Source organism: Nitrosospira multiformis (assembly GCF_003050865.1).
GTDB classification, from domain to species: Bacteria; Pseudomonadota; Gammaproteobacteria; order Burkholderiales; family Nitrosomonadaceae; genus Nitrosospira; species Nitrosospira multiformis_E.
In genome coordinates, this window is sequence record NZ_QAOK01000020.1 from 1 (window position 1) to 57113 (window position 57113).

Annotated in this window: 60 protein-coding genes (1 of these 60 running past the window's edge); 9 read left to right on the forward strand and 51 right to left on the reverse strand. The window is 51.3% G+C overall.

What is annotated here, in order from left to right; all coding sequences use genetic code 11:
- Window positions 1-300 precede the first annotated feature (300 nt).
- The 7 genes from C8R21_RS10715 to C8R21_RS10745 all read right to left on the reverse strand — a co-directional run bounded on the left by C8R21_RS10715 (window position 301) and on the right by C8R21_RS10745 (window position 7821).
- Complete coding sequence (locus C8R21_RS10715) at window positions 301-1080, reverse strand: hypothetical protein (RefSeq protein ID WP_107762688.1); 780 nt, start codon at window positions 1078-1080, stop codon at window positions 301-303.
- Between the two features lie 218 nt (window positions 1081-1298).
- Window positions 1299-2408, reverse strand: a complete 1110-nt coding sequence (locus C8R21_RS10720) for an ABC transporter permease (RefSeq protein WP_107762689.1) — start codon at window positions 2406-2408, stop codon at window positions 1299-1301.
- Window positions 2409-2411: 3 nt separating this feature from the next.
- The gene (locus C8R21_RS10725) at window positions 2412-3575 is read right to left on the reverse strand and encodes an ABC transporter permease (RefSeq protein WP_107762690.1); all 1164 of its coding nucleotides are present in this window, start codon (window positions 3573-3575) and stop codon (window positions 2412-2414) included.
- Window positions 3572-5371, reverse strand: coding sequence for an ATP-binding cassette domain-containing protein (locus tag C8R21_RS10730; protein ID WP_107762691.1), 1800 nt, complete (start codon window positions 5369-5371; stop codon window positions 3572-3574). Before C8R21_RS10730 ends, C8R21_RS10725 begins: the two co-directional genes overlap by 4 nt.
- Complete coding sequence (locus tag C8R21_RS10735; protein WP_258192360.1) at window positions 5371-6363, reverse strand: HlyD family efflux transporter periplasmic adaptor subunit; 993 nt, start codon at window positions 6361-6363, stop codon at window positions 5371-5373. The genes C8R21_RS10730 and C8R21_RS10735 overlap by 1 nt, the downstream gene beginning before the upstream one ends.
- A gap of 129 nt (window positions 6364-6492) precedes the next feature.
- On the reverse strand, window positions 6493-6915 hold the full coding sequence (locus C8R21_RS10740; protein ID WP_107762693.1) for a hypothetical protein: 423 nt from the start codon (window positions 6913-6915) through the stop codon (window positions 6493-6495).
- A gap of 30 nt (window positions 6916-6945) precedes the next feature.
- Window positions 6946-7821, reverse strand: coding sequence for a hypothetical protein (locus C8R21_RS10745; RefSeq protein ID WP_107762694.1), 876 nt, complete (start codon window positions 7819-7821; stop codon window positions 6946-6948).
- Window positions 7822-8000: 179 nt separating this feature from the next.
- Here C8R21_RS10745 and C8R21_RS10750 point away from each other — a divergent pair, with 179 nt between their 5' ends.
- Window positions 8001-9197, forward strand: coding sequence for an esterase-like activity of phytase family protein (locus C8R21_RS10750; RefSeq protein ID WP_107762695.1), 1197 nt, complete (start codon window positions 8001-8003; stop codon window positions 9195-9197).
- A gap of 38 nt (window positions 9198-9235) precedes the next feature.
- Here the strand turns inward: C8R21_RS10750 and C8R21_RS10755 are convergent, their stop codons facing one another.
- From C8R21_RS10755 to C8R21_RS10765, 3 genes are all read right to left on the reverse strand, one after another.
- On the reverse strand, window positions 9236-10048 hold the full coding sequence (locus C8R21_RS10755) for an OBAP family protein (RefSeq protein ID WP_107762696.1): 813 nt from the start codon (window positions 10046-10048) through the stop codon (window positions 9236-9238).
- A gap of 232 nt (window positions 10049-10280) precedes the next feature.
- Window positions 10281-12485: a TonB-dependent receptor family protein gene (locus C8R21_RS10760; RefSeq protein WP_258192361.1), complete on the reverse strand. Its 2205-nt coding sequence runs from the start codon at window positions 12483-12485 to the stop codon at window positions 10281-10283.
- A gap of 110 nt (window positions 12486-12595) precedes the next feature.
- Window positions 12596-13027: a hypothetical protein gene (locus C8R21_RS10765; RefSeq protein WP_107762697.1), complete on the reverse strand. Its 432-nt coding sequence runs from the start codon at window positions 13025-13027 to the stop codon at window positions 12596-12598.
- 249 nt (window positions 13028-13276) lie between these two features.
- Here C8R21_RS10765 and C8R21_RS10770 point away from each other — a divergent pair, with 249 nt between their 5' ends.
- Window positions 13277-14494: an O-antigen ligase family protein gene (locus C8R21_RS10770; RefSeq protein ID WP_107762698.1), complete on the forward strand. Its 1218-nt coding sequence runs from the start codon at window positions 13277-13279 to the stop codon at window positions 14492-14494.
- Between the two features lie 61 nt (window positions 14495-14555).
- Complete coding sequence (locus C8R21_RS10775) at window positions 14556-15515, forward strand: glycosyltransferase family 2 protein (protein WP_107762699.1); 960 nt, start codon at window positions 14556-14558, stop codon at window positions 15513-15515.
- A 91-nt stretch (window positions 15516-15606) separates the two neighbouring features.
- Here the strand turns inward: C8R21_RS10775 and C8R21_RS10780 are convergent, their stop codons facing one another.
- From C8R21_RS10780 to C8R21_RS10930, 33 genes are all read right to left on the reverse strand, one after another.
- On the reverse strand, window positions 15607-17181 hold the full coding sequence (locus tag C8R21_RS10780; protein ID WP_107762700.1) for a hypothetical protein: 1575 nt from the start codon (window positions 17179-17181) through the stop codon (window positions 15607-15609).
- Between the two features lie 66 nt (window positions 17182-17247).
- The gene (locus C8R21_RS10785) at window positions 17248-17991 is read right to left on the reverse strand and encodes a hypothetical protein (RefSeq protein WP_107762701.1); all 744 of its coding nucleotides are present in this window, start codon (window positions 17989-17991) and stop codon (window positions 17248-17250) included.
- Window positions 17984-19108, reverse strand: coding sequence for a hypothetical protein (locus C8R21_RS10790; RefSeq protein ID WP_107762702.1), 1125 nt, complete (start codon window positions 19106-19108; stop codon window positions 17984-17986). The genes C8R21_RS10785 and C8R21_RS10790 overlap by 8 nt, the downstream gene beginning before the upstream one ends.
- The gene (locus tag C8R21_RS10795) at window positions 19101-19715 is read right to left on the reverse strand and encodes a GNAT family N-acetyltransferase (RefSeq protein WP_181258906.1); all 615 of its coding nucleotides are present in this window, start codon (window positions 19713-19715) and stop codon (window positions 19101-19103) included. The genes C8R21_RS10790 and C8R21_RS10795 overlap by 8 nt, the downstream gene beginning before the upstream one ends.
- Window positions 19712-21232 (reverse strand): hypothetical protein, encoded by a 1521-nt coding sequence (locus C8R21_RS10800; RefSeq protein ID WP_107762704.1) that lies wholly within the window; start codon window positions 21230-21232, stop codon window positions 19712-19714. Before C8R21_RS10800 ends, C8R21_RS10795 begins: the two co-directional genes overlap by 4 nt.
- Window positions 21233-21246: 14 nt before the next feature.
- Complete coding sequence (locus tag C8R21_RS10805; protein ID WP_107762705.1) at window positions 21247-21684, reverse strand: hypothetical protein; 438 nt, start codon at window positions 21682-21684, stop codon at window positions 21247-21249.
- A gap of 33 nt (window positions 21685-21717) precedes the next feature.
- The gene (locus tag C8R21_RS10810) at window positions 21718-22101 is read right to left on the reverse strand and encodes a hypothetical protein (RefSeq protein WP_107762706.1); all 384 of its coding nucleotides are present in this window, start codon (window positions 22099-22101) and stop codon (window positions 21718-21720) included.
- A 159-nt stretch (window positions 22102-22260) separates the two neighbouring features.
- Window positions 22261-24297 (reverse strand): hypothetical protein, encoded by a 2037-nt coding sequence (locus C8R21_RS10815; protein ID WP_107762707.1) that lies wholly within the window; start codon window positions 24295-24297, stop codon window positions 22261-22263.
- Window positions 24294-24848, reverse strand: coding sequence for a lysozyme (locus C8R21_RS10820; protein ID WP_107762708.1), 555 nt, complete (start codon window positions 24846-24848; stop codon window positions 24294-24296). The genes C8R21_RS10815 and C8R21_RS10820 overlap by 4 nt, the downstream gene beginning before the upstream one ends.
- Before the next feature lie 50 nt (window positions 24849-24898).
- Complete coding sequence (locus C8R21_RS10825) at window positions 24899-25174, reverse strand: hypothetical protein (protein WP_107762709.1); 276 nt, start codon at window positions 25172-25174, stop codon at window positions 24899-24901.
- Window positions 25171-25482 carry a hypothetical protein gene (locus C8R21_RS10830; RefSeq protein ID WP_258192362.1) on the reverse strand — a complete coding sequence of 104 codons (312 nt, stop codon included), beginning with the start codon at window positions 25480-25482 and terminating at the stop codon, window positions 25171-25173. Before C8R21_RS10830 ends, C8R21_RS10825 begins: the two co-directional genes overlap by 4 nt.
- Before the next feature lie 2 nt (window positions 25483-25484).
- Window positions 25485-25658 (reverse strand): hypothetical protein, encoded by a 174-nt coding sequence (locus C8R21_RS15900; RefSeq protein ID WP_177219780.1) that lies wholly within the window; start codon window positions 25656-25658, stop codon window positions 25485-25487.
- Between the two features lie 104 nt (window positions 25659-25762).
- Complete coding sequence (locus C8R21_RS10835; RefSeq protein WP_107762711.1) at window positions 25763-26353, reverse strand: hypothetical protein; 591 nt, start codon at window positions 26351-26353, stop codon at window positions 25763-25765.
- Window positions 26344-26694: a hypothetical protein gene (locus C8R21_RS10840; RefSeq protein WP_107762712.1), complete on the reverse strand. Its 351-nt coding sequence runs from the start codon at window positions 26692-26694 to the stop codon at window positions 26344-26346. Before C8R21_RS10840 ends, C8R21_RS10835 begins: the two co-directional genes overlap by 10 nt.
- Complete coding sequence (locus tag C8R21_RS10845; protein WP_107762713.1) at window positions 26694-27590, reverse strand: hypothetical protein; 897 nt, start codon at window positions 27588-27590, stop codon at window positions 26694-26696. Before C8R21_RS10845 ends, C8R21_RS10840 begins: the two co-directional genes overlap by 1 nt.
- Before the next feature lie 3 nt (window positions 27591-27593).
- Window positions 27594-28217, reverse strand: coding sequence for a phage adaptor protein (locus tag C8R21_RS10850; protein WP_107762714.1), 624 nt, complete (start codon window positions 28215-28217; stop codon window positions 27594-27596).
- Window positions 28214-28546 carry a DUF6682 family protein gene (locus tag C8R21_RS10855; RefSeq protein WP_107762715.1) on the reverse strand — a complete coding sequence of 111 codons (333 nt, stop codon included), beginning with the start codon at window positions 28544-28546 and terminating at the stop codon, window positions 28214-28216. The genes C8R21_RS10850 and C8R21_RS10855 overlap by 4 nt, the downstream gene beginning before the upstream one ends.
- Window positions 28546-28914, reverse strand: a complete 369-nt coding sequence (locus C8R21_RS10860) for a hypothetical protein (protein ID WP_107762716.1) — start codon at window positions 28912-28914, stop codon at window positions 28546-28548. Before C8R21_RS10860 ends, C8R21_RS10855 begins: the two co-directional genes overlap by 1 nt.
- A gap of 74 nt (window positions 28915-28988) precedes the next feature.
- Window positions 28989-29429: a hypothetical protein gene (locus tag C8R21_RS10865; RefSeq protein WP_107762717.1), complete on the reverse strand. Its 441-nt coding sequence runs from the start codon at window positions 29427-29429 to the stop codon at window positions 28989-28991.
- 81 nt (window positions 29430-29510) lie between these two features.
- Window positions 29511-30782, reverse strand: a complete 1272-nt coding sequence (locus tag C8R21_RS10870) for a phage capsid family protein (RefSeq protein ID WP_107762718.1) — start codon at window positions 30780-30782, stop codon at window positions 29511-29513.
- Between the two features lie 14 nt (window positions 30783-30796).
- On the reverse strand, window positions 30797-31759 hold the full coding sequence (locus C8R21_RS10875; protein WP_107762719.1) for a hypothetical protein: 963 nt from the start codon (window positions 31757-31759) through the stop codon (window positions 30797-30799).
- A 200-nt stretch (window positions 31760-31959) separates the two neighbouring features.
- The gene (locus C8R21_RS10880; protein WP_107762720.1) at window positions 31960-33186 is read right to left on the reverse strand and encodes a hypothetical protein; all 1227 of its coding nucleotides are present in this window, start codon (window positions 33184-33186) and stop codon (window positions 31960-31962) included.
- Window positions 33187-33189: 3 nt separating this feature from the next.
- Window positions 33190-33537: a hypothetical protein gene (locus C8R21_RS16110; RefSeq protein WP_219906644.1), complete on the reverse strand. Its 348-nt coding sequence runs from the start codon at window positions 33535-33537 to the stop codon at window positions 33190-33192.
- A 481-nt stretch (window positions 33538-34018) separates the two neighbouring features.
- Window positions 34019-35788: a portal protein gene (locus C8R21_RS10890; RefSeq protein WP_107762722.1), complete on the reverse strand. Its 1770-nt coding sequence runs from the start codon at window positions 35786-35788 to the stop codon at window positions 34019-34021.
- A complete protein-coding gene (locus C8R21_RS10895) occupies window positions 35785-37038 on the reverse strand; it encodes a PBSX family phage terminase large subunit (protein WP_107762723.1) in 1254 nt (417 codons plus the stop codon). The genes C8R21_RS10890 and C8R21_RS10895 overlap by 4 nt, the downstream gene beginning before the upstream one ends.
- 17 nt (window positions 37039-37055) lie before the next feature.
- Window positions 37056-37631: a terminase small subunit-like protein gene (locus C8R21_RS10900; RefSeq protein ID WP_107762724.1), complete on the reverse strand. Its 576-nt coding sequence runs from the start codon at window positions 37629-37631 to the stop codon at window positions 37056-37058.
- A 337-nt stretch (window positions 37632-37968) separates the two neighbouring features.
- Complete coding sequence (locus C8R21_RS10905) at window positions 37969-38403, reverse strand: hypothetical protein (RefSeq protein ID WP_107762725.1); 435 nt, start codon at window positions 38401-38403, stop codon at window positions 37969-37971.
- Window positions 38404-40027: 1624 nt separating this feature from the next.
- Window positions 40028-41794 (reverse strand): thiamine pyrophosphate-requiring protein, encoded by a 1767-nt coding sequence (locus C8R21_RS10910; RefSeq protein ID WP_107762726.1) that lies wholly within the window; start codon window positions 41792-41794, stop codon window positions 40028-40030.
- A gap of 155 nt (window positions 41795-41949) precedes the next feature.
- Entirely contained in the window at window positions 41950-42081 is a 132-nt protein-coding gene (locus C8R21_RS16445) for a hypothetical protein (protein ID WP_258192363.1), read from the reverse strand.
- Complete coding sequence (locus tag C8R21_RS10915) at window positions 42081-42560, reverse strand: hypothetical protein (RefSeq protein ID WP_258192364.1); 480 nt, start codon at window positions 42558-42560, stop codon at window positions 42081-42083. Before C8R21_RS10915 ends, C8R21_RS16445 begins: the two co-directional genes overlap by 1 nt.
- Before the next feature lie 54 nt (window positions 42561-42614).
- A complete protein-coding gene (locus C8R21_RS10920) occupies window positions 42615-43016 on the reverse strand; it encodes a hemerythrin domain-containing protein (RefSeq protein WP_107762727.1) in 402 nt (133 codons plus the stop codon).
- Between the two features lie 45 nt (window positions 43017-43061).
- Window positions 43062-43628, reverse strand: a complete 567-nt coding sequence (locus C8R21_RS10925) for an NADPH-dependent FMN reductase (protein WP_107762728.1) — start codon at window positions 43626-43628, stop codon at window positions 43062-43064.
- A gap of 84 nt (window positions 43629-43712) precedes the next feature.
- Entirely contained in the window at window positions 43713-44579 is an 867-nt protein-coding gene (locus C8R21_RS10930; RefSeq protein ID WP_107762729.1) for a pirin family protein, read from the reverse strand.
- Window positions 44580-44691: 112 nt separating this feature from the next.
- Between C8R21_RS10930 and C8R21_RS10935 the strand changes: the two genes are divergently transcribed.
- Window positions 44692-45597, forward strand: a complete 906-nt coding sequence (locus C8R21_RS10935) for a LysR family transcriptional regulator (RefSeq protein ID WP_107762730.1) — start codon at window positions 44692-44694, stop codon at window positions 45595-45597.
- 71 nt (window positions 45598-45668) lie between these two features.
- Here the strand turns inward: C8R21_RS10935 and C8R21_RS10940 are convergent, their stop codons facing one another.
- Entirely contained in the window at window positions 45669-46772 is a 1104-nt protein-coding gene (locus C8R21_RS10940; RefSeq protein WP_107762731.1) for an NAD(P)-dependent alcohol dehydrogenase, read from the reverse strand.
- 195 nt (window positions 46773-46967) lie between these two features.
- Here C8R21_RS10940 and C8R21_RS10945 point away from each other — a divergent pair, with 195 nt between their 5' ends.
- Window positions 46968-47594, forward strand: coding sequence for a PEP-CTERM sorting domain-containing protein (locus C8R21_RS10945; protein WP_107762732.1), 627 nt, complete (start codon window positions 46968-46970; stop codon window positions 47592-47594).
- 86 nt (window positions 47595-47680) lie between these two features.
- Here C8R21_RS10945 and C8R21_RS10950 read toward each other — a convergent pair whose 3' ends face one another.
- From C8R21_RS10950 to C8R21_RS10970, 5 genes are all read right to left on the reverse strand, one after another.
- Complete coding sequence (locus C8R21_RS10950) at window positions 47681-49225, reverse strand: FAD-binding oxidoreductase (RefSeq protein ID WP_107762733.1); 1545 nt, start codon at window positions 49223-49225, stop codon at window positions 47681-47683.
- A gap of 25 nt (window positions 49226-49250) precedes the next feature.
- Complete coding sequence (locus C8R21_RS10955; RefSeq protein ID WP_146162473.1) at window positions 49251-50270, reverse strand: hypothetical protein; 1020 nt, start codon at window positions 50268-50270, stop codon at window positions 49251-49253.
- Window positions 50271-50300: 30 nt separating this feature from the next.
- Window positions 50301-50630 (reverse strand): c-type cytochrome, encoded by a 330-nt coding sequence (locus tag C8R21_RS10960; protein WP_107762735.1) that lies wholly within the window; start codon window positions 50628-50630, stop codon window positions 50301-50303.
- Window positions 50631-50995: 365 nt separating this feature from the next.
- Window positions 50996-52843 carry an autotransporter outer membrane beta-barrel domain-containing protein gene (locus tag C8R21_RS10965; protein WP_181258907.1) on the reverse strand — a complete coding sequence of 616 codons (1848 nt, stop codon included), beginning with the start codon at window positions 52841-52843 and terminating at the stop codon, window positions 50996-50998.
- A gap of 649 nt (window positions 52844-53492) precedes the next feature.
- Window positions 53493-53753: a hypothetical protein gene (locus tag C8R21_RS10970; protein WP_107762737.1), complete on the reverse strand. Its 261-nt coding sequence runs from the start codon at window positions 53751-53753 to the stop codon at window positions 53493-53495.
- A 267-nt stretch (window positions 53754-54020) separates the two neighbouring features.
- Between C8R21_RS10970 and C8R21_RS10975 the strand changes: the two genes are divergently transcribed.
- Together C8R21_RS10975 and C8R21_RS10980 are read left to right on the forward strand one after the other, a co-directional pair.
- On the forward strand, window positions 54021-54551 hold the full coding sequence (locus C8R21_RS10975) for a DUF4142 domain-containing protein (RefSeq protein WP_107762738.1): 531 nt from the start codon (window positions 54021-54023) through the stop codon (window positions 54549-54551).
- Between the two features lie 140 nt (window positions 54552-54691).
- Window positions 54692-54841 (forward strand): FAD-dependent oxidoreductase, encoded by a 150-nt coding sequence (locus C8R21_RS10980; RefSeq protein WP_219906645.1) that lies wholly within the window; start codon window positions 54692-54694, stop codon window positions 54839-54841.
- 209 nt (window positions 54842-55050) lie between these two features.
- On the opposite strand, the gene C8R21_RS10985 is transcribed toward C8R21_RS10980, so the two are convergent.
- Window positions 55051-55395, reverse strand: a complete 345-nt coding sequence (locus tag C8R21_RS10985) for a hypothetical protein (protein WP_107762740.1) — start codon at window positions 55393-55395, stop codon at window positions 55051-55053.
- A 273-nt stretch (window positions 55396-55668) separates the two neighbouring features.
- Here C8R21_RS10985 and C8R21_RS16675 point away from each other — a divergent pair, with 273 nt between their 5' ends.
- Window positions 55669-55824, forward strand: a complete 156-nt coding sequence (locus C8R21_RS16675) for an undecaprenyl diphosphate synthase family protein (protein ID WP_375136004.1) — start codon at window positions 55669-55671, stop codon at window positions 55822-55824.
- 176 nt (window positions 55825-56000) lie between these two features.
- Here C8R21_RS16675 and C8R21_RS10995 read toward each other — a convergent pair whose 3' ends face one another.
- The gene (locus tag C8R21_RS10995) at window positions 56001-56498 is read right to left on the reverse strand and encodes a hypothetical protein (protein ID WP_107762741.1); all 498 of its coding nucleotides are present in this window, start codon (window positions 56496-56498) and stop codon (window positions 56001-56003) included.
- Between the two features lie 416 nt (window positions 56499-56914).
- Here C8R21_RS10995 and C8R21_RS11000 point away from each other — a divergent pair, with 416 nt between their 5' ends.
- Window positions 56915-57113, forward strand: the start of a protein-coding gene (locus tag C8R21_RS11000; protein WP_308811391.1) for a hemerythrin domain-containing protein. Its footprint extends 362 nt past the window's final position; 199 of the gene's 561 nt are visible here — the first part of the coding sequence; it begins with the start codon at window positions 56915-56917; its stop codon lies off the right edge, out of view.

Here is a 57113-nt window from a genome sequence, read left to right on the forward strand (position 1 = left end):
GGATATATCTCTTTGTGCTTGTAGATTCATGAACAACTCCTGAAAACAGTTTGAATGTATCAAAACTGTCAACCGAAGTCGTGATATTCATAATTGAAGATGAACGTTTAAACGTCCATCTTCAGCTGGCACGACTTTCAAGTTTATTTCTATAAATTTGGTAAAAACCACCGTCTTTAGACGGTGACTTTGACTTTAAATGTGTTGACTCATGCGCGCTAGCTTGGTGCGGATAGGCGACTTTAGTCGTCTGCACCCAAGCTGCGCTAACCCACCTACTTCTAGTAGGTGGTAGTTTAGTCAAAGAACGGGAATGTATTCTGCGATACCTTCAAGATTCACGGTTTCGTAGGTGAGTTGGGCTCCGGTGTGATCTACAACAAAGCCACGGCCGTGAATCAGGATGCCCATTGTCTTGAAGATCTGCCGCAACTCTTCTCCCAGTTCGACCGGCGGCAGAACCAGCGCGAAATCCAAAGAAGGTTCATCCGTAGCGCCGGACCTGAAATTTACTGAGACAAGCGTCCCCACTACTGTTTGCTGCTGAGTAATCTGTGCTCCGCGAAATACGAAGTGGCCTTCCGGGCCGGTATATTCGAAGGAAGCTTCTTGTGGCTTTTCTTTCGCACCCAACGGGTCCAGTGCTTGAGGAAAAAAAACGACGCGTTTTACACCTTCCTGATCAACAAATGTAAAACGACTGGGATTTCTCTTCGGGTGTTCCGAATTGCCCAGGCTGGGATTTCTCTCCGAATGTTCGGAATTGCCCAGCAATGCCTTTTTTGAATCGTGTTTGACGTGTATCCGAACTCCCCTGGCATCGGGAGGCAGGGGGTCCCAGAGGTGAACGACACCGATAGGCATAATTGCGTCTGTGGCAGGTTCCTGATGCGGTGGATCAGCGACAAAATCAAAATCATAAATGCCGTCTGGCGGCGGCTGAATGAAGACAAAAGGTTCTAACCGCGGATTTGTCCAACCCTCGCCAGATATATTTCCTGAGGCGCTAATTCGTAATTTAGGCGGATGATTTTCCAGAACAAATAACTCAACATCAAGAACTTCCAGAATTTTTTCCATTTTTGACTTCCCCCGTCATTTGAAATGAGTGGAGCGCTCTGCGGCAGCAATGCCTCGGTTTGTGCTACTGCCATTCTTTATAGCCAAGGAAAGTAAAATAACAACCACATTCGCATTGTCCGTATAACCTTTCACAGAACAATGGTCATCGGAAGGAACCATACTGGAAGAGGAAAAGGTGTTCTGCTCACAGCGCCTGCAGCGCACTTGATTTCGGGTTACAGCAACCGGTTGCGAAACAGCCATGCGGCGAAAGGCAGCGTAACTGTCGACATGATCAGGAGCGGAATCAGATCATAGCCGACCATCATCAAGTCAGCCCCTTCCAGATATACGCGCTGCATCAGGTCAACAGCAAAGCGGAGGGGATTGGCCAGAGTAATAACCTGAAGAAATTCCGGCATGTTGCGCACCGGCGTCGCCAGGCCTGAAAGCATTATGAGCGGCATCACCAGCATGAAAGTATAGAGCATGGCCTGCTGCATAGTGGTACAAACTGCTGAAATTGCCAGACCCACCCCTACGCTGGCAATCGTGAACAAAGTCAAACCGGTATAGAGTGTTATCAACGAGCCGGCAAGCGGCACCTCGAACCAGTAGAGCGACACCAGGAGGACGATGGTGGATTGCAGCAGGCCTATTGCAACGATTGGAATCACCTTGCCTACCATGATTTCCATGGGTGAAAACGGTGTTACCAGTAACTGATCGAATGTACCATTCTCGCGCTCACGGGCGACAGTGAGCGCGGCCAGCAACATTGTCTGTATCATGCTGAGCGAGGCGATCAAGCCCGGCATCAGATTCCAGCGGGTCTCCAGATTGGGGTTGTACCAGGCGCGTGCCTCAACCGTAAGGGGCTGCCTTGCGTTGCCACCTAACGTCGTGTTATATGATTCGATAATTGAGGCGACATACCCTGCAGCAGAGCCGGCGCTGTTGGAGTTCCGCGCATCGAGAATCAGTTGTACCGGGGCAAGCTCGCCCGCATTCACTTGCTGCTCGAAGCGTGGTCCGATCTGTATCACCATTAGGACCTGCTGCGAATCGATCACTCCCGCGATATCCCGCTGTGTTTGCAAGGTTGCGACACGCTGAAAAACACCCGTTCCATCCAGACGCGCTATCAATTCAACGGAGGCAGCACCGCGGCTCTGATCAAGCAAGGCATAGGGCACGTTGATGAGATCAAAAGTGGCAGCGTAGCCGAATAAAAAGCTTTCCACCAGCGACGGGACGACAAGAATGACCCGATTGGCAGGATCCTTCAGGATCGCCAGAAACTCCTTGCGGCACAGACTGATAATGCGGCGCACGAGGTCGAGCATGGGTCAATCCAGTTTCTTGCGGGTAACAAAGCGCGCGAGGCCGAGCAGCAACGCTGCATAGCCCGTGAGAATCGCATAATTTCGTATTATCACCGGCCATACATCGCCGGCGAGATACAGCGTCCTGATCAGTTCCATGAAATAAGTGGCCGGTAGAATCTTTCCAACCAGCTGAATGACAACAGGCACGTTGCGCAAGTCAAAGAGAAAACCGGAAAGCATGAGCGCCGGCATGAAGCTGGTAATAATTGCGATTTGACTGGCAGTGAACTGGTTTTTGGTTATGGAGGAGATGACCAGGCCGAAACCCAGCGCCACCAATAGATAGAGCATCGAACCGCCCAGCAGGATCAGCAGTGAACCACGCATGGGCACCTCGAACAGAAAATGCGCCGCAGCCAGGCATACCCCCAGCGCGGCCATGCCTACCAGAAAATAGGGAATAATTTTCGCCAGCAGGATTTCTGTCGGGCGCACGGGCGAGACGAACAATGCTTCCAGGGTACCGCGTTCCCACTCGCGCGCCATCACCATTGCGGTGAGAAAGGCCCCGATGAGTGTCATGATCAGAACGATCAAGCCTGGAACCAGATACCATGTGCTGGAGTTGGCAGAGTTGAACCACAAACGTTCCACCAATGTGATTCCACCCCCGGTCGGGGCTTGCAAAGCTGCTTTTCGCTCCGCCTGCCGCAACGTCCACTGGCCAACAATACTGTTGATGTATTTTCGAATGATTGTTGCGCGGGTGGAATCTGTTCCATAGGCCAGAAACTGGACTTGTGCTTTGCCTTCTCCCAATCGCCGGGAAAAATCGCTTGGTATCCGGAAGATTCCCTCTACTTCGCGCGCCCGCATCAAACGTTCTGCCTCCTGCATGGATGGAACTCTTACAGGTGAAATATACGGGGAGAGTTCCAGGCCTGAGACAACGTCGACCGAAGTGGGGGACGCATCTTCCAGTACGATTGCAATGTGCGCATTCCTCACATCGAGTGACAGGCCATAACCGAAAATGAGGATCAATATCATGGGGAGACCAATTCCAACTGCAAGATTGCTTTTGTCTCGCGACAGCTGACGTATTTCCTTTCGGATCAGGGAAATGAGCCGTAGTTGAAAGCCTGAATAACCCCGCTGGCCTGATTGGCTGTTTTTTCCACTCATAAGCTCGGCGCTCTTTCAGTCGATTTATCTCGTTCCCGCTCGCGGGCAACGATACGAATGAATGCCTCTTCCATCGTCAGCGTGGCATCCTTCCCCCCGGCTTGTCCGCGAACCTCCTGTGGCGTCCCCATGGCCACTAACCTGCCGTTGTCCTGGATTACAATACGATCGCAGTACTCAGCCTCTTCCATGAAATGGGTTGTGATGATGATTGTCGTTCCCATTTCCGACAGTGCGGTGATGTGACGCCAGAATCCCCTTCGTCTGAGCGGATCGATTCCGCTGGTAGGCTCGTCCAGAAACAGGATTTCAGGTTCATGCAGCAGGCCAACTGCCATTGCGAGCCTCTGCCGGAAGCCACCGGGTAATTGCCCGCTCGGAGATTGTTCCCTCCCTGCAAGATCGAATTGCTGGATGACAACCTGAATACGCTCATGTAACCGTTCGCCGAACAGACCATAGGCATTGCCGAAAAACTCCAGGTTTTCCCTCACGGTCAAATCGCCGTAAAGTGCAAACTTCTGCGCAACATATCCTATCCTTCGGCGCGCCGGAGCCCGTGCATGCCGAAGGTTGACCCCCGCCACCTGGAGAAAACCGCTGCTTGCAGGTAGAAGGCCGCAAAGTATGCGAAAGGTCGTGGTCTTGCCTGCCCCATTCGGCCCCAGTAACCCGAAGATTTCACCGCGCCGCACCCAGAAGGACACATGATCGACAGCGATAAAATCTCCGAATTTTCGTACCAGATCACGTACCTCAATGATCTTTTCATCGGACTGCCGATTTTCTCCCGAGGTAGTTGCAGACAGTGCCGGCCTCTCGAATGGGAGAGTATCTGGCGGAATCATCTGGTGCTGTTCACGCAGCAGTACCATAAACCCGTCTTCAAGACGTGCTTCCACCGGAATGACTTCAATACCGCTCAACAGCGCATCAATATCCTGCTGCCGTGCATGAGGGCGACGGATAAAACGCACTGCCCCACTTTGGGGCACAGCATCTATGATGTTTTTGGAATCATCCAGAAGTTGTGCCTGCAGAACTCGTGAAGGCTGACCCTGGTGTGGGGCAGTGACAAAGCAAAGATCGCCTGCGTACTGCCGTATCTCGTCAGGTGGGCCTTCGGCAAGCAGTTTGCCCTCCTCCAGCACATGAATCCTGGTGCAACGCTCTGCTTCATCGAGGTAGGCTGTGGTAATCAACACCGTCAGTTGCTCCTCATCGATCAATTGCCCGATGATCTCCCATAGCTCCCGTCGCGACAACGGATCGACACCCACTGTTGGCTCATCAAGCAGCAGCAGCTCGGGAGAACGCACGAGCGTACAGGCCAAACCCAGCTTCTGTTTCATGCCTCCTGACAGTTTTCCCGCAGGGCGCTGGGTGAAGCGGATGAGATCGGTCATTTCCAGCAGTCGACGATAACGTTGCCCGCGTACCTCCTGCGGCACTCCATGCAGGTCTGCATAAAGATCGAGATTCTCCTGAACGCTCAAGTCCTCATACAGGCCGAAGCGCTGCGGCATATAACTTATGCGATCCTGCACTGTCTGCGGGTCGGTTACAACATTCACATTCAATACCTGGAGGTGTCCGTCATCCGGCTTTATCAAACCCGCGAACATGCGCAAGAGAGTAGTCTTGCCTGCTCCATCCGGCCCGACCAGCGCAGTAAGCGAACCTGCGGACACTTCCATGGAAACGCCTGCGACAGCCTCCACGATCTGGCCGGTTTTTTTGACCGGAAAGCGCTTGTAAATATCATTTGCTACCAGTGCGGGCTGCGTTTGCTCCATCAATGCTTCACTTCACGGGAATTTCCATTATTTCCGAGAGCGATATGCACGGTGGCGGGCATGCCCAGACGCAGTCTGTCTCCCGCGTCTTCCACATACACCCGTACCTCATAAACGAGGCTGGTGCGCAGCTCCTCGGTTTGTACAGGCTTTGGGGTAAACTCGGCAACCGACGAGATATAGCCGATACGACCATGAATGGGCTCCTCCGGATGACTGTCAGTAACAACCTCTGCACCCATGCCGGGCTGGATGCGGCCCAGATCAGTCTCGGATACGTAGGCTCGAACCCATTTCGGATCGGTTATTGCAAGCGCATAAACCGGACGTTGTGGCGAAGCCATATCTCCCGGTTCGAGCAGACGTGAGCGTATGACAGCATTAATAGGAGATTTCAGTTCGGCCAGATCAAGCTGGTGCAGCAGCAAGGCCAGCTCAGCACGAAAAACATTCAACTGCGCCTCCGCCTGCGCAATATCTTCCTTGCGCGGTCCGATTAATGCCAGTTGCAGTGCCTTTTTGCGATTTTCGAGTTGCGCCACAGCCACTCGATGGCGAGACCTGGCATTGTCGAGATCCTGCTTGCTGACGGCAGCACCCGAGTCACTTTCAATCTCTATCAAGCGGCCGAGAAACTGTTTGGCGAGATCGGCATCGGCCTGAGCGGAAGCAACCTCAGTCCGGGCCTGTGCTATTTCCTCGGGGCGGGTGCCATTCTCAAGCCGCAACAGCGCCTGCTTCTGGGTGGCGACCTGAGCTTCGGCTTGCGCGATTTGCAACGTAAGAATCCGGGTATCCAACGTTGCGAGAACCTGTCCTGTCTGGACCCGATCTCCCTCCTCCACGCGCATTTCAGCGATCCGATCGTTTCCGTTGAAGGCGAGAGAAACCTGGCGGATATCCACATTGCCAAAGAGTGTCAGAAACTCGCCATTGCTTTCCTTATGGGTTAAAAACCAGTTTGCCGTTCCCACCAAAATCAGGGCAAGCACTGCTGCTATTCCTATAAGGACGAATTTTTTATTCACCGATGATGTCAGATGCGGTTACGCTACTTTACTGAAGCGGATGACTGCATGGAAACCGCGCGGTTGCCGACGCAAAAACTCCTGTTTGGACGATCAGCCGGTCCGCGAATCAGTACCGTCAACGATAGCTTCAGCCGCATCTTCCAGGGCAACGATTGCGGAAGGAAGTGACGCCGCGTTGCCTGAATAAACTGCGCCAGCCAGAAGAACCAGTGCGGATGCCAGATCAAGTGCCTGCTTCAGGGTGGTGATATGCTTTACTGCTGCTTTTGCCTCCTTGACGCTCGACTGCAGTCGCTCAAACGCTAGCTGGCTATCTGCCAATACCAGCCCTATTGCACTGGTATAAAGGCTGGAGGCGGTATTCAGAAGTAAAATCTCCTGACTATCGAGCTCATCCCACTCTGCCTTGCTCAAGCTGGCACGATGCTGGATGCGCCAGTCCCCGAGCGCAATTGCTGCATCCCGGAACTGGTTGCCCAATTCGAAAGCGTCATCGGACGAAAGCTTGTCCATGCGTTTATTCTCTTTCTTCGTTAGTCGCTTTTAATGCGAAACATCGAGTAAACCCCGGTAAGCCATGCGAAGATCTGCGACATAGGGTTTGAATTGCTTGTCCAACTCGTTACTGCCGATCTTTTTGTGGTGCTCATACAGATACTGATGCGCATTAGCGATTTTATCCAGCACGGCAATATAACCCTGCGCACTCCTGATCCGGGTATTTACACGGCCCAGCGATTCGGCCTTCGCCTCTCTTGCAAGCGCCATTGCCACAGGTTCCATGGGATTACCGGGCATATACATGAAATTGTCATAATATCTGCCGAGCAGCGCCGTTTCTACCTGTAAATCGGCAATCATGCCCTTCTCCACGATTTTTCGCGTAGCCTGAATTACATGCTGAAGCGGCTGATTTGCATCACGGACCAGTTTCCTGAGTTCATGGAGCCGATAACCCGCAGTTACGGCGCGTGCGAGCAGCGTAGATAGTGCTCCCACCGCCTCTTTCTCTTCGGAAGTCAGCAGTGTTGCCCTGCTGAGATTTGTACTCAATTCTTTTAGTGATTTATCATAGGCATGAGTGTTACCGGCGGCCAGGTTGCCTAAACCTTGCATATAGTCTGTCACGGTTTGCTGGAGCAGATCCAGGCTGGCTCGCTGCGCCTCCCGTCGTATTTTCTGTGCTTCCAGCTCGCCGTGGAATTTCTCTGGCTGGTATTGTTTGCGGCGATCAAGTGCGGCCACATAGTCCCTCGTAAGCGCGTCATAACTTGCCGCATCTGAAGAAAGAGCGGCAAAAACTTTCACTTCCCTGAAACTGACGCATCCGGAAACAAAAGATACAAGCAGGAATATGCCGAATGCTTTCCAGAAGCTTCCGCGTATACCAATCACGTTGACATCAAGAGAACGGTTCATCACATATTCTGTAGCTCTATCGGGAGCGATGTGTTATTCCTTTATCTTAGCTGGGAAAACAGAGAGTTTTGTATATTTCGAGACTTGGCGACAAAAAGCAGTTATGCCATGGTTAACGCATTTTTGCGGGCTGCGCATAATATGCGCTTTCCCCGATCTTCCTCAAGTATCTGATACTCATGAGAATAACCCTCCTGGCTGCCCTTGCCGTCCTGCAAATAAGCTTTACCCCTCCACTTCGCGCCGCTGACTCCGCAAGTTTTGTTCTCAATTATATTGGTCAGCAAATCGTACCCCATCAGACAAAATTCAAAGGGACGACCGTCGGCGGGTTGTCGTCTCTGGACTACAACGCAAGCACTGCCCGTTACCTGTCCATTAGCGATGATCGCAGCAGAACCAATCCAGCGCGATTTTACGAATTATCCCTGGATCTCGCCAAATTCCAGCGCTCGGCCGAGCCCGGTATGGCAGGCGTGACCTTTCATGCCGTAACCACGATCCAGCAATCCGGTGGGGGGGCGTTCGAGAAAAACTCCGTGGATCCGGAAGGTCTCCGCTTTGACCGCAGGCGTAACACGATTTATTGGAGCGAAGAAGGCCACCGGGAGATATCGGGTTTCCGCAGCCCTGCGGTACGCGAAATGAATGCTGATGGCAGCCATTCTCGCGATTTCATTGTTCCCCTTTACTACTCTCCCAGCGGCTCCCGTGTGTGGACATTTACCGGTAGTAAGGGCGTTTACGACAATTTGGGGTTTGAGAGCCTGGCAATCTCCACCGACGGTACAACTCTGTATACGGCTACCGAAAATGGCTTGGTTCAGGATTCTCCCCCTGCCAATGCCTATAGAGGCTCACGCGCACGTATCCTTGCCTTCGACATTGCCACCGGAAAACCAGTTGCGGAGTATGCTTACGATGTTGAGCCTGTTACGTCCGCACCGTCCTTGCTCGGCAGTTTCGCTATCATCGGACTGAGCGACTTCCTCGCCATCGGTGACCGCCAATTCATTACTATCGAGCGCACTTTATCCCTTGGTACAATCACGCCGGGCCGTATTAACACAGGATATACCGTCCGGCTTTATTATGCCGATGCAAGGAACGCCACCAACATTTCCGGAATGGAATCGATCGCGGGCAAAAGCATCTCTCCATTAAGAAAAGTTCTCCTGTTCGATATGTCAGACCTGAAAAATACGGATGGCTCGGCTCTGGCTATTGGTAACATAGAAGGCATCACCTTTGGTCCCGAATTCAAGGGCAAACGCACTATCTTGCTGGTAGCTGACAACAATTTCTCCAGAATGCAATTCACCCAATTCGTCGCATTGGAAATTGCCTTTGAATCGGAACTGGAGCGGTTACAATAAAAATATGAATTCTGAAAGGAATATGAAAGGAATACTGCCTATTGATTTTTTTCTTGAGCCTTGTTGTCGATTACACCGGGTATATCCTTCGTCGGCCGAGCAAACCGGCCTTTAAGGTCATCAACGCCCGACTGGGGTTTAGCAAGTTGTTTTAAATCTGCACGCTGTCTGCGCTTTTCCCCGCTGTCTATTTTCATATTCTTGTCTCGCTTTTCGACCAATCCAGGCGCTGCTTCTCCTTCATGATTAAAAGACCAGCCCAGCATCGGCTGACCGAGGGGTAGCGCATCCCCAAGCTTACCTTCGTAGCCCGTGTTCCAGACGTGCCAAGTCTTGCCATAGCTATTCATCTTCCCTTTCATCAACTCTTTTTCCGCAATGCCGGGGATGTTGGGAGCTACAAGCTGCCCGGAAAGAATTTCGCCGTTATGCGGATGCCAGTACTTTTTTTCCCCTTCGGGTAGCGTGCTGAAAAGCTTTTCCGAGATGATGAATTCAATGCCGTTCAGATTTGCATCCTCCGTGTTGCCATCGAATAACGCGCACTGCGCAAAATCCTCGTTTACCTGCTGGCAATAGTGATGAGCCTCCATCTGATCTTCCGGAGAATCCTTCATTGGATGGAAACCGACCAGATAGATGTCGAATGATTTCAAGGGAGAACCGCTCTGCAACAGCCTTGCGCCTGCTTCCAGAATTTTCGTTTTGGGCGTTTTTGCCTCACCTCCTGGGTTGGCATGGGGTCCCGAAGACTCCTGGGCGAACACCTCTTGCACAGGGTTAAGCAGCCCGGTGCTTGCCAGTAAAGCAAAACCCGAAATAATTAAAAAATGCCCGCTCAATCTCTTCATACCGTCCCTTTCGAATGGAATATATCCATTTAAGAATATTGCATATTCCTCCCACTCGTCCGTACGGTGGCACACAGCAATGAGCTATAGCAATATGCCAAAAATGCTACTGAATATACTTCTCCAAGGATCCCTCAAGGAAATAACGTAGAAATAGCGGTTATTTGCTTTCCATCATAATGCCTGCTGAATAGAACAATTCATTCCTGCACCGCCTCTTCCTCCGTCTATCCTAGAACACATAACTTGCATTCAAGCCCACTATTACGTTCCGCCCCGGCGATGGTTCGTAAAAACGCCCGTTGCCTTCATTCACAATTACCGCACCGACATATTTTGCGCCACTTACATTGTCTATTCGGATGAATTCGCTGAGTTTCAAACAGCCCAACTGATGTGAATAGGCGAAGCGGATGTTTGCCATGGCGTACTGTTTTGCAGCTTCCGTATTGGTATCGTTGGCGTAAACCCTATCACGATAGATTGCCTCGATCACTGCCGAAAATCCTGGCAGGCTGCGCCGCCAGGCCAACTCGGCATAGGCGGTATTGCGCGGTATACCGGGAACGAAGTTGCCGTCCGCTACAGTTACGAAAGGAATGCCAGCTCGTGGTTGATAGGTATAGGAATCGCGAAACCTGGCATCAAGAAAGGTATAAGACAAATATGCAGAAAGATCCCCACCGAAGCGGTGGACCGCGGCAAGCTCTATGCCTCGCCTCCTGGTATCGCTCGCATTCTGAAAAGTAGCTCTACCCCCAATATTGGTCGCCGGCAGAATCTCATCGGTAACCACACTCTCAAAGAGCGCGAGATTGATGCGTGTATTATCCGTAGCCAGCCACTTGACCCCCGCCTCGATATTGCGACTCACGCTGGGCCGAAGGGAGAAATTGAGGCCGGAGGCACCATCCGGCCGATAGGCAAGCTCTGTAAAGGTGGGTGTCTCGAAACCCCATCCGCCGCTGGCGTACAGGTTGAGCGTCGGTGTCGCCTTGTATAGCAAGCCCAGCACTGGATTCACATTACGAAAAGTCAAACTGCCGCTATCATCGCCATTGCCGGAGCGGACAAAAAAATCCTCGGACTTGAATTTCACATGAGTGTAACGCACTGCGGCCGAAAGCGCCCATGACTGCGTAAAATGCCACTCGGCCTGCCCGTATTGACTAAGACTGCTGACCGTATTATTTTCATTACGGCGCAAATCTCCGCGCACGCCAAGGATTGCGCCAAAGAAATTCTCGAACCCCTTGCGGCGCTCCTTGAAAATTTCGTACTCGATACCTGCGGTCAACGTGAACGGACGTTCTCCCGTGCTCCGATAAGTCCATCGCAAGCCTGCTCCCCCGAATTGCCGATCGAGATCGACCACCCCTCCCGAACTGGTTGCAGGAATCTGCGCGCCGCGTGGCACAGCAAGAAACTGCTCTATCTGCCGGGTTCCTGCATAACCAATCAGCTTGATCTTGTTCGAAGCAGAGAACCTATGTTCATAAACCGCGCCGCCCTGGGTATTGTCGATGCTTTTGCGGGTGTTGAAGGTATGGGCGCTGATATCTGCCTGGCGGGGATTCTCGATAACCTGAGCATGCGTGAGCCCGAGCGGATCCTTCGTGTTGCCCTGATGCAGTTCATTAGCTACGAGAGTGAGCGTCGCGTCGTGGTCAAACCTGTACGTAGCCTTTGCGCTGGCCTGGTAGCGCGTTGCCCCACTGTGGTCGCGGTAGCCGCTTGTCTGAAAGCGGGAAAGATCGACCACGTAATTGAATGGACCAGCTGTAACATTCGTTCCACCCAATGTACCTCCCAGCTTGATCTCGCCGCGAGAGGTGCCATAACTGCCACCCAGGAGGGTTCCGGATAACGTGGTTGTGTTTGGGCCATCCTCCGTAAATGCCTGTATTACCCCACCTGAGGCATTGCCGTAGATGGCAGAGAAAGGGCCCCGCAATACCTCGATGCGTTTAGTTGAACCGAGGTTGATATTCGCCGCCTGGCCTTGACCATCCGGCATGGTGGCAGGAATATCATCGACGAATATGCGTATGCCACGAATGCCGAAAGTGGAGCGCGCGCCAAAGCCACGGCTGGATACTTGCAGATCCTGTGCGTAATTCTGACGATTCTGAATGACGAGACCTGGAATGCGAGAGAGAGCCTCAGAAAGATTAACCCGGGGCTGAGCCTCCTGAATAACCTTTGTCTCCACTACGTCAATGGACATCGGCAAGGAGAAACTCGATTGTTCAGTGCGGGTGCCGGTAATAACGACTGGATTGAGAACTGGCAAAGACTTCCCTGATGATTCGACTGGCTGTGCCTCGGCCGCGGTATTAGTCGGAGTCTTGGATTGTACAGAGGAAGAATCCGAGGCAAGTACGAGGTTCGGCAAGCCGATCCCGATGGCGACGAGCACAAGGTCCAGGATTTTCAACGGTTTTTGCTTTCCGCCGGAACATCGAGCAACTGAAGAAGCAGCGAGAGGCTAACTAAGCTTCTCCTGCTAATCAACAAATCCAGATCAAACGGGAACCATCTTTATTTTTAATAGCCCGGCTGACCACCCATGCCACCCCCAGGAGGGGGAACTAAAGAGGGAAAAGAAGAACCTGACGATGAACGGGGGGAAACCTGTTCCACCTTCTGCTTTCCCGCCGCTGCTTCTTTATTAATTTTTTCTACCGCCTCATTTATACGGGACTGCTCGGAAGTGGCTGACCTGTTGATGGCGGCGTTATCGGCATTAGCCTCCTTGATCATACAGTCATGATAAGTCTGTATCTGTTTCTGCCATTCATTGATCTTCCCCACACTCCGGTTAAAGGTCTCAACACTGCTTGAATCCACCACTGGCGTTTCAGGCATCACGCCGCACCCGCTGGCGGACCACGCACCTTTTTCGAAGGTCCCCGCGTTTGCGGCAAACGCGGTAATGAGTAGTGCAACTGATACTGAAATATAAATGACTCGACTCATATAGCGCCTCCCGTGATTGACAGAATGTGATTGCACCGGCTCAGCCATAATTCCTTCTTTCGCCCGAACGAATCGGAAAGGTTGCGCCAAATCAGAGAAATGTGTAAAGCGAGCGACTTATATTCCTGCTGATATCGCTGCAGTCAATTGACAATTGAAGAACATACGCCAGTATCTTATAGGCTAATATAGCCAGTTTGCAAACGGCAAGTACGAGTCGTGTCAACATCCGCCCATCCCCTCAACCTTATGCAATCCACTGCAAACGCTTGGCGCGATGTGCTGGCAAAGTCCGTGCTATTCTTTTTTGGCATAGCGCTCTGGTACAAGGGATTAAGCTTTTATGCCTATTATCTGCTGCCGCTCGCCTGGGTGATAGATGGAGGACTGGGCCGCTTTGGAAAAACAGCCAGGGAACCTCTGGTAATGGGCATGCTTCTGTTATGCTTTGTCCTCGCCCTTGGCATACTTTGGAGCGATCGCCCTGATCTTGGCTTCAAGGTCTGGCGAAGATACTTTGCCTTTCTCGTTTTTATCCCCTATCTGGGTCTTTTAAATAAAGAACGTCTACCTTGGGCAATCAGTGGAGCGCTTGTGGGTTATTTTGGTGCACTGGTTATCGGTTTATATCAGTGGATGGTGATGGGTGTACAAGGTATCCCGGCTTTGGGGATGCCTTACACTAGTTTTTCTTCAATACTGGGAATTGGAGTATTACTGACTCTCTATACTATAAAAACAAGCAGAAATAATGGAGCCCGACTATTTTTGTGGTTTCTCTCTGCCTTTCTATTGTTCATTCAGTTTAATCAAGACGCCAGGGGGGCACTTTTAGCAACGCTTTTTTCATCGTTGCTTCTGCTGTTTGTGCTGTATAAGACAAAGACTAAAACCCTTCTGATCGTGATGGCGCTGGGGATCACAGTAATCACGTTGTTCGCTTCTAATAGTACGAGTTTTCAAGAAAGATTAATGCGAGCGAAGAGTGATATTCAATTATCCTGGGCAGGAAAATATACGACCAGCTTGGGATATCGCCTGGCTATGTGGGATGTCGGCCTCCATGGGATAGCCGAACATCCCTTTGTCGGTCACGGCACGGGAACGGCAGCAAGGTATTTCGAGAAAACTGTTGAGACGTATAAAGGAGGTATTTACCGGGATTTGCCAGAATTTCAAGATACTTATCATTATCACAACGATTGGATTGAAATTGGAATGCAGTTAGGATTGCTTGGGGTAGTGACTTATGCTTTCTTTTTATGGAGTTGGTTTCAAACGCTAAAGAGACGTCAACTGGTAGTTCTTGCAGCGGCTTTACTTTGTTTTATTTTTCTGTCCGGCTTAACAGACACTCTGGTTTTTTTTCGACAAACTTTTTACCTGCTTCTTGTAATCACCGCTATTGGTATTACCTGTCACAAAACATCGGAGCGGCTGTACTCTACAAAATATATTACCCCTTGAGTGATACTGGCAGTTATGGGGGTGGATGATGCGACACTAACCTGGGATAAATTTCAAGGGAATGAAAGGACCGTCGCTACTGTCTGTCGCGTTAACAAGCTTTAACGGAGAACACTATATTGCTGGGCAACTGGAAAGTATAGCTCAGCAGCGTAGACTACCTGATGAACTCGTCATTTCGGATGATGCCTCCACTGATAGCACCATCGATATCGTATCGAAATTTGCACGTCACGCACCATTCCCCGTGCGACTCCTCCAGAATCCTGAACGTCTTGGTTCCACACGTAACTTTCAAGCGGCTATAGGCGCCTGTAATGGTGGCATTATATTTTTATGTGATCAGGACGATGTTTGGTATCCAAATAAGATTGCACTTATTGAAGCGCGTTTTATCGATAATCCTGACGCAGGTGCCGTTTTTACCGATGCAGATGTAGTTGACGAAAACTTAAATCCATCTGGACTACGAATTTGGGAAGCTTTTAAATTCAATTCAAAAGAACAGGCACAAGTTAATGATTGCGATGCATTGGAAGTTCTGTTCAGGCATCCGGTAGTAACAGGTGCGACAATGGCCTTTCGTTCCATTTATCGGGACCTTATTCTGCCTTTACCCGATACATGGCACGATGCCTGGATTGCTCTACTTATTGGAGCAACTTCATGCCTTGTGGCATTGCCAACACCGTTGATCGCCTACCGGCAGCATAACTCTAACCAACTCGGAATTCCGCGTAGAGGTAGAAATCGCAGCAAGACTTGCGCAGAAATATACGGACCACAAGTTCTCTGCTATGAATTAACCCGAGTGCGTCTCCTCACGCACGTGAAGCACTTTCCAGTCGCTAAGCAGAAACTAGAAAAGATTGAGGAATTGCTTATTTTTTTGCGAAACCGCGCCGCTTTACCTCAAAGTCCCTGGCAGAGATTACCCATAGCTCTAAGTGAACTTGCTGCCTTCCGTTATCATCGATACGCATTCGGGGCCGTCAGTTTTTGGAAAGATTTGTTACGCTAACTCTACCCTGAAGAAGCCCCAGCAATGTCAAAACGGGACTAAACACTTAGGGAGTTTGAGAGTTTTTAAGGCGTACCCCCAGCAGCAACACTTAGCGGGATCCAAAATGCTTTGATTGGGTTGTCTTCTTGACCGTATATATTTGATAGGCAGGGTTTGGCGAATCGGGCAGCATTTCGAAGTTATCCAAGATGTATCTATGAATTAGGGCATGTGTATTGTGGAAACGTAACTCCTCCCGTCCATCAAGGGGGAAATCGAATATCAGGATAAAACCCGGGTTTGCCACCTTGATCCGTTCAATTTCTAGCTGTTGAAAGCTTTCACTTCGCGAGAACAAGGCGTATATCTCCCACATAGGAGACTTTCTTTCGAACAGCGGATAAGCCCCCGGCCAGAAAGGAGTTGTGATGAAACTTTGACCATCGGGTGCATGTTTAGCAACCAGCTTCTTTAATAGAGCGATCTCACTTGCTGTGCGAGCATCAACGCTCACTTCGGTGTCCGAAATTACGATGTTCACACATTGTTTGCTAGCCCGGCATTGCCAAGCGGGATGAAAATGCACCATCACTAACAAACTTGAACCACATAACACAAGTGCCAGCGGCCATTTGATCTTCGCTGGTTTTGTGGCCAGTAGCACCAGGCAACCGATTAATAGAGGAAAAATGCTTTTAGCAAGGTGACTTACATCGGCTCTGGAATAAGCATAATGTGCATAGGGCAGTGCCAAGAACGCAGCTGCAACCAACGCCGATGGAACAGCTCTCTTGTGAAACTTCTGCTGAGTAACCCATATGGTAGCAAGTATGCCAAAAACGACTATAGCAATGAAAAACAAACCAGCCAGCACCCCACGAATCGTCTTGCCCACAGATATGGAATCAAAATCCAAACGCCAAGGCCAAGGAACTGGTAGAGTAAGATTAGTTGCTTTAATTTCAAGGAAAAAGAGCAAACTTTCCCAGAAGGCGGAAGCAAAGCCTGGTACCAGCAATACCATGAGAAGTATCGGGACATAACCAATTGCTACCCCTATTGCCCACAGCATAGCTCGCTTGATAAATTCAGGCTTATCCGCTTGCCTGATGGTCAGCCATATCATAACCCCCAGGCTGCCCAAGACACCATACACACCATGGTTACGGCCAAAAACAGCTACCAAACCTACACATAGACCGGTGAAAAAGTAACGTCTCCTTGTAGGGTTCTGCACGAGGAAGGCCAATACTCCGACCAGCAGAATAGATAAGGAAATATCAAATAATTTGTGGCGCGGATACATCCAGGCCACCAATGTGATGGTTGAAAGAAGTAAATAAGGAAAATTTGGCGTTCTTGCATTTCGAGCAATTAACAGTAGAGCGACGAATAATCCCATCACCTGAAAAATTGCCACGCTGCCCCTTAAGGCCACTATGCCATTGTCTCCCCACAGACTCATAAGTGTAGCGGACCAGTAGTAACGGCCGGGGTCGTAGGACATGAAATCGCGTATGGGCACCTCACCTAGCATCACACGTTGAACCCCATACCAAAGAAAACCTTCATCCCATAGTGAGAATCCTTTATGCCCCTGCCATAGAAAAAGTGCGAACACAACAAGGCTGGAAAAAACCAGTATTTGAAAAACTGAAAGCTTATTTTCTTGGGGCTGATGCATTTGGGATTATTGTAGCGATGATGTTCAGACGAGAGTATGCAGACTGTAATTCCAACCCATAGACTTTTATCGGGATCGCTGTTGAGTTGCTGGAGGAAGTATTGACGAAGGAAAAAACCTTCTCGCAAATTCCCTCAGATCGATTTCCGTCTCGCCGCCATCCATGAATCGGAATCTCCACACGTTCTGTTGCTCGTCTGAACCCAGTTGCAAAGGGTCATCTGCAAGCGCCAATCCACCTTTTTCAAGGATTTCCCTGGCTTTACTCGCGTTCCCTGTTAACAGGGAGTTCAGGGCATCAGGAATTCCCCTTTTCTTCGCTGCATAAGCTTTGTTCATCCAGGGCGCCATTTCTTCTAGAAGGCCATATTTCTTGTAAATGTTCGCCATGCGCGTCAGTTCATCCGCATCTTCAAGCAGGTTGCCAGTCAACATGCGCTTGGCGATCATTTCATCCGATGGAATCTGTATTGCGGGTTTGCTCAGACTGGAAAGTCCCCCAACACCAGTTTCTACGACAGCAGGTACTTTCGCCACTTCCGCACTCAGGCCGGGCACCGCGTAACCAGGAGTAGATGGCTTCTGCTTATCCTGCTGCCATGGAATCGCTATCTCATCGTTGGCGGCACGAAGTCGCTCACGTTTTTCCCTGTTGAAATCTGCCTTGTCGATCCTCGCCTGATGCAGCTCCGCCTCGCGCTCCTCCGCCTTTTTCAGCCGGTTGGCATCCTGCTGCCGCAGCTTCATATCCTGCCCTGTGCGCACACCTTGTGCAAGGCCGCCAGCAAATGCACCCAAACTTTCAAGCATGATCTCCCTCCCTGTTGCGTTTATTCACTGTCGCCTTGCGCTTCGCCAACTCTGATGCACCATTGAGCCGGTGAATGAAATCCTCTCCTACCAGTTCCACCGCTTTCCTGTTGAGCACCGCTTCGCCGTTGGATAACCGGATGGGTTGCATACCCTCAATCGAAGCTGGAATGGAATCGCTGGTGCCGGTACCGGGGCCTTGTACTGTGCCACCCTCCGCATAGCCTTCGCGCTTCAATGCGGATAAACCATAGGCATTGTAGTTCCTGATAACACCGCCCCTTCGCAAGCCGGGTGTCCTCATGAGATAAGCTCCGCCTACAGTGCCAATCAGATTGCCTAACCCGCTGAGTCCTCCCGCTTTATTCTGCTGCTGTTGCTGCCATGCATTCAGTTGGCCCTGATACTGGTTCAGCATCAGGTTGCCGGCTGAGCTATTCGCGCCGAGAGCGCCGTCATACCAGTGTTGCGCTGCATTCATGCCATTGGTATGCAAGCCGGCTTTCGTTGCCAGATTGTCAGTGGCGGCGTTACCTGCATTGAGCGCTGCCGCATCGGTAGCTATTCCCGTAGTGGGCATATTACGTCCAAATTGGGCCATGCCTTGCCGCATGGCCATGCCTTGCAATTCCGCCTCGCGTCGGGCCTTATTCATTGCTCCCGCTGTGTCTTTGGCAAGCCCAAGGCTGATCTCGTGGGCCAGGCCTTGAAACTTGCCTGAATTGGGATTGACCCCCATACGGGCCATTGCTCGCTGGCTCGAATCCAGGGCGCTCTCATAATTTTTTGTGATATCCGCTCCCGCCTCGGCCGCCATCCGCTCTTTACGTTCGGTTGAGTCGAATTCGCTGGCCTCTCTTACCATGCGCTCTTCTATCGGCGCAAACAGGGTGCGGTAGGCTTGCCATTGCGATTCGGCCCTCGCTGCATTGGCTTCGCCTGCCGCAATCTGCTGATCAACAATTTTCTGGATCAGCGGGTCCTGCACTCTGGCTCTCTCCTTCTCCCATTCAAGCTGCTGTTTTGCTACATCCAGTTGTTGTTGCGCGATATCAGCCTGTTGTTTTGCCGCCTGCCCAATGAGCGGATCCGGTCTTGGTGGCTTCGAACTACACATTTTCAATCTCCAATATTTTGGTCAATCCATTTTCTACGTGCCTGTAGCCTAGCAATCGGAAAAATCGTCCGGCCTTATTAACAGTCTTTACGGTAATATTGATTTCTCGAACCCCAAGCAATTTCATGGCATTCTCGACATACCTTACAAAACGCTTGGCAATAGTACCGCGTCGTGCCTCGGGCAAAAGATACAGCGTGTCTTCCGTGGCAATAAGTGTTTGCGTGTGAGCGCTCTTGTCCAGATACATGGCGCAATTGCCCAATAACCTCCCTTCGCTCCTTACAGTAAAAAGAAGGTAGCGGCCTGCCTGCTCATACCGGATAAAAGTCTCGTAATCCGGCTGAAACGGTAGCCGATGTCTGTGTCCCTCGGTTTCATTCCAATGGGCGCGATGCAAATGCTTTATTTCTTCTGTAATGTTCTCAATACGCTCTACAGCAAATACCAGGTGGCCGTTATATCGAGGCTTGATCTGTGCAATATCTCTCAGCTGCGCAAGTGTCTCCATGTGGTTGGCGGCAACGCAGATATCAGCGGCCAGATCAGATGTCAGGGTCGAGCCTACATTTGCCTTGAGCAGCGAAATCAGTTCAATATTCATCATCCATCCATACGTGAAATAAGCTGTTCGAGAGAATCGCGAACAGAATTTATGTACGCATACAACGCCTCGCATTCAGCCTGGGTAGGAGGAGCTGAGAATGTAAGTGTGCGAAAGGCGGGAAGCGTTATTCGGTTTCCACGCCGCCCGGTCAGTATCTCAAGCATGATTTTCAGCCAGGGAGGTGTTCCAACCGGGATGCCGGGCTTCTTGATATGGATCGCTTCGGCAGGTTTGCTGAGAAGCGCGGATTCAATCACAACCCCATCACTTATCGCTTTGGCGCTTGCTTTATTGATCTGGCTGCAAAAGGTAGCGATAAGAAGGTGTATCTGGGTAACAATGCCCGTTGCACCAGCATTGGCTTGGGCGGAGGGCGTGCCGCCAAGCGTGCCACTGCCAACGGATATGGGGAGGACGCTACCCGCATTAAACTGCCCCAGGCTGGCTTCAACCAGGGTGTGAGTTTGCGCGATTGCCGCGCGTGGGAGGGTCTTCCCCTGTATCCACCCCTTTCCACCGGGTATATGCGCCTGACTTACTTCCCCCGAGCTCAATGTTCTGCCTGGCGCAATTACGGCACTCGCCAGGGCAATACTTCTGGTAATGCCAGCCGCGCTACCAAGGTTGGATTGAACGGGAGCAGCCGTCGCAAGGATTTGATTCTGTTCGACCTTGCCCGTATTGACGCCACCTGCCTGTGTTGATCCCGCAACAGCAAGCGCGTGATGTTGAGCAATTTCTACCGCGCTGCCGCTATTTACCTGTATTGCAGCTACACCGCTTAATCCAAGCGTTGTATCGCCAGGCCACAGCTTTCTTGCAGGCGCCTTGAATAGTTGCCATGGGTTCTCATGAAAAGCCCGTGATTCAGCCGCTCCCCAGACTGCATCGGAAAAACCGGCTATCAATATGGCGCCATCAAACTCCCATAGATTTCCACCTACGTACCGTCCAAGGTTGAAATTCTTGTTTCCCGGTCCCCACGCTTTTGGCGGATCTGTCCAGGTCAGCCCGGTTTCCTTCCCATCAAGAAAAACTTTACAGGTCGCTGCAGTACCCCCGGATACAAAAACAATACTGCGGTTTTTTGTGTTGAACCAGGAAGCAAGGGCGCCGGTACTTGGGCTGTTGGACCCAATAGCCACCTTTAGATCAGGGTAAATCTGGTATCCGCAAATGTTGGGAGAAGAAACTCCGAAGGAAACGTGGCCATATGTATCAGGGCGACCTACAATCGGACACCACATAAAGAAGGTGCCGACATTGCCTGTCAGCTCCGGGTAGCCGGTATAGGCGTAATAGTCGTCAATGCCATCGAACGAAAATACCTTGCCATTTTGTGCCGGAACAATTGCCGCATCGCCGCCTGCTGTCCAGATTCGCCCGGTAACCAGATCGACCGGCCCAACGGCGGGATTCCATAATATTCGTATCCCTTTGGCAAGGCCGGCATAATCAATGGGCGCAGCGTGCTGAGGTTGCCTTACAAACCTGTTTCGCAGGATAATCGAGGACATGTCAGCGGATCAGGTCAGGTGGAAAGGCCGGTAATATCTGCCCTGTAAACGCTCCCTGAACTGAGCGCTACACCCATCTCATTTTTTACGACCAGCTTCAGGTAACGGCTGACAGGCAGCCCTTGCAGGCTGAAAAATTTTCGGTGCACGTTTGTGTCATTGCACGCCAATGTGCCGATCCAATGCAGGTCAGCCTCATTGGTGGCGTCGGTTCCGCTTTCCGGGCCACTCCCAAAATTCACATTATCGAGCGATAATTTTGCGAATAATATGAGTTGGCGGCTACCGGTTGGAGTTCCGTTAGGATCGCATTCAACCTCTAAAGTAACGTCCAGCGGAATGGCAGATCCGAGATCAATGGCTGACGAAGTTATGTAGGCGCCGCTTGCCAGCGTTCCCAGACTGAGCACGGACGCGCTGCGCGCACCCTGCGCTTGGGTAAATGTTGCCATAGTTTAATTTCCGGAATATCGCCAGTTGGCTGGTTAGGTGGGCTGGGAACTCGTGTAAGTCAGGCTCGGGAAATTGACTGTATTGCCGCTCGTTACCACCTGGTCGGTGGTTTCATCAGTCACCAGCAAAACTTTGCTCGCGTTGTCCGTGAAGGCAATATGAAGATCGGGAGCGGTGCCAGAATTGGCTGAGGCTGTTCCACTGCGGGCCGCGACAGTCAGAATGCGAGCTGCGCCGTCAGCGCCTGACAGCGCATAATCTCCGGGCGCCATTGCAACCGCACAAATTGCATTAGCATTAACGGTTGCATAGCTGTCAGCAAAGGAATATGCCTTCAACAGCAGCATGCGGCTCGCATTGTTCTTTATCGAATTCAATCCACCATCCAGAACGTCGGAATGAACGTATTTCGCCATACAAAATTCCTTTTTAAAGTAAAAAAGCCGCCCGAATAGGAGCGGCTCACGTTTGAGTGACAAAAATCAGGAAGAAGAAAGCTGCTTGAAATACCTTGAGCGGTTCGGGAGATCTAATCGAGAGTGCCAATCCGGCCGTTCAATTGGGACTTATGGCAGTTATGCCTGCTTCAATCCATCCATTGTTTCAGCCAGGACGACGCTGTTTACCTTCACATTGCCAGATAGCACAAACTCGACGTTATCAGCCTTATAGCCGCCGGGGAGTCGAAACGCACGGCTATTCCTGACCTGTTTGATAAACTTCAGCGCGCCATCGCTCCATAGTTGAAATTGCAGGGAATCCATGGATAAGAGAGGAATATCCTGTGTCGCATCGCCCCCAATCTCGTATTCACCAAGGCATGTATCTGCCAGTCCGTCGTTCATGGAATAAGAACTGATCAGTGTCTGGTTGGCAGCGATAGTCTCGTTATAGGAGGATTGTGCCGCTGCTCTTTCTTCTTCCGTCATTTCAAAATCGGCATCAATCTTCCCTGCACCATAATTAACTGGTGGCGCAGTAACGAACCATTTACTTTTCCACTCATAGAGAAGCTTGGTCCCCGTATCCCCTTCCCATTCGTAGATTTTCTTGTTTGTGGCGACGTAAAGCTTGCCGGTTATGGGATCTGTCCAGATGCAACTGATGTTCTGGTTGATTTTTGAAAAGGATGCGTTCTCCGCCTTATCGATCACGAACATGAGGGAGCTATCTCCAGCCGAATAGCCGCAGTAGTAGCGGTTATCGGCAGAGGTAGCGATAAAGGTGTCAGGATTCAGTTCGGACCACTCCTTCTGGGTAAACAGGTCTTTTGTGACAATATCGCTACTTGTCCCAATCATTACCATTCCCTGTGGAGCAGGATATCCAACGCCAAATGCAAAATTCGCCACCCCCCGCTTCGACATGCAAGGCCACGCTACCCCCAGCTTCTCCATTCCTCCACCCATGGTCGCAGGCTCAACCCCGGTAATGGTGAAAGGATTCCCCTTGGTCATGCCAACCAGTGTGGTACCCATGGCAGCGATCGCTACAATTTCCTGATCGTATGTCTGGCGATACGAGGTGGGCCAAGCATAAGGTTTGAACGGTTCTGAGAAAAGTACCTCATTACCCGTGAATCCTGCGGCAATTCCATTCGCAAGCATAACAATGCCTCTCATGTTGGCCGGGGACATTTCCCAGTTCGTGGAGGGCAATACTTCTCCTAATGCAACTACCGTATCAGGAACAGTATCACTGTAACTTTTCGTAACCGCTGAAAGTGTTGCGACGTAGCGATACTCGCTCCCTGACGAAGTCGCGAGCGTCCGATAGATGCGCTTGTTCATCCCCCCGGTATTGTGTGGGGCCTGGCGCTTCCACTTCCCACCCCCAGCGTAGATCTGGTCTGTAGAAAGGGATATGACAACCTTTTTCGTTATCGGGTCTACGCTTATCAGGGTAAATAGACCGTTCAAGTCGGTCATGCCTGATACTGATTCAAACCTGATTTCCTCATGCGCTCTTAAGCCGAAGACGGTATCAAGGCTGATTTCCGCCTGGCCGGCAGCTGGAGAATTCTTGAAAACAGCAATAATTGCCCCGGAGTTGGGGGGGGCTGCGTCCAGATTTGAAATCATCCAGGTTGCGTCTATCTTTCCAGTGGTTACTATGGAAACGGGGGAAGGCTGCGACTCCTCCCCCCACCGCGTGACAAATGTGTAAACATAGGCCCGGGAAGTCACTACTCCGCTTCCACCTGACGCCATTACCAGTGGTTCGCTGACTGGGGGTGTAACGCCAAGTACGTAGCAGGTGGATGGATAAATCCCCGACCCGGTGGTCGCCATTTCAAAGTCAGAGGTGCGAGGCTCTCCGTCCCCTGTGTAGTAAAATTGCTGCGGTATATTCCCCGCAACAGGCGAGCGGGCTACATCTACATCCCGGCTCCAGGCCAGCCACTTCTCGTTTCCATCCTTTTCGATCCTGAACATCGACCGGATCTCGCCATCTATCTGTGGAGAAAACACAAGTAGCGCCGCGTTTCTGGGTCGCAAATCTCCACCGGCAAGATTACAATTGGTCGCTGTTTGCGCCTGATTCGAGCTGAGCAAATGCTTTGCCAGTCGTGGCACAAGGCCGGAAAATCCGGAAATCCTGAATGCGCTCATTTCGCCAGATCTCCCATTCCGGAAGAACTATCATGCCTTAAACCAGTTCTTCGGCCCTCGCATAATGCCCGTTCCTCAGCACGCCTCTTCACGAGGCCTGGTAATATTTTTTTGCGAGGGCCATATTTGAATGCCTCTATGCGCGCACACGCTTCCACATACCGTCCTGCATTGATCAGGTCGATAAGATTAGGGGGTTTTCCAGGTAATGCCCTTCGACAGAAAGCACCGACACCGATGTTATAAGCCAGGCTCACATACGCTTCATACTCGTGCTGATAGAGAGGCACGGTCACACAACGCCTGACTCCAGCGGCATAAACGCCCTCTATTTCGTCCAGCAGCCTGACCAAAGACCGCTCTGGCGTTGTCTTGTCTCCCATTTTCACACCCGCGGTCGTACCAAACCCGATGGTGGGGACATCCCCGCGCACAGGGATATACGCCTCATCCTTATACCCCTCGTGCACCGCGATCCCAACCAGCGTTGATGCTGCCAACACTAATAGCGCTACAGCGGACCTTCCCTGGTTAAACAATGGCTTGCTCATCTCATGATCCCTTGTGTTCCATGCTTATTTATCCGTATCGGGTACATGTGTCAGGGAGTATTTTCTGTGATGCAATCCAGCTTCGCCTTTATGGTCTCCTTCAGATCGCCTGCATCCAGTGTGGCGCAGGAGGATATTTCCGAAACGGGAGATGCTGTCTTGGACTTTGGCTTCGGAATTTCTGCAGTGCTCATCGACGTTTGCGGTTGTACAGTTGAAACAGGTGACTCCATTGCGGTTTCGTTCGTCACCAGTGGTTCATTCGTCACCAGGGGGGTAAGCATGGTGCATGACGCCAGAAACAAAGCTCCCAGCAGATACCTCATGGCTTTCTCCCTCTCGTCCATTTCTCGATGATTCTGTCAAGCTTGTCGTTGAATTCCTTCAACGTTTCACGCTGCTCGGCTCTCATTGACTTGATTTCATCATCAAGACGTTCATTGGTTCTTTCCTGATACAACTCACCCCGTTTCAGGGTCGCAATATCATTTTGCAGTGTGTTGTACGTAGCTACGCCCGACGCAACGAGGCCAGCCACTGCAATAATTCCACCGAAGGATAATGTGTAGGTGGACGGCCCCCGCCGCCTTTCTGTGCTCCTCGCAACCTTATGATCGCCGTCATCATCTGACATGATCAGGACAAACTCCACAAAACCATGATTGCAAATACGACCGCACCCAGCAATATTGCGGCCGTCCATTTCGACCCCTTCAATTTTTCCAACAAACCGTCTGCGCGGCCTTCGACTGCGGCATGTTGTCTTTCCACCTCTTCCTGAATGGCTTTAATGCGTTTGCGTTGAAACATGGTCACAATAATTCCTCCTGGGTATTGAATAAAAAAGCCCGTTCGGGCAAAAAAAGCGGCTACGCGCGTCTTGCTGTCTTGTTCAAAAAGTTTCGATCATGTGTTTACCATTTGATGTCATCCAATTGCTGTGGGGTGGGAAAATCGCCAAGGGCAACAATCATGTCCTGTAATCTCTGCCTCTTGCCCGTCAGTTGACCATGCACCCCTGCAAATGCAGCAGCCTTGGTGGTAATTTTGGCTGCCAGATCTGCCTTACTTATACTTCGCGCCTCAGCAGCGCTATCCAGCCAGGGAGTATGGGCTTGAGGATTCGAAAACCATGTCTTTGCTTCCGCTTCCTGTAACGCCCAGCTCTTCACTTCTTCCTCTGGATAAACTGCTGTCAATTCCCTTACCTTGGACTGATAAGCAGTGTTAATACGAGCCAGGGCCGCTGCTTTCATTTGATCCGGACTCGGTGCAGTCAACGAGGTGATCTGTTCTGACGCCGCGGATTTCCATAGATCCACAAATGACTGAAACTCTGCTATGTTTGTGAACAGCGTATTTGCAGTATCGTCATATTCTATGTGACCGCTTGTACCGTTCCACTGCACAGCGCGCACATTGGCCCTCAACGACGACAAATCGATTCGCCTGAATACGCCATCTACTCCAACCGCGCTGTCGTCCCGAATGATTGTCAATCGCATATCTCACCCTGCTCCGATAAACTGTTACCCTGGACCTTCCTGTTCGCCATGTGCGCTGCCACAAGCAGCACTCGTTGGGTTTTCTCGCTGTGCTTCACCATCTCATTACGGAAGGATTCTGTAGCTGCGGTGCCCTTGCGGGATTCGTTGGCTGCGTTGATCATCAGTGTGGGCAGCCAGCCTATAGCGCATCCCCATGAATCGGTTTCCTGTCCCGTGTTGACATTTACGCCGCGAACCTGCACATACCATGGACATCGATAGAGGACAGGTTTGCCGTCTTCGAGCTTAAGCTCTTCACACTTTGCTCCCAGGGGACAATTCGCTGTACGTATTTCCATCAATCCTTACTCGCTATGATTATGTCGATGTATTGCACGGCAAGGTTGATGGCCGTGCCGGTAAAAATATGACTATGTGAGCCGCCGCCGCCTGTGCCGGCATCCGTAATTGGCATTCCGGTAATAACTCCCCCCCCTCCACCGCTGGGGTTGGCTCCTCCACCTGATGTTCCATACACACTCAAACTATGGGTATGCGCCGGTATCTGCGCCGAGGTCAATGTCGTCGCGCTGTTCCAGCCGGAAACCGCCTGCGACGTGAAGGCTGACGTGAAGGCGGCTGAACCGCCCGAACCACCACCGGTGCTTCCAACAACACGCAGTGCCTTATTATGGTGTGTCGTGACCTGAGTCCAGCCTGACGGTGCCGTCGCCTGAAAAAATGACATAACAGTTCCGGGAGGAATGAGGCTGGCGGGCGCAGCGCCCAGTGTCGCTCTCGCAACCGCCGCATTATCATCATCCAGTAAGCCCCGGATATAGGAGCTCATATTCGCCAATGCGACTGTGCCCGGGCCAGTGAAATACGCCATCTTATCGGCTGACGTTTCCAGGGCGCCAAGCGCCTGGAGATTTGGATTTGCAAGGGATTCCTGCAAGGCGATGCTGGTTACACCGGCAACGAAGTAATCGCCTGCTGCCCAGGTACGGGGAGCCGTACCATCCAGTCCTCGTCCTCCTTGCGCGATGATTAAGCTGTCGGTCGTACGTGCCTCGATTTTCACAATTTCCCGGTTGCCGGAAGCATTCTTGAATATGCCATAGAAATAATCGCCGATGCCTGGCGATGGAAAGAGAACGCCCTTTCCGGCCTCCACTGTGAAGCTCAATCCCGTTGTCCCACTGGGAGCGGAACTGATGATGGCCTTGCCAAAATTCGAGAACTTGAGTCCCATGTTTTATCCTCGTCTCAGGATTGCTGTCTGGAATGGCGCTCTGGTATAGCCTCGGGCTACTCTCATGCCTGCTGCCGCCGTCTTGATAATGAACTGTTGCTGGTGATAGGCGGCTAGCTGGATATTGGTATAGGGCTTTTTAGGTGACAGCATTAGCCGCGCCATAGCGCCGTGAATGATGGCTTCGCGGTATTCGTGGAATAGCGCGTCATCAATCCCTGTACTGAGGGCCGAAGGTTTTAGCGCAACCGTTACTGCTAATACCCCGTTACTATCCGGAGTTGGAACCAGGGTCAGCGAAAATGGACCGCCAAGAACATATCGTGGCTTGCCAGTTTGGCGGCGCAAGTTTTTGATCTTGATGTTCTTCTCGCAGGCAAAAGACTCTATTTCTTCTCCATCCAGCACTGCATGTATGATGGCATGAACTGCCGCGCCTTCAGGGGGGGAGTAGGCATATTCCGCAATGCCTCCCATTACGAAGACAGGCAGATGCTCGGTTTGCCAGGCCAGGGATTGCTCACAGAACGCTATAGAGGATTGACGCAATGCACTGTCGGCTGCAGCAGCTGGGCATCCAGGCAGGTCTGGCATAAGCAGATCATAAAAATCGCTCCAGAATTTCATGGTTGCGCCTCGGAGCCGAACAACTGCATGAACAGAGCCGCACGCCCGGAATTGACATGCTCATCGTCAGACATTTCTGCTCTGGCCGTGACATAATCTGCTACTGTCTGGAGGCATATAGGCGGTAGCGGAAAAACATCATCCAAGGCCCGTTCCCCATCGGGCAGGTTGTTGAACTCACCTATGAACAGATCCGGCCGCCGTCTGAGAATCTGCAGCATCCCCTGATTGGCAAAGGACAGCAACACAGTATCCGAGTAACGTGTTTTGTCTTCATCATTCAGCGGAATACGAGCCAGCTCGACGATTGACTGATATGAGAATGACATCAGTCCGGCATCTCGTTCCTGGAAAACAGGGCAATCACTTTATGCCGTATGGTTCCCTCGTTTTGACGCTTGTCCAGCCGTTCGTTGTATTTGCGCTCGGCAAACTCAAGCAGAGCTTTTTTTCTCATGGAATGAAAGTCGATCACCGGCAGCGGTTCTTCAACCGGTTTCTCTGCTTGAGCCAGCCCGATCGGCACGACGTTATCCAGCGTCTCATCGTAGACCCGCATCCAGGTATCGGAGTAGACGAGCAGTCTCTCAGCAACTTCAGCGCTTACATTCCGCACTTGATCCGGTTCCCAGCGCAACCCCACGCCATTGATGCTGTCAATCTTGATGCCGGTGGCAATATATTTGACTTTGGGCATATGAAATCCTCAATAAAAAGGCGATCCCCAGAGTTTCTGGGGATCGCCTTTGACTTCCTGATTACTGCTTGCTTTTACTTGACGCCTGCCGCCTCGCCCGCAACGATTGCAGTGATATTGCCCGAAACAAACGCAGTGGCAGGTACAGTTACCGTCAGGATGACGTACACATCTTTTTCGAATTTGATGGGTTGAAATCTCAGGTCGGTAAGAGCCACGCCGGATAAAATCGTTGTAGCCGCGGAAAAGTAATCATCATCCTCGACAGGACCTTGACCGGAATCGACTGGGGTATAGCCGATTTTTACAGCAAATGTAGTGCCGCCTGTATCCATATCGTCATTTACTATCCGTAACGCTGTAACACTCATGCCAGCCGGGATTCTGACCGGACGGTAGATGCTTCCAACTACTCCGGATAAGGGCGTTGCTGTCCCATAAACCACCGCGGCGTTGCCATAGTTGCCCATGGGCAGCGCTTTGCTGTTCAGGTCTGGTGCGCTAAAAGTGGCCATTTATCTATATCTCTCGAAAAGTGATGGGTGAAAGCAGAACATTAAAGCCCCGCTTTCATGTATCAAACGGGTTAAAACGGATTAAAGTGGTACAACCGAGTCAACCGCAATCACACCAAAGTCGGTGGGTACCTTGAAACCTGTTCCATCGTCGATAGAGAAACGGGTTTTCGCTTTGCCACAAACCTTCTCACCCATTACTTCCAGGTTACTTTCAAAGTTATACCAATGCTCCTTCCATCCGAACTGCATCCCGCTGACCCTGGTTTTGCCATAAGCGACACCCAATGCTTGTGCGCCCAATAATAATCCGCGCTCGATCGCATAGCCGGCTGTCAATGCTCCATTGACAGCTTGATCGGTTTCTGCCGCAGTTGCCGCGTTTGCTGCGGTAACTATCTTCGTGTTTTCGCCAGGCATAAAGCGGATTGCACGCTCATTCTTGATCACCAGAATGCCATTCCACATTCCAACCTCCCCGGCAAACAACGGATGGCGCTCGTCAAAATATGCCGCCCGATTGATGGCGTTCTGCTGGAATGCACGTAACGAACCTTCGGTCAAAAGGAGCGAGTACTGATTGGGGGTGGCGAGAAATACCCACATCTTGGAAGTCTGCGCAGCCCGATCCCCTGCCAGTTTGACGGATTGCAGCGGCTGATCCATGTCATCGAGCCTCTTGCGCAGCAGATCCAGATGCGACACGCGCAGGGCGTCCGTTGAAACGATGGATCCCAACTGCTGCCCTCCTGAGGTCAGATTGGCGCCATTCACTACAAAATGGCGATTAAAGGTAGGCGCCTTCACGGGGTTCACCATTATGGAACCGAAGTTCGGGGCGCTTTGAAGCGGTACTGTCCAGTCCGAACCGGTTTGCGATCCGCGCGCCCCAGCGAGATGTACCAGTGTTTCCTGGGCGTCGAGACGGGGGAAATAACCTGATAATTGCGCCAGGGCAATTTCACGCAACTGATGTTTGGTGCGCTGCTGCGACATGCTGCCACCTGCATCGATGACCTTACTGGATAGATCGATCTTGATCTCCATCGAGGAAAACGAAAGCGCACTGCCCCGTCCTTCACGATTGACATCACCCATCAGCGGTTCGCCACCCACGGTATCGACCAGATCGAGCGATACGACATCGCCCGCACTCTTCATCAAATTATCGATTCGCACAATGGGCATCCCCGGATTTGTTTGACCGGCAATTTTCTGCATTGCTACCGAAGGCTCGACCGGACCGACAAGGCTGTCAATCGCTGTGGATCCTTTGAGCGTGTTGGCGAAGAGCGCCGCGCTATAATGTTTGACTGCCAGTGAACTTCCGCTTGCTACGTTTGTTTCAGCCATTTAATCAATAATCCTTAATCAAGTTCGGCTCTCAAGGCTGCCGCCTGATGCGTGGGCATCTTCATCAACTTCTGAGCAAGTTCAAAAGGACTCAGATTCTCAAGCTGCTCACGTTCAGAGGCTGGATTTGCTCCACCCTGAATATCCGATAGAGTTACAGGCTTCCTCACCGGGGCTGCCTCAAGCTTGGCTTGCACATCCGCTTTCATCATTCCCGGATCGGACTTCTTTTTTGGAGTAGAGGCTTCCGGTATAATCGCCCTGACACGCCGGACAACCTCCTGGAAACGTTCCGCATAAGGCTTTCCCGCCCACTTCGTATTGGTTCTCAGAATTTCGTCCTGCTTCAGCGCTTCTTCCCAGGCGTCAGCGTCATTACTTTCCCAATGCACGAGATCAGGGTTATTGTCTTTTGCCTCAGCGACTTGCTCTGCAGTACTCTGCTGGCTTATGCGCTCGGATTCCTCCTTTTCACGCTCCAGTTCCCGCAGCGTTTGCTCCAGCCTTTCGCCTTGCTTCCGACTCCCCTCGAGCAGCGCACTGAGTACCTGATGAAGTTGAGGCATCTCTTCCTTCAGAGCCTCAAGGTGCGTCTTGAATTTTTCATCCAGCACAACGGGCTCTGCTTCCTTTGCTTCCTCTTTCCGCATCAGGAATTCGTCGAGTTTGCCTTGCGTGGACTTTAGCTGCTCGCGCAGCGCTGAGTTCTCTACCCGCAGTTCCTTGTGCTTCTTGTAGGGAATAGTTCCCTTGCCGCTCTTGTTCAAAACGACAGGCTCATCTTCACCTTCATCGTCACTCACTTTGCTGAACGCATCGTCTTTCACATCAGAGCTGGATTTCTCCGTTCCTTCTTCCTCAGGTACTTCCTGTCCGCCTAGAATTTCCGCAAGCTTGCCCGGATCGCTTTCCAATATCTCGATTTGTTCCGGTGTAAGATTTGCGATTTGCTCATCCGTAAGCTGATCCACTTCCATTTTTTCTCCAAACTACTTAACCCAGTGAGCGGGCCTGTCCTTAGCAGGGTTCAAAAAAGAAATCCCTGGACAAGCACAAGAATCGTGTTATCCAGGGATTTCGGGGGCTACCACTACAATATTGCCGCGAGTGCGTGCGTATGAGCGAAAGCCAATAAAAAGCCGCTCGAAGCGGCTTGTGTTTTACAACTAAACGAACATCAAATAGTCTTTAACCCCGTACGTGTGTAGTATCCAACTCGACCATCAGTAAAAATGCAAGCGGACAAAATCTCCCCACTCTGGAGTAAATTACAAATACGGTTCCGATATGTGACAACTGATCTGTCTTTAATGCCCATTGATGCAATATCATATTGATAGTAAATTGTTCGAGCAATACCCTTGGCCGCTTGGATAAGCAGGCTGCGTCCGATAAATAGGTCCCCCGCTGTGCCGCTCATCAGGGCTATGTCAGGACTGATAGGTGCACTTTCCGTATCCCAAGTTTCTTTCCCGGCAATTCCTGCAGTCGCTTTCGCCGCGTCGATCCGATCTATCATTCCGGGCAACTTTGTTATATCGTTTCCTCCGATGTACAAGTGTACGCCAACGATGTCGATCCAGTCTTTCATGGTTGTTGAACCGTCACCCGTTGGCGCAGCCATCATTCCGAGGAAATACGTTTCAGCGCTGCTACCTGCTGTTGCAGACCACACTGTTAAAGCCGGGCTGATAATCTTCGCTGTCGGATCAACCGCCTTGATTGCTTGATTCGCTCGCCGCGTCATTTCCGCTAACTTAGCAAACGTACCTGAGAAGAAGAAGGCCTTATTTGACAAACCCTCCGCGGTGAGCCCGGTTCCATCGTTGTAATAGTTCGGCTCGTTCCAGACCTCGTAATACTTGATCTTGCCCTTGTAACGCTCTGCAATCTTGGAGCAAAACCTGTCCCACCTGGACATATCTGCCGGTTCAGCCTGCAAACCTAGATTGTACGGGCCGTAAGCTCCCTGTTCATTCGGCCTTGCTGATGCCCATTGTGGCGTCCCGTATAACGTAAAAAGAATATCCCGTCCTGCAGCATGATGGATATTTACCCAATCGTCGAGATCGCTGAAATCCCATACGTTGTCGTATGGTTCAATTTTTTGCCACCGGGCTTTACCACCCGCCATATCATGCGAGCGAACAGTATAGAATGAAGCGTCCGTTGCAATATCATTGGATCGCTTATATACATGCATGCCAAAGAACCGATCGCTCACTGATACCGGAGATGTCGATAAAAGCTTGATCGGCAGATTAGGTATTGCCAGCGCGTTCGAGTCAGGATTAGTGAAATCCTTATCCAGAAAAAATGTAGCCCGATTGCCGATAAAATGTCCGCCATGATGTATAGCAGGGTAGACAGCTGATCTGCCAGAAGTCACTATATAATTTGCCATTGATTAATTGCTCCCGGGGTAGTACCAGATTGAATATCCAAGCAGAGTGATGCTTTCGCCCAATACATTTGCTGACCACCTGCATCTGTGATCGATAACCACATCATTGGCCGTGTTCGCGAAACCGTTCGGGTCTCCCGCTGCTAAACCGAATGTGGTATTCCCAAAAATACTCTGAGAGGACAGGCTGTTCAGATTTTTGATGGATATCCGATAATTCGACCTTACAGTCGTCGTAGCTGTTGGTCCGCTAACGTTGATCCCATTCCAGTCCATCGCCAGCGTTTTAACGGTTGGCGAATTTGTGTATTTCCAATCCTGGGTTACCACCAGCTCTCCATTCATGTTCATTGTTCCCCCAGGAACTGTTATAGAAGCAAGGGTTACATATGATGTGTCGGTAGCGTTATCAGACGTCCGGGTCACAGGTGTATACCTTTGCAAAACCAATGTTGGAAGTAGGCCAGCAGATAAAAAGTCTATATTTCGGTCTGCGTCCCCCTCGGATAAAAGGTTGCTTTCGGTAACTGAATCAAGAGCTAGGATAGAGCCCTTGCCGAACCGCAAACCATTAATCGTTGTGTCATATAATAAGCGAATCATCTTGTTTCTTTTCCCACGTGAAGAGTTATCTAATAACCCCAGATATTTAACAACTTTCAGGGTTGTGAATATCGGCGAGTTCCTTTCCCTTCAGTTCCAGACCTCTCGCCTGATCAAATTCGCACATCGTGCGTACTCCACCTTCGTTTTAGAAGCACTTAGGCTGCTTCATCAGCTATCCAGCCTCAACTGGCTCTATCGTTGCTGGAACTGCTGTTAATGCTTATAGCTATGCATTACCACCGGTACTACTCATCCGCCGCAACTGCTCAGCCAGTTCGTAACGATTAGGCACGTCAGATAGCTCCAGCATTACAGGGTATAAAATCGCTTGATACGTGGGTGGTGCTGCTTGCACAATCTGGCTGAACGCTTGCAACTGCTGTGCCCGGAAGCTGGGTGTGGCGGGGACATCTTCCAGTACAACCTTAACCTGAGCCGTGGCAATGTCGTTCTCTACGATCGGGCCACCGGCAGTCATCACCGAATGATTAAAATAAATGAGTTTTTGCTTTGCGCCTTGTCTGATTGTGACGACCTTCTGACTGCCCAACATATCCTGTTTGATCAGCGCAAGAAGTTGTTGACCAACAAGTCGGCGAGCATGGCGAAAATTATCATTGGGCTCCGCCAACACGGTCGAGCCCTGTTCCACCAGACTGTTGATCGCCACACCGCTGCTTGCTGAGGTATGTGCTCCCAGCATAGTACGATAGATTCCCCCCACTTCTTCAATCCTGCGTTTGCGTTCCTGCACGAGCTGAAATACCTGGGTAGCAAGCTGATGCTCACGTATCACCCTGAAGCCGCTGGCATTTCTTCGCTGAGAGTTGAGGATGGTCATCGAGCGCAGACTGCTTATATTATTGGCAACCTCCTGATAAGAATTCTGGCTGAGATCGAGCGCATCATTGTCCACTTCAACTTTTACCGAATTGAGGACTTCGTAGAGAAGAATATCCAGATCGATTATCTGATCCTGGGGTCCCCGCATATCACGAATCAATCCATAGGGAGCTCGACTCCTATCCTTGCGAAAGCACCAGAATGGAATATATGGAAAATCTGAATGAGGTAATGGGCTCGGAACATCCATGAGCTTATGCGGCCCAAGCCAAATTGAAACCCGCATCCGGCTGAGAACCGACTTCTGGACCTGCACGAGACCTTGGGCAACCGCTGCCTGATGATAGGGATTATCCTCGCTGTATTCGATTACCTTCCCATCAGGCAATACCAGGACGTAGGCATCCTCGAAATGCCGATACCATAATTCGGAAAGCCTGACCATACCCGAGTTTCGGTTCAGGTAATCTTCCTGGTTGCGGCTCCATGCCTGCTCGATTTCATAAGCTCTCGCCAAGCCGTTGTCATACCCCTCGTATACATCCGTGTCGTTCCACCCCTTCCAGCTATTTGCAATGATTTCCGCCCTGTCCGGGAACATAAGTGCAGCCTGAAGCTGGTCTATCCACTTATCGCGTCGCAAATATCGAGCATCGGACAGATCCGGCTCTCTTGAACTCCAGTCCCAGTAAATTTCGTTACGATGCACCTCCCGGACACGATACGGATATTTGAGCGCATCAAATTCCCGGGATATTTCCACCCACCCGATACCTGCACGGATCATGCTGGAATACGCATCTGACATGGCCCGGTCTGCCCGTGACTCGGTCTCGGCCTCCTTGATTTTTGCGGAAAGACCTTCCGCAATCTCTGCCTGGCTCTCATCATCCGCCGTCACCCTGTAATCCGTTCGGCTACGCGCTTCCAACCCCAATACTGCATTGATCGTCGGCTTGATCAGATTGGAGTCCTGGGGAGGAATACCTGCCATCTTCAGGCGCTCGATCACCTCCGCGCTGGTCTGCGCGCCGTCGTAATAATCACAGTCCGTGTCCGAGTCCGCTCGCCACTTCGGTTGATCCCGAATATCGCGGCATATTTTGTCGTAAGCTTCAATCGAAATATCTGCCGTAACACCTGCCTCAGTCATGCCCGCCAACCTTTCATATTAATGCCTCTCGCACTCACAGCCGGTTTATCCTCCTCGATTGCCACAGCAAAATAGCGAAAGGCATCGGCTGCATGGCTGTGATAATCATGTAAGGGTCTTGCGCTGAATTGACCGGAATCGGGATCGACATCAAATCGATAATGCCTCAGGCTTTGCAGGCCTTCTGCACAATTCAGCTCATCAAAATAGCAACGTGGAAAGATAGTTCTCGCCGCGTTGATACCATCATGAATGGAGAGATTTGGCACGATTCTTACTTGTCGCCCCGCTGCAAGCATAATTTCCTCCACGCTACGTCCGGTTGCCAACGTCCGAGCCCTGGCATCGTGTGGTAACCAATCTGTACTGTACATATACCTTTTGTTTTGCAGCACTCCGATATAATGCTGAATTGGCATCTGACTATTACTGTAGTAATCGATCAACCTGAGTTCGTTACCAACGGTCTGCGCAAACCAGATGCTGGTGTTGTCGGCCCAGCCGAGATCAAAGAAAGTGTGTACCGGCTTTGCCTCATCATATGGCACACTCCGTATCCTTCCTTCTTCCTGTGCCAATCGCAGCTCCTTCGAATAAACCGCTCCGTCCAACGTTACCCTACAATTCCCTTCCCATACGTTCTGGTAAGTATCCGGGTCACGCGCTTTCAGTTCATCCTTTTCCCGTCGCAGGGTCTCCGGAAACCATGGATTGTCATTCCAATTGATTTTTACTACGACAGCGCCAACAGGGGGATTGACTGCAAACCGCTGATGAGTCTCATCGGTATTGAGCTCAGGGTTGTAAGTCACCCAGATTTCCGACCCCTCTTTACGAATAGTCGGAATAAGCGTATCCCAACTTGTCTTGCTCACTGTCTGTGCTTCTTCCACCCAGACCCTGTCCACACCCTCGAACGACTTGATCCTGGTTACGTTGCTACGCAGACCGGCAAAGATAAACTCGGAACCGTTTGCTCCATGGATAACGCTGTTTTGCACTTCGTAAAATGAGCTTAAACCGATGGCCTCTATCTGAGCTTTCAATAAATGATGCACAGATTCGACGATAGAATTCTGAAATTCTCTCGCACACAAGATGCGCAATGGGGTTGCAGCCGCCTGAATCAATAATGCCCTGCCAACACTCCAGCTTTTTGCACCCCCTCTTCCTCCATATAAGATCTTGTAGCGTGCCGGTTTAAACAGAAATCTGAGCTTTGACGGAAATTCAGCTCTATGGGGAGTCATAGCACTCGAGCCGCCATTTACGATGATACATTTGGCTCATTACCTCTATCTTCCGGAGCGACAAAAGCTATCGTGATGTTATGCACTACGGATTTTCTGGCATCACCGCCTTCGTGTGTGACAGGTAATTTATCGCCATATTTTCTTGGCGCCAGTCGTGCGGCATACCACTTGCGCGCATCGATGCGCAATTGCGCGCGCGCAATAACCTCCCGGTTTATGACCTCCCGTCCCTTCTCATCGACATACGTATCTCTTGATCCCTCATCCGAAATTTCGATGATTTCCTCCGCGTAGGCATCCACGCAAAGCTCCTTGGCGCGTTGATATTGGCGCATAAGTTCTTCGTCACTCGCCAGCCAGTTCCATAAAACCCTCTGACTGATACCAACCTCCACGCACATCGCGCGAGCCGACTTTCCAAGTGAAATGCCAGCAAAGATCGCGTCAACTACCTCACGCTTCTTTATGGCTCGACTGCTCTTTTTCGGACTCGCAGGCTCTACGCTTATTGCACCCTTTTCTGTTTCCTCGCTGGATATTTCACTCTCGAATTTCCACATGTCCGGCTTTATCAGCGCTTCCCTTTCCATTTCCTTTTACAGACTCCTCATACCCTTCTTGCATCCTCTCAATGCAGCAAGTAATTTGACCTCACATGCCGATCTTTCTTCTATTTCCGTACGCAGCGCTCTATTGATCGTCAGAGGGTCGTCCTTGATTGACACGCGATCAATCGCATAGGCCGACTTGCACTCGGATGGAGTATCAACGAGACAAGGGACAGCAACAGGTTTCTCGATCACCTGAGTCTGAATCACCGGCTTCCCCGCACAACCGGCCAATAAGGTCGCAAAAACCAGCGCCAAGTGGGCTAGCAAGCAGCGATTGAATCGCGAGGAGGCGCTATGGGGATACACGGAGTTGAATCTAATCGGTCTGATGGCGGCTCTGCACATACTCTATCTGCTCTCTCGTGATTGCCTCATACTGATGCTCGGGTGCTACTGATGGAAGGGTGCGTATTTTCTTTGCATGACTCGTGTGCTTTGCTGCAGCAGCAGTCGCATGACGCATCGCCTCGGCTGCCGTTTTTTCTCTCTCAGCCGCCACTTCTGTCAACGTGCTCATCGCTGTCCTCACCGACTGGATATCCAATGCGCACTTTTCGTTTGCTGCCGACAATACTGCATTCTGGGAACTCAAGCGCTGCATCTGCGATTCAGCTCGCCAATCACTGACAAAGTATCCACCGGTAAAAGCAAGCGCTGCAAAAATGGCAACCAGGATTACTGTAATCCTTGGTCTGATTGCCTCAATTACTGGCTTGATGGCACCAATCATTGATTTGATTGCCGTAATCATTTTCTCGTAAACATTTGTGTTGTTGCCTCGAAAAATCCGCGAGAAGCGGACATAAAAAAACCCGCTCGAGGCGGGTTGGCTATTACTGCAAATACCGGATACGGGCTTAGAATTAACTGAACGTGTGAACAGCTGATCTAGAGCTGCCCTCCATCCTTTGTCTTCCATTCGCTCCGATCTGAGTTGCAGGATCGAGGTGATGAACGAGACAGATGATGAGCGAGACTTAAGGGATGCTTATCGAAGCACCGCGTCTATCGACTGTTTCAGCTCCGTCTTCTGACATCAATAACGAAACTGTAAGATGCTAAGCAGGCATCGCACACCGGTTCAATTATTTTCTGACACCATAGAAGGTACAGTTTCTTGCAAACATTTTTATCTTCCGCCAAAGTTTTATTACCTCTGCTATTACAAGTAAAAAATAGCTTACTTGCCGATCTTTCTTATTTGATACTATGCGTGGGTATCAGGCTTCAACAGACAATAAAAAACCCGCACTAGACGGGTGGATGTACAACCGCTACAGCGGAGTTTTTAGTTTTGTGATCGTGCACGACAATCCACAATATGGAGATGAATTATACACCGTTACCGGCTATTGTCAAGCTATTTGTTGTCCTCAACTTGATCTTTAAGAGAAAGGGATTTTTTCCCCTGAATTATCCAATCACAGCAAAATTGATTTTTCTCCCGTCAGTGTTATAAATTAAAGGTTGTTGGGTCGTCCACTAAATACCATCCTATCTCCTGCTTCCAAAGTCTTATCCATACTTTTTAAGCGAAATTCTGTGATAAAAAAACTCGTAACGCTTCTTATATTTGGTCTGCCATATTCAAATAACGCAACAGCACAAGAGTTGGGGTCGGGAGAGATGGATGCACCAGAAGGCGCTGTTCTGATAGCCGGACCCACAGCGGAATTGACGCAAAGTGTCCCTGGCAGCTCTTTTTACCCGTCCTTTTATTCCCCAACACCCGTAAATCAGCCTGGCGTATTCGCACAAGCTCATGGTGGCACCCCGCTCAACACGCATTTGTTTGGCCGGTCAATCATTGTGCTGCCCATGCAGCCTTATATTGATCCGGTATCCGGCTTTCAATACCCCGGCAGCTACATGCCGCCCGGGACACCTCTTCACGGATTCAACGGCTATATCATTTGTAATCCCCCCAATCTGAACAGAGATGCAGTTGCAGAAGCAGCGGCAGGAACAGGTGCCCAACGAGTAATCAAGATCACCTCAACGCGATCCCCCTCCATACCGGGGTATTCAGGACCATGCCCTATCTACACGATAAATGGCGAGCTTCCATCCCAGAAAAGTCATAGCACAATTTTGCCTCGTAGAACGCCACCTACGCGACAACAAGGGGAGCATCAATGATTTAACACGATAGCAGCACTCAATGACTATCTCTTTGCAGCCGGCCTGTCCATCAAAGGGAGCGTGTGTGCCAAATCGTGTGCGCAATCGTTACAGGGACGGAACGGTGAATGGACTTACCAGCCGGGCGGCTCTACTCGAAAACGAAGCAGTGTGTCAAATTTTCTACAACGAATTCACCGCCAAACTGGGATTGCGAACTGAATTATCCATGCTGTCCCATCATACGAAATTGATCAGGCAAAAATCTGCTTTACTGTCTCTCTGAAGATTTCCCTCGAGTCTGAATCACCTTGCATGATTGCTGAGGTATAGGCTCTCGCCTGTTTGAAAGTGACATGGGGTGGCAACGGTGGCACGTTCGGATCGGTACATGCCTCGAACACCACCGGTCGATCTGCGGTCAAGGCCCAATCCCACGCGCTGGCGATATTTTCCGGGCGATCGACGCGTATACCGTGCAGACCAATCAATTTTGCATAACTTGCGTATGGGACATCCGGAAGATCCTGAGCAGCATCGAATTTCGGATCACCCTCAGTGGCCCTCTGCTCCCAGGTTACCAGGTTCAGATCGCGATTATTCAAAACCAGTACCACTAGCCGTGGATCGCTCCAATGCCGCCAGTATTTGACGATGGTAATGAGCTCGTTCATGCCATTCATTTGCATGGCGCCATCTCCTGTCACGGCTATTACCACCCTGTCAGGGTACGCAAATTTAGCCGCGATCGCATAGGGCACGGCTGATCCCATCGTAGCAAGACCGCCAGAGAGCGAAGCCATCATGCCTTTACGGATTCGAATATCTCGCGCATACCAGAAAGTTGAAGAACCTGAATCGCCTGTGAGAATGCAATTATCCGGAAGCCGTGGCGATAACTCGTAGAATACGCGCTGGGGATTGATGGGGTTTGCCGGCTCCATCGCTCTTGCCTCGATTTTCTTCCACCACTCCTCGACATTGCTCTCGATACGATTGCGCCACGTACGGTATTCCTTCCTTTTAAGTAACGGTATCAACAGCTTTAGCGTATCCTCACTATTCCCGACGAGGTTTACCTCCATCGGGTACCGCATGCTCATCATTCGTCCATCGATATCGATCTGGACGCCGCGCGCCTGCCCCTCCTCAGGCAGAAATTCGGAATAGGGAAAGCTGGAACCGATCATCAGAAGTGTGTCGCACTCCGTCATCATGCTGTAGCTCGGCTTTGTGCCCAGCATGCCGATTGTCCCTGTCACATAAGGCAGATCGTCAGGGACCGCGGTTTTTCCCAGGAGCGCCTTGGCAATTCCCGCGCCGAGCAGATCAGCCACCTGGAGAATTTCACTTGCTGCGTTCAATGCTCCCGCGCCAACCAGAATCGCTACCTTCGACCCATCGTTCAGCACATCCGCTGCCCGTTGCACGTCCTCAATCTCTGGAACCACGTGGGGAGGCTGATATCCTACTCCCGAATAAATCGTGCCATGTTCGTGAGGGGGTTTCACAAACTCCATGTCCTGGATGTCATTGGGAACGATAACGCAGCATACGTTATGCTCGGCCTTTGCAATACGCATAGCCCGATCGAGCACATGGCGCGCTTGCCCTGGCGTTGTCACAATATGAACATACTCATGCGCCACATCCTTGAAGAGTGAAACGAGATCGACTTCCTGCTGGTAGCTGCCCCCCAGAGCGGTACGTTTCTGCTGACCCACTATCGCCACCACCGGCTGATGATCAAGCTTGGCATCATATAAACCGTTGAGCAGGTGGATGGCTCCTGGGCCCGAGGTAGCCAGACAAACACCCACCTCCCCGGTAAACTTGGCGTGCGCGCACGCCATGAACGCCGACATCTCTTCATGCCTGACCTGGATAAATTCGAGCTTATCTGAAGCTCGATTGATTGCCCCCATAATGCCGTTGATGCCGTCACCAGGAAGGCCAAAGATACGTTTTACTCCCCATTCGGACAAACGCCGAACCAGGAAATCGCTGACCGTTTCTTTCATGATCGAACTCTGTTGGGAATATTATTGCTCCGAAACATCGCATAAATATGCATGAAACATTGTGCGGTAGCTCACGGTAGCAACATAAACCCGGACTTTTGTCAGCATTTTCCCCTGCTATCCGGATCGGAGTGCCAAATGCCATTGCAGGGCTGTCATACAGGCCTCACTCTTATCACATCGGGATCATCCGCAAACTCCAATAGCAGGCGGCGTACACGTTCCTGCCATGCCTGGGCAAACGCCCCGCGTTGCAGGTCGTTGGCATGACCCTCCAGGATGGCCATCAACCGCTCTCCTTGAGCGGGATCCGCCGGCACCGGCGAGACGTTGAGATGCACTGCCACGCTTGCACCCGTATCGAGGCGTTTGAAGTTAATCGCCTCCCCTTCCCGTTGCTCCGCGAAAGTGAGCAGACCCTGGCGTCGGAATTGTCCGCGAATGCCATGAAAACCGTTGCTAGACGCAGCGCCGTGAGCAAAGTCAGTACTTGCGCCATGACACCCGTCACACCTTCCTGCTCTGGCGCCGGCATATACACGGCAATATTACCGCGTTCCGCAGGCTCATCAGGGTACAGAGCGGCCAATGCAGCACGCCCCACCAGGAACGCACCCGCAACTGTAGGGCAGGAATGTCCAGCGAGGCGTACGGCATCAACATAACGGTATTCCAGCACGCCGTCGCGCGCCGCCCCGAGCATAGCGGCGAATGGATCGCGAGTGCGTATCACAGGCGCTTTTTCATAGAAATCGGGAAAATGCATACGTCTCCTTTTGACTAACAGATTTTCTGGAAAAACGTGAGCGGTCTGCACAGGCTATACATCCGCATTGATAATGCATAAATGCGATTGCAACTGCGGAAAAGCGATTCGTTCCTCGTAACGCACGTGCGAGCCAAGAAGCTCGCCGAACCGGCGTAACCGGTCTATCGGGGTGAGATCGCAGGTATTGCAGGCCAGCCTCCGCAACTCTTCGTGTTCTGCGCGAATTCGTGCTGCCACTTCTGCAGCGAACGCGCCCCCCACAGTTTCCAGCAGCCGTTCCTCCACCTCGAAATGCCGGACTAGAAGCGTAGCCCAATGGCTCTCGATATCCCTGATAGCTGCGGATAATACGACGGGGTCGCCGGTACTGGCTGCACGTCGCGCATCCCGCGCCACTACCAGTGAAGTATGGTGTTCACGGGATAACGAGAGCAAGGCGCCAATCCGGGGCATTTCAAGGGTGATAATGAGGTTGCCGACGACAAGCCAGGGTTAAAGTCATTGCCGCATTGTTTTCAACGCCACTGCCCACTTATGCAGTTCATTGAGCAGCGATGTACCCGAACTTATATGATGTTCGTTCGGCACAAAATTCTCGATATCGTCCAGATGTGCCGACACATTCTGGATCGCAACCGCCTCCACCATAGGCATCACTTTCAGTGTCGTAAGGGTAAGTTTTTCAACCAGTGCTGCGCGCATGCCACCTGAGATTCCGCCGTAGCTTACCAATGCCGCAGGCTTATAATTCCATTCCTTGTAAACATAATTGAGCGCATTCAGGAGAGAAGGTGGAGCTCCGAAATTATATTCCGGCGTCACAAATACATAGGCATCTGCCGAACTCACGCTCGCCGCCCACTTCTTCGTATGCTCATGCTGGTAGTGCTGACGGACCGGATGTTCGGGTTCATCATATATCGGCAGATTGAATTCCTCCAGATCGATCAGCACCGCCTCAAATTTTCCGTGCTGTACGGCAAATTCATGAAACCATCTGGCAACGGAGGGTCCCACCCGGCCGGGCCGTGTACTGCAGATAATGATGTGAAGTCTAAGAGTCATGTTTTTCCTTTCGTTCATTGTGATAGCTAAAAGCGAAGGAACGAATTCCTGCTATCCGCTCCCGCCGGAAACAGCAAACTGGGACTAATGGGTTATTTGCCCGAAGCGACCACTGTTGAAATCATTCATGGCCTGGATAATTTCCTGCTGGCTGTTCATCACGAAGGGGCCGTGACCAACAATGGGCTCGTCAATGGGTTCGCCGCTTAGCAGCAATACTACAGCGTCGTTGTTGGCTTCAATCGAGAGGTCTTGACCCGCCCGATCCAATACCACCATCTGCGCCTCAAGAGCAACTGTTTCGCTATTCACGAGCACGGTCCCATGCAGAACAATCACTGCCGTGTTCCATCCTTCAGGAAGTGTCAATTCTGTGATCCCTCCCTGTTTCAGTCGCATGTCCCAGACGTGCATTGGCGTGAAGGTTCTGGCTGGACCCGCATGACCGGCATACTCGCCTGCAATTACGCGAACCGTTCCCGTCTCGTCAGGGAGTGCTACCCTTGGGATATCACGGTCGAGGATGGCTTGATAGCCAGGCGCAGTCATTTTGTCCCTGGCTGGCAGATTCACCCACAACTGTACCATTTCCAGTATGCCTCCGGATTCAATGAATGCTGGGGAATGGAACTCCTCATGCAGGATGCCTCCGCCCGCCGTCATCCACTGCACATCACCTGGACCGATAGTTCCACCTTGACCGGTCGAGTCGCGGTGCGCCACCTCACCTTTGTAAACGATGGTGACTGTCTCAAAACCACGGTGCGGATGTTTGCCCACACCGCGAGGCCTGTCAGCAGGTGAAAAATCGGCTGGTCCTGCATAATCGAGCAACAGGAAAGGACTGAGTTGCTTGCCGTGACTTTGGTACGAGAACATGGAACGCACAGGGAAGCCATCTCCCACCCAATGGGAAGGAGGTGCATTATAAATACCGAGAATTCTTTTCATGTCGAACTCCTGATTAATAGGATGTAATGAAAGTATAGATTCGAAACCAGTAAGTGTGTAGGCTGCTAAAATAGCTATCAGAGTCCTATTTTTAGGACGATAGGCAACTGCTGTGCAAGATTTGAATGACCTTTACTACTATGTTCAGGCAGTCGATCACGGCGGCTTTGCACAGGCGGGCCGGGCACTGGGAGTGCCCAAATCAAAGCTCAGCCGTCGCATCGCAATGCTGGAAGAGCGGCTTGGAGTTCGCCTGATCCAGCGTTCGTCACGGCGCTTTGCGGTTACTGAAGTCGGGCAGAGCTATTACGAGCACTGCAAAGCGATGCTCGTGGAAGCGGAGGCTGCCCAGGAAGCAATAGACGCAATGCAAGCTGAACCTCGGGGTGTCATCCGTCTGACATGTCCCGTGGCGTTGCTGCATGTGAATGTCGGGGTGATGCTGGCCGACTTTATGGTGCGTTATCCGCGCATCACGCTCTATCTTGAGGCCACCAACCGGCGTGTGGATGTGCTGAGCGAAGCAGTGGATGTAGCCATTCGCGTGCGACCCCCACCCTTGCAGGATAGTGATCTGGTCATGCGGGTTCTGGCTGATCGGGGACAGTGTCTGGTGGGCAGTCCGGCGCTTGTACGGCACTTCGGTTTTCCTCGCACACCTGGCGAGTTGAGCAGTTGGCCTAGCCTCGGACTGGGGACGCCTCAGCAAATCCACAACTGGGTGCTGCATGGCCCGGATGGCTCCCAGGCAACGCTTCATCACATGCCGCGTTTAATCACCACCGATATGATTACCTTAAGAAATGCGGCATTGGCTGGTGTGGGAATAGTACAACTACCTGTGCTGATGGTACGTGATCATTTGGCAGCAGGTTCGCTGGTCAGACTCGTACCAGATTGGACCCCTCACCGGGAAATTGTCCACGTTGTATTTCCATCTCGACGCGGACTTCTGCCATCGGTGCGAACGCTCATTGACTTTCTCGCACAGCGTTTTCGCTTACTGCATGAGGATTAAGTGCAATATTCGCGGAAAGCGGTTTCCTTCCTGCCCTTTCCGCATACGCAAGAAGTGGGGCTATAGAGTTCTTATAATGCCAACCTGATAATCGGCTTGATGGTGATACCCTTCTCGCTATCCTCTGCCGCCTCATTGATCCTGTCAAAAGGGTAAAACTTTACAAGCTTGTCGAATGGAAAGCGTCCCTGCATATAAAGCTCGACAAGGGTTGGTATGAAGAGGTCCGGCGTGCTATCGCCTTCGATGATCCCGATGATGCGCTTGCCGGTGGTCATTACGCCATTCACGTCAAAGCTGGCCTCTGTTCCGAGAGCAGGTGCGCCGACAATCCCGCAGGTGCCGCGGATAGCCAGTGCATCGATGGCCTGGCGCAATACCTCGGGGCGGCCGCTGGATTCAAGAGTGTACTCTACGCCGCCGCCACTGATCTTGCGCACCGCCGCGACAGGATCGGTTTCGCGACTATTCACCGTGTGGGTTGCCCCGAGCTCTCTCGCCAGCTCCAGCCGGGACGGAACGACATCCACAGCAATAATCGTTGTGGCGCCCGCGACGCGAGCCGCCATCACCGCACTCAGCCCTACCGCTCCCCCGCCGAAAGCTGCAAAACTGGCGCCTGGATCGACTTTAAGCGCATTCATCACTGCACCGGCGCCAGTTTGAATGCCGCAGCCAAGCGGACCAAGAAGTTCCAGCGGAGCTTCCCTCGGCACCTTGATCGCATTGCGTTCGTGGGTAAGAGCAAAAGTGCCGAACGACGACTGGCCGAAGAAATGGTCATGAAGCGAACCATGCGCATCGCGAGTGGAGCTGCTGCCGTCTTCCCTGGCGCCGCCAAAATTCAGCGCATAGAAATTCTGGCAATAGGTCAAATCACCCTGGAGACACGGTCTGCAGTGGCCGCACCACATATAGGTCAGCACTACGTGATCTCCTGCTGCCACTTTCTTCACGTTGCTGCCTACCCGCTCGACAACACCCGCCCCTTCATGCCCAAGCACGATCGGCAGGGGAACATCATAAAGCTGATCGCGCGCTACCATGTCGGTATGGCACATGCCAGTGGCCACAATACGAATCAGCACCTCTTCTGGCCTTGGCTCATCCAGAGTCAAATTCTCGATCCTGAAAGGTCCGCCCTTCTGTCGAATCGTCGCTGCCCGGATTTCCATCTATACAGCCTCCTCTATTTATCTATCACAAGCTCCGTTCATTCTTTTGCATAGAAGCGCGGGAGAAATTTCCACCCATATAAAAAATTACCTCATCTTCAATTTTAGCTATAGAATTAAATTCCAAGTGCCACATTCACAAAATGTTTTAGCTGATTCGTAACTCTCTAACATAAATAATACAAGGAGCGAAAGATGAAAAAGCTTGTTCTGACAACAACTCTCCTGTTAACCATGCCCGCCTATGCGGGGTTGAACGGCGCCGAGGTCACCCTTCGAACAGTCGTGCAGGATACATCATCCAGTTCCCCAGTCATCACCTCTCTTGAAAAGACGGTGACGATTGGACCGGGAATCGAATATCCTCACGTGGCAAACCTTTTCAATGCGGGAGCAGCAACAGAAGCACGGCCTGGAGTCGTGCCAAATCTTATTGATGTTGCTATCGATATCGCCAACGACTACATCACCATCGACTTTGCCAACTCCGCCCCTTTTTCACATTTTGGCTCCGGATTTCAAAATACGTATGTTTTTCAGTTTGATCCCGACATCGCGAGAAGCATTGCCGCAGCAAAAATTGACAACAGCGTGACAACATTGGGACTGCAGTCATCCGACGTGCGTCTGGTGGGGAATGAACTGCTTATTAATGCCGAGAACCTTCAGTTCAATCCTTCCACTTTTGCCCGCGTGAATCTTGCCATCGAAGAAGGGCCCGTGTCCCCTGCTCCGGAACCCGCTACCTACGCCATGATGCTCGCCGGTCTTACATTGATCGGGTGGATCGGAACAAGAAGGAGTCGTCGCGGACTATCCTGATTAAGAAGCGCCTCCCCTCAGTGAGGAGGCCTTCACTGAGGATATACTATCTTGCTGGCCGATTTAGTTTATCGGCCAGCCAAGGGTCAGCGAATACCGGATTTTCCCGGAGCCAGGATACCGTTCGGGTCCAGCGCCTTCTTTAGCGTCTTGTGGACTTGACGCTGTACCGGTCCGTATGTTTCCGCCACCTTATCCATAAACGCCGTATTGACGCGGTAGGTTCCATACCCCTGCGCAGAAAAGATTGTCAGCAATTCATCGAAGCACTGGTATGCCGCCTTGACCTGACCCGGATCGGTCTTGTCATAGAGCACGTCTACGATATGATGCATATCGCGCATTCCGACGATGAATTCTCCGGAATAATCCAGACCATACTTGGCAAGGATTTCCTTGGTTAACGCCATCTGTTTCAGCGTCTCGCTTCCTCTTGCCTGAGACACCGGCGCGAACCACATGGAGCCGCCGCCCCCGCGCCAGTTGTACAATGAAAACTCCTGAAGTGTCATGTCGCCGCGCATGAGAGATGCGCGATATTTAAAGGCAGGATCGTCGCCCGCCTCCCGCTCGGTCAGAATCTTCGCTTTGCCGGACTTGCCGAATGCCTGGGTCACAATCTTCCAGTTCACCTCGTTCTGTTCCGGCGTACCATACAGTGCGGCATACAGGTTCCAGATACCCAGATGATGGTCCTTCGCGAGCTTGCGCACTGCCGCATCCGGAATAGACCCTGGGCCGGTCACATAGTCACTGCGGCGGGCCTTGACGGGCGCTTCATATAACGCGTGGGCAATGACAACTGCATTTGGAATCACCCCGCTGATGCGTAGCGGACGAATGATTTCCACGATCTCCACGATATCTTCCTCATTCTCGTACTGAATGACGAAAGGCTTGAAAGCAGGTGGGGCGGGCATAAGCCAGAAGCCGAACTTGGTGACAATGCCATAATTGGACTGAGTAAAAATCCCGTCCAGATAGGGTCCGTACCCCCACTTGAACACCTGCCAGGTATTGGAATTCGGCATCGACCCCATTCCGGTGCGCAGCACTTCGCCATTTGCCAGGACCACCTCCATACCGCAGGCAAACAGGAAATGTTCTCCGTAGGGGGTATAGCCCACTCCACGGTCAAGCGTATTGCCAACCGGTCCTGCAATTGCGGAAGGAGCAGGCATGGATAGCCACAGTCCCAGCTTGTGCTCGGCGATATGGTCATAGAGCTGCTTGTAAGTCACTCCCGGCTCAACCAAGGCATAAGCCAGATCTTTGTCGACTTCCAGGATGCGGTTCATTCGCTTGAGATCGAGGACCACCTGTCCGCGCTCAACCGGTGCCGCCGAGCCGTAGCCCAGATTTTTTCCAGTGGAAATGGTCCAGATGGGAACCTTGTACCGGTTACATATGCCGACAATTTTCTGGATCTCCTCCACCGTCGTCGCCATCAACGCGGCGGATGGAGTGTGATCCGAATCAGGCACGGGCATCATCGTTTTGATGTAAGGGGCAAGCTGCTGTGCGCTGGTAAGCACGGCTGCGTCGCCGAGCACACTGCGAAAATCCCCTATGGCAGAATCGAAAGTCTTTTCGGATATTCCTTTCGGCAATGCGATATATTTATTTGACATTTTGAGTCCCTTGCTCCTATCCGGGTTAGGTCTCTATTACGAATGAGGCGAATCGTTCGGTGCGCACATTCCGTCGAGGATGTGGCCCGAGCGGTAGCTGGTGTACGAATGCCCGTTGGGAGCACGGGATTTGATATGAATGCAATCCCATCGCGGCAGTCATGGCGGCATATCCTACGGATTCAATCCAGCCGGTCAATTGCATCTGCGCAGGCCTCGGTCGCGTTGAACCCTCGTCGGATTCCAATTCCTGCCCTTTGAGGGGCACCCATGTGCCTGCCTTGCTCCAACCCACCGATTCACAGCCGTCTGCTGCCGAAAGACCGGAACAGTGAAGATGAATATCATCAAATCCATCCAAGCGGTAACTGAGGAAGCCCGGTTTAGGCTTATTTAATCTCCGAGGGTACATTCTGGCAGCGAAATGTTCGCTCGAAAGAAAATCCTCTACGATAGAAAAACTGTTGTAACCCGGAAGGAGTTTCTCCGCAAGAACATCACCCGCACTGAATTCTGGCGATGCGGCGGTCCACACATGCCGAAGCTCGGGAACCTCTTGGGAGAAGCTGGAGCCGCCGGAGGCGCCATGACGGGAGAATGCGTGTGAACCCCGAAGAATCAGTCCTGCACCGGCATTGCGCATCAATTCCATGAAAACCGCCGCACTGCCATCATCCATCACAGCAATCCAGCGCACTCCACGGGCACCTTCGAGCAGTTTCCCCACTACCTCATACTCGGTAAGCAATCCGCCTTTCAGTTTTATCATGCGGGGTGGAGAGAACCAGGCTTTCCCAATCGACCCCGCTCGCCCTGCTGCCTCACTTTCAGCAACTCCGTTTAGCCTTGCATTACTGCTGAGAGCGTAAGCAGTGCGAACTCCTGCTGCGAATGCCGCGTCTACTGGAGTATTTCCCAGGAGTAATCCAAATTTCCGCACGCTTCCAGCCGTTGTACTTGCAAACACTCGTGGAGGGATTCCAAGCGCCAATAGCGTTCCTCCCGTCACCAGGCCTTTCATGAGATTACGTCTGCGTACGTCCACGATTTCCCTCCTCAGCTCGCACCTTGCCGATTAATTGCGCTGGATATATTCGGCCAATTTCGCCAGCGACTCATCGTCGATTTCCGACGTACGGAATGGAGGCATTGCCCTGTTCCCGTTTCGTACTACGGCACGAGTATATTCCGGCGGAAGTTCTCGACCGAAAAGGCGAGGTCCTACCTGACCTTCATGGCAATAGCTACAAACCTTGGAATAGACTTCAGCGCCATTTCTCCACCGGAACCCTTTATCCGCGTTTGTTTCCGCAGCGGCGCGCGCGATATCCGCCATCATCGCCGCGGCGACTGATATTGAGAGCATGAGCGCGGTCACAGTCCTTACGGATTTCTTCTTTCTCATATTATTCCTCCAGGCAGAATCTTAGCCGAAAAGACATTTCATTGCTTTATCGGGGGGTTACAGATAAACCTTTATGTTTGCGTGGATAAAATGTGGAGTTTACCTTGTTCCGCCGTCAGTTCTTATTATAGGTTGCATCGCCCTCTTCCGTGCCGATTTTGAGTTGGGAAAACACTATAACAGACGTCCATGACATTAGAAAAACCATTCAATGATTAAGGTTGAGTTTGCTTGACAACGTGCATTTCCTGACATATCCCCTGCATCGCCAGATAGCTTTGCGGGGAGAGGAGGACAGAAATATAAACTACCTGGAAAAGTAGAGCGTGAAGGAATAGCCGATTGAAAAAATGCAGGCATCAAACTCAGAATTTCCAACTGAGGTTTGCCCGAATACCATGATCGGCAATGTTGTGAAGAATTTGTCCCTGGTAATAAATACCCAGGGTCGCTGCTCCGAGGACATGCGCATCCACTCCTCCGGCGAGGACTATTCCATTGCGGGCAATAGGCACACCGGCTGTAGCAAAGGATGAGCCATTGGCAAAAGCAAAAGTCGAAACAGGCGTCATCTCACCGAAGGCATGCCGCCATCCGACGCTTCCACGAAGCGTAGTAACCATCTTTTCCAGTCGGGATAGCGTCTTCGCCACATTGAGGCCCAGAGTGGTATATGCAGTATCCTGCTGACTGCTATCACTGCGCAGACTCGATATCCCTCCACGCTCCTGAAAACCTTTTGTCCGCAGGTTTACGTAAGCGAGCCGGGCAAATGGTTCGAGTGAAATGACATCCAGGGGCAAACCATAGCCAACCTCGCCGAACGCCTGCACTCCGTGCGCATTGTATTCAGCGTTGAGGTGATTTGAAAAACCTCGAAAGATTACATCCCGGCCTGTTTCCAGATCGTGCCAGATATGCGCGGCACCAAGGCGCAAGCCAAGCGGTCCCCACTGTCCACCACCATAAACGGAAACGTGATAGCTGTCGCTTGAGGCGGTGAAAAGGCGTGCTCCTTCATAGGATCCCTGCGTGTATCCTCCAGCAATGCCGAGAAGAAATTTATCGGCAATCTGCATATCTCCGCCCACAAAAATTCCAGCAAGCGCGCGCCCGATACGGGCGGCATTAAGGCTTCCATCCCGATGACCGAACGACCCCAGGACACGTCCCCACAATGCCCCATCGGCAGCAGAGTCCTGTTGAAGAATATGTCCAGGAGTATCAGAGGACTGCGCACCCGCCAGATGGAAAGCTTGCCTGACCCGGTCTGAAACCGCTTCCCGTATAAAACGGCTGTCTTCAATGATCATGCCCTGAATACTCGCGTGTCCTTCGCCGGAAAGACTGTTAAAAGCCTGGCGCACGCTCTCCTGATCTGGCTGATGGACAATCGCTTTATAGATGGGATTGCTGGCGCCTAGCCGCTCGGCTGCGCTTCCTGTAGCACACTGATTAGGCGTCTCGCCGATATCGCAAAAACGCAAAACATCGAGGTAGATGTGAGTAGGATCATAGGAGATACCCAGGTTGACCAGGCTATGCGTGAGTGAATCGAATTTTCCGGTCAAGCCACTATTCGCTGTCAGGATCGTGAAGCGGCTGCCTGGGGTGAATTCCTCACCCGCGGGAATAACAGAAACTGTCCCCCCTTGTATATCAGCAAGATCTGTAACAATGACCTGGTCACTGGCACCACCCGGATCAATTTCTACCTCATAAGTGGAACCATGAAGCTGGACATAATTACCGTGAACCGTAAGCGTGCCAATCGAATTTCCCGGGGACACAGTCCCTTCGACCGTCGTGGCTCCTATATGCCCAGTACCGTGAAGGGAAGCATGGGGCAATACGTGGAGCGTTCCACCCAGCATTCCATTTACCGCCAGGATGCCGCTTTGGGCAGTGATATGCTCGCCGAATGCTCCCGAATCTCCTGATAATATCGGTATACCCAAGCCGGCTTTATTCAGGAAGCCCGAACCCAAAATCGTACTGTCATGGTGGACGCTGTTCTGCTGATTGAATACCAGGTGGGAGGAGTCATTCACATTATTCGTATTATTCTGAAATGTACCTTCGGCGTTACTGCTAAACCACGTTTTGTAGGCCCATGGCTGAAAACTTATGCCATTATGCCAAGTGGTAGAAGTTGTGCTCTGGATATCGTTACTACGGCTCATTCCCATCTCGATGCTGCTTACATCCAACATAAGACCTTCCTGAGCCCGAGAAGGTACCGGCGCAACCGCAATCACCAACAAGGCAATGATGAATTTCGCACCCAGAGAAAGAGAAACTGATTTTTTTCTTTTGGCCATGCTCTACAGAAATAACCCAGCTCTGGCTCCCGCTCCTCTTTCGGGGAGCCGTCCAGATTGACGGTAGTGACGGTAGTAGAAGTGCTTTACCGCAGCCGGAAATGCGGTTCACGGCAGGAGTAAATTTGAACTGAGGCAACTACCGGCTCTGCAGCTTTTCAAAGATCGAAAGCTGAAGTTATGACGGTGTTGAAGTTATGACGGCGGGGCGTTACACCCGGATTGAGGTAATTCTTGAAAAGATGCGGAAACGTACTCAGGCAGACAATGAGGTGAACCTATCGGAAAGTTTTCCTGATATTTGACGGGCAAATGACAACGGCACATGATGGAACCAGAGTAAGCTACAGGCGGATTCAAATAGAATCCGTTGTTAATCCATGAGCATATGACAGAGCGGCACTTAAAGCAACCCCTTGGACCCTTTATCCTTAGTACTCTTGGTAGCCCCGTGCTTCGGCCCGTTGAGAACGGGCACTTTGGAGAGAATTGCCAAGCGGAAAGTAGTATGTGCGGTTCTACCGAACAAAAGGGATGAAAATTAATATCGTTTCAGAGGAGCCGGACCGGAATCGGGATGCTCGTTTCTCGGATCGTGGTGCGCTTCAGTTCCGGTAATTGATTTTTTCGCTTCCTCCTGAGTTTCCTGTTTCTTGGTTCCACGGTTGCCTATCTTTTCCTGAACTCTGTTTCCGTGGGTTTCTTCATCGACGGCCACCCCCTCATCCGCTTCATTCGGCATTTGAGCCATTGCATCGTCTTCCCTCAATTCCTCATCGTTGGTTTCCCGTGGATCTTCCATGATAGCTCCTGCAAGTTTATGGGTCAATTACATCTATATATGTCCTATTCTCCCATCACTGGCGACCAAAACTCGGTGCGATAGCGCACAACATCCACACTACATATAGTTGTGTCTGGTAGCGCACAGAAACTTTCCTAGCTCAGCCCCATCATTGTCAAGTAGCAGTTCCTGCTACTACATGTGGCTCCCGCTACATGTCCCTTATCAAGTCTACGTTTTTATTAACGCAAGCATTCCAAACACATCATACTTAGGAGAAGAATTATGAAAAAATCGGTCATACTGGCAATGGCTCTGATGCTTCCTGCGTTTATCGTCAGCGCACAAGCGGCAGATACCCAAGGTGCTCTCACTGACGCGGAAATTGCACACATTGTGGTAACTGCGAACACCGCTGATATTGAAAATGGAAACCTGGCCAAGAAAAAGGCCTCGAACGAAGACGTTCACGGGTACGCGCATCGAATGATCGCGGACCATACGGACAGCAACCAGCAAGCAACTGAGCTTGCGAAAAAACTCAATGTAACCCCCAAGGACAACGCCATCAGTCAGAGCTTGAAGGATGACGCCAAAGCTGGTCTCGAAAAACTTAAGGGATTGAGCGGGAAGGAATTCGACAAAGCATACATTGACGGCGAAATCGCGCTTCATAAGAAGGTGATCGAAGTTGCCGACAGCAAACTCGTGCCCAACGTCAAGAACGAGGAACTGAAGGCATTGCTGGTTAAAACACGTCCAACACTCGTCTCGCACCTCGAGCACGCAGAAAAAATCAAGGCTACTCTCAAGTGACAGAAAATCCCGCCGGAATACTTCCTCATCGTTCTGGCACTTTCCTGTGGAAGCTATGAGAGAAGTAGAATGTTGCGTCACCGCGACGCAACATTCATTTGCCAAAACCAGATCCAATAGCCATATCCCTTGTCCTTATCGTGCGTAAACCCAAAACTATTGTCATCGGCAGCGGCTTGGCGGGTTTGTCTGCAGTGCTTGAACTGTCCGGTAACGGATTTGAGGTGCTGTTGCTGGAAGCTGCTCCCTACATAGGTGGGAGAACCGCATCCTTCGGTGATTACGGGTAACAATGCTGCGTGCGAAGTGATCAACGCAGCAAAATCAGTATAGATGAGCCTCACCGTAATACGGGACGATATGAAGAAGAGGACTCTATGACAAAGGATAGGGACCCAGCGAATAGCAGCGAGATACTTCTAAAGGAATATCGAGAAAAGGCGGGCTCAGCGTTATATCACTGGCCACTGGCCCCGCCTTATGCATAATGTCAAAGAAGCTAGTATCCTCCGCCGCCAGACTGGCCGGAGGATCCTCCCCCCTGTGATCCTCCACTTTGTCCGGAGCGTTTTTCATAGGATTTATCGTGCATATCATGCCGTTTGTCATGCGGCTTGTCATAGCCTGGCTGGCCGGAGCCCTGCCCCGATGTAGTGTCGCCGGATTGTTGATAGCCCCGCGGTTCGGGCGCATTGCTTCCTTTCCCATGCTTGGACATATCTCCATATTCTCCGGTCTGCTCCCCGGCACCTGCCGCCTGGGCTACACCTGTGGCGCTAAAAGCGATTACGCCGGCAAGCACGACAGACTGTGCCACTTTTTTCAGTATTAAAATATTTTCCATGGTAGTTCCTTGAGATTAATCCAGCAAAATTGCTGAACTTAAATGCTACTCAAATCGTGAGGGCTTTCCGTACGTTTACGCACACACCACATTAGGAAGGAAAAGAGTGGTTGTATCGGAGAAGCCCTGTGTTCCTGGCACTGTCATACTCCATCTCAATTCTCTGCAGCTGAGTGGTTAGGGCAAGGGCTCGGGCACCTCATAATGGTTTGAAAACCTCGAACGAGAGCAGTTATTTCTAATGGGACCTCGCCGGGGCTTAAAAATGGGGAACTGCGTTCAAGCGACGTATCTCGCTTGGACCTGATCGTGCGATGGGGAGGCGGACGTCGCTTAAGTGGATGCCTCCCTGTGCAATCAGTCTACGCGGACTTTTATATACGGGATGAATTCTGGCCGGATTTTGAACCCCGGCATTTTCCCGTGTAGTGAATAGACGATTATCCTAGTGGATTGTTTCCGTACCCCCGCTGTTGCTCGAGGACAGTATCAGTACAAACACGTTTCCGGGATTAAAATGAAAAAACTGAGGAAGCTTCCCCTGCTAAAGCAGGGAAAGGCTAATCTCAGGTTCGGGTGGACTCAAGCATGTGTCGCGAATCTACTTACTTGGCAATACCTTCGCTGCTCCCATCCGCGGGGGCGCTCGTGTCAAGCTTCGACTTGTCGCTCTTTCCGGTACCGCCACTGCCTATGCTTTCTCCGGCATGGCCTGCTTTTGTATCGGTGCTGCCGCCCATGATGCCACGCGCACCCTTACCTCCTTTATTTTCCCTCAGGTTGCTGAATCCTTTATCCCCAGTTGATCCACCCAATGCACTTCCCTCCGGGGACTTTGAACCCCCGGAACCGCTCCCCCCGCTTCCCGAACTGTCAGGCTCGTCGCTGCCCAAGGTGTCTTTCGTGCCTCTTGTTGGGTTGTCCTTCTTGTTGTAACTACCCTCGCCCTTCTTGCCTGCATTATCTTGGCCGGTGGAGGCTCCGCCTGTCGCGCCGATCGACATTGAACTGCTTTGAGCATACAAACCTCCGGCAAATCCAAACGCCAGCACAGCCACTGCCGTAATGCAGGTTTTCTTGTTCACAATTGATGAGCGCATCATTTTTCTCTCCTTGAATGCATATTGAACTTAAAGACACGTAATAGTATTTCCTTGAACTCTTGCTCCTCATTAAGCCCTGAATTTTGAATCCCCCGGCTTTCCTCATCCCCCTTACAGCAGTTTTTCAGTTTTCATACTGCTCACACTTTCAATTGAATCTTCCCGATTCCATCTCAAGCGTGATTCCTGTCTTCAATTTGGGGGAGAATGACTACATCATAAAGCGACAAAACGGCTCACTCTGTGCGGGAGGATACATAGCCCGGTACCGGCCTGCCATTCCTCGTTCCTGGCCGCTTCCTCCGTTTTCTATTTCTGCGAATCAGAAAACGGAGAAAGCGGGGAAAGAACAGTGTTGGCTGCCGAACAGAACTCGGGAATCCTTAGGATTATCTTTTGGTCATGCAGATGCGTTCATGAGTGACATACAACAGCAAACCGTTCAACCCTACATTCCATTGGAGATCATCATGCCAACTACGCAAACCACTTCACATAAAACTACAGAGCACAAAACCACGAGAAGGTCCAAACATGACGCAATCAAATTGCTGACCGACGATCACAACAAGGTCAAGAAGATGTTTAAGGAGTTCGAAAGGCTGCACAAAAAGC

Coding starts and splice junctions, on each gene's coding strand:
- C8R21_RS10715 (WP_107762688.1), bottom strand. CDS start 1,080: ATGGAAAAAATTCTGGAAGTTCTTGATGTTGAGTTATTTGTTCTGGAA.
- C8R21_RS10720 (WP_107762689.1), bottom strand. CDS start 2,408: ATGCTCGACCTCGTGCGCCGCATTATCAGTCTGTGCCGCAAGGAGTTT.
- C8R21_RS10725 (WP_107762690.1), bottom strand. CDS start 3,575: ATGAGTGGAAAAAACAGCCAATCAGGCCAGCGGGGTTATTCAGGCTTT.
- C8R21_RS10730 (WP_107762691.1), bottom strand. CDS start 5,371: ATGGAGCAAACGCAGCCCGCACTGGTAGCAAATGATATTTACAAGCGC.
- C8R21_RS10740 (WP_107762693.1), bottom strand. CDS start 6,915: ATGGACAAGCTTTCGTCCGATGACGCTTTCGAATTGGGCAACCAGTTC.
- C8R21_RS10745 (WP_107762694.1), bottom strand. CDS start 7,821: ATGAACCGTTCTCTTGATGTCAACGTGATTGGTATACGCGGAAGCTTC.
- C8R21_RS10750 (WP_107762695.1), top strand. CDS start 8,001: ATGAGAATAACCCTCCTGGCTGCCCTTGCCGTCCTGCAAATAAGCTTT.
- C8R21_RS10755 (WP_107762696.1), bottom strand. CDS start 10,048: ATGAAGAGATTGAGCGGGCATTTTTTAATTATTTCGGGTTTTGCTTTA.
- C8R21_RS10765 (WP_107762697.1), bottom strand. CDS start 13,027: ATGAGTCGAGTCATTTATATTTCAGTATCAGTTGCACTACTCATTACC.
- C8R21_RS10770 (WP_107762698.1), top strand. CDS start 13,277: ATGCAATCCACTGCAAACGCTTGGCGCGATGTGCTGGCAAAGTCCGTG.
- C8R21_RS10775 (WP_107762699.1), top strand. CDS start 14,556: ATGAAAGGACCGTCGCTACTGTCTGTCGCGTTAACAAGCTTTAACGGA.
- C8R21_RS10780 (WP_107762700.1), bottom strand. CDS start 17,181: ATGCATCAGCCCCAAGAAAATAAGCTTTCAGTTTTTCAAATACTGGTT.
- C8R21_RS10785 (WP_107762701.1), bottom strand. CDS start 17,991: ATGCTTGAAAGTTTGGGTGCATTTGCTGGCGGCCTTGCACAAGGTGTG.
- C8R21_RS10790 (WP_107762702.1), bottom strand. CDS start 19,108: ATGTGTAGTTCGAAGCCACCAAGACCGGATCCGCTCATTGGGCAGGCG.
- C8R21_RS10795 (WP_181258906.1), bottom strand. CDS start 19,715: ATGATGAATATTGAACTGATTTCGCTGCTCAAGGCAAATGTAGGCTCG.
- C8R21_RS10800 (WP_107762704.1), bottom strand. CDS start 21,232: ATGTCCTCGATTATCCTGCGAAACAGGTTTGTAAGGCAACCTCAGCAC.
- C8R21_RS10805 (WP_107762705.1), bottom strand. CDS start 21,684: ATGGCAACATTTACCCAAGCGCAGGGTGCGCGCAGCGCGTCCGTGCTC.
- C8R21_RS10810 (WP_107762706.1), bottom strand. CDS start 22,101: ATGGCGAAATACGTTCATTCCGACGTTCTGGATGGTGGATTGAATTCG.
- C8R21_RS10815 (WP_107762707.1), bottom strand. CDS start 24,297: ATGAGCGCATTCAGGATTTCCGGATTTTCCGGCCTTGTGCCACGACTG.
- C8R21_RS10820 (WP_107762708.1), bottom strand. CDS start 24,848: ATGAGCAAGCCATTGTTTAACCAGGGAAGGTCCGCTGTAGCGCTATTA.
- C8R21_RS10825 (WP_107762709.1), bottom strand. CDS start 25,174: ATGAGGTATCTGCTGGGAGCTTTGTTTCTGGCGTCATGCACCATGCTT.
- C8R21_RS10830 (WP_258192362.1), bottom strand. CDS start 25,482: ATGTCAGATGATGACGGCGATCATAAGGTTGCGAGGAGCACAGAAAGG.
- C8R21_RS15900 (WP_177219780.1), bottom strand. CDS start 25,658: ATGTTTCAACGCAAACGCATTAAAGCCATTCAGGAAGAGGTGGAAAGA.
- C8R21_RS10835 (WP_107762711.1), bottom strand. CDS start 26,353: ATGCGATTGACAATCATTCGGGACGACAGCGCGGTTGGAGTAGATGGC.
- C8R21_RS10840 (WP_107762712.1), bottom strand. CDS start 26,694: ATGGAAATACGTACAGCGAATTGTCCCCTGGGAGCAAAGTGTGAAGAG.
- C8R21_RS10845 (WP_107762713.1), bottom strand. CDS start 27,590: ATGGGACTCAAGTTCTCGAATTTTGGCAAGGCCATCATCAGTTCCGCT.
- C8R21_RS10850 (WP_107762714.1), bottom strand. CDS start 28,217: ATGAAATTCTGGAGCGATTTTTATGATCTGCTTATGCCAGACCTGCCT.
- C8R21_RS10855 (WP_107762715.1), bottom strand. CDS start 28,546: ATGTCATTCTCATATCAGTCAATCGTCGAGCTGGCTCGTATTCCGCTG.
- C8R21_RS10860 (WP_107762716.1), bottom strand. CDS start 28,914: ATGCCCAAAGTCAAATATATTGCCACCGGCATCAAGATTGACAGCATC.
- C8R21_RS10865 (WP_107762717.1), bottom strand. CDS start 29,429: ATGGCCACTTTTAGCGCACCAGACCTGAACAGCAAAGCGCTGCCCATG.
- C8R21_RS10870 (WP_107762718.1), bottom strand. CDS start 30,782: ATGGCTGAAACAAACGTAGCAAGCGGAAGTTCACTGGCAGTCAAACAT.
- C8R21_RS10875 (WP_107762719.1), bottom strand. CDS start 31,759: ATGGAAGTGGATCAGCTTACGGATGAGCAAATCGCAAATCTTACACCG.
- C8R21_RS10880 (WP_107762720.1), bottom strand. CDS start 33,186: ATGGCAAATTATATAGTGACTTCTGGCAGATCAGCTGTCTACCCTGCT.
- C8R21_RS16110 (WP_219906644.1), bottom strand. CDS start 33,537: ATGAACATGAATGGAGAGCTGGTGGTAACCCAGGATTGGAAATACACA.
- C8R21_RS10890 (WP_107762722.1), bottom strand. CDS start 35,788: ATGACTGAGGCAGGTGTTACGGCAGATATTTCGATTGAAGCTTACGAC.
- C8R21_RS10895 (WP_107762723.1), bottom strand. CDS start 37,038: ATGACTCCCCATAGAGCTGAATTTCCGTCAAAGCTCAGATTTCTGTTT.
- C8R21_RS10900 (WP_107762724.1), bottom strand. CDS start 37,631: ATGGAAAGGGAAGCGCTGATAAAGCCGGACATGTGGAAATTCGAGAGT.
- C8R21_RS10905 (WP_107762725.1), bottom strand. CDS start 38,403: ATGATTACGGCAATCAAATCAATGATTGGTGCCATCAAGCCAGTAATT.
- C8R21_RS10910 (WP_107762726.1), bottom strand. CDS start 41,794: ATGAAAGAAACGGTCAGCGATTTCCTGGTTCGGCGTTTGTCCGAATGG.
- C8R21_RS16445 (WP_258192363.1), bottom strand. CDS start 42,081: ATGGCCATCCTGGAGGGTCATGCCAACGACCTGCAACGCGGGGCGTTT.
- C8R21_RS10915 (WP_258192364.1), bottom strand. CDS start 42,560: ATGCATTTTCCCGATTTCTATGAAAAAGCGCCTGTGATACGCACTCGC.
- C8R21_RS10920 (WP_107762727.1), bottom strand. CDS start 43,016: ATGCCCCGGATTGGCGCCTTGCTCTCGTTATCCCGTGAACACCATACT.
- C8R21_RS10925 (WP_107762728.1), bottom strand. CDS start 43,628: ATGACTCTTAGACTTCACATCATTATCTGCAGTACACGGCCCGGCCGG.
- C8R21_RS10930 (WP_107762729.1), bottom strand. CDS start 44,579: ATGAAAAGAATTCTCGGTATTTATAATGCACCTCCTTCCCATTGGGTG.
- C8R21_RS10940 (WP_107762731.1), bottom strand. CDS start 46,772: ATGGAAATCCGGGCAGCGACGATTCGACAGAAGGGCGGACCTTTCAGG.
- C8R21_RS10945 (WP_107762732.1), top strand. CDS start 46,968: ATGAAAAAGCTTGTTCTGACAACAACTCTCCTGTTAACCATGCCCGCC.
- C8R21_RS10950 (WP_107762733.1), bottom strand. CDS start 49,225: ATGTCAAATAAATATATCGCATTGCCGAAAGGAATATCCGAAAAGACT.
- C8R21_RS10960 (WP_107762735.1), bottom strand. CDS start 50,630: ATGAGAAAGAAGAAATCCGTAAGGACTGTGACCGCGCTCATGCTCTCA.
- C8R21_RS10965 (WP_181258907.1), bottom strand. CDS start 52,843: ATGTTGGATGTAAGCAGCATCGAGATGGGAATGAGCCGTAGTAACGAT.
- C8R21_RS10970 (WP_107762737.1), bottom strand. CDS start 53,753: ATGGAAGATCCACGGGAAACCAACGATGAGGAATTGAGGGAAGACGAT.
- C8R21_RS10975 (WP_107762738.1), top strand. CDS start 54,021: ATGAAAAAATCGGTCATACTGGCAATGGCTCTGATGCTTCCTGCGTTT.
- C8R21_RS10985 (WP_107762740.1), bottom strand. CDS start 55,395: ATGGAAAATATTTTAATACTGAAAAAAGTGGCACAGTCTGTCGTGCTT.
- C8R21_RS10995 (WP_107762741.1), bottom strand. CDS start 56,498: ATGATGCGCTCATCAATTGTGAACAAGAAAACCTGCATTACGGCAGTG.